We start from the raw sequence: 57,671 nt of genomic DNA, 5'->3' as shown, positions 1-57,671 counted from the left end.
CGCTGCGTTCTCGCACAGGAAGCCCTGCACCGTGCTGCCGTCGGCGAGCGTGAGTGTGCCGATGCCGAGCGGCGCGCGAATGCCCGCCACGAACGAGCCATACGCGGCCACCGGCATGTCCCACACCTCGACTTCGACAGCTGTGCCGCCTTCGCTCACGCGAACGAGGCCGGGCTTCACCGGCGTGCCAGCCGTCGCGATGGGCAGCACGTAGAGCCGATAGGCGGGCGCCGTCGACGTGGTCGAAACGAGCCGCGCGCCGCGTTCTGTGAGCTGGCCGTTGAGCGGCTCGCCGCTCAGATGCGCACCGACGACGGCGACGCGGACGGTGGCGGCATCCGTCGATTGCGGTTCGACGCGCGCGAAAGGCATAGAAGCCTCTTGCGTTTCACCCAGCCATGCCCGCGCAAGCGCAAGCAGCGCCGCGTCGTCGTGAGCGCGACCCACGAACGTCACGCCGAACGGCAGCCCCGCATGCGCACCTTCGGCGCACACACCCGCCGGCACCGCGAGCGCGGAAAGATCGAGCAGATTGACGAAGTTCGTGTAGTAGCCGAAGCGCGCGTTCACGCCGATGGGATCGGCTTCGAGTTCCGCAATCGTCGCTGTGGTGGGCGACGTGGGCGTGACCATGACGTCGATCTGCGTCCAGACCTGTTCCGCCTGCAGGCGCAGTGCGGCGAGGCGGTCGAAGGCGGCGAACGCGTCGGCGGCACTCCAGCGTGCCGCGCCGCCGATAATCTGCCGCGTGACCGGATGCAGCGCGTCAGGCTGCGCTTCGAAGAACGCTCGGATTGCGGCGAGTCGTTCCGCGACCCACGGTCCTTCGTAGAGCAGTCGCGCGGTGGCGAGGAACGGCTCGAAATCGATTTCCACGAGTTCGGCGCCCGCGGATTTCAGCTTGTTCAGCGCGGCATCGAATGCGGCGGCGTACGAGTCGTCGCCGTAGAACGCGAGTTGCGCCTGGCGCGGCACGCCGAAGCGCACGCCACGCAGCGTGGCGGACGCGAAGGCGAAAGCGCTGGCGGAGGGCTGCCAGGCGCGCGCATACGGGTCGCTATCCGCCACGCCGTGGGCCACGTCGAATACGCGTGCGGCGTCGCTGGCCGACTGCGCGAAGATCGAGACGCAATCGAGCGACCGGCACGCGGGCACCACGCCGAGCGTGCTCAACACGCCCTTGGTCGGCTTGAGGCCCACGAGGCCGTGAAAGGCCGCAGGCACGCGCCCGGAGCCGGCGGTGTCGGTGCCTAACGAAAACGCCGCGAGCCCGAGCGCCACCGCTACGGCGCTGCCCGAACTGGAGCCGCCCGACGCGTAGCGCGGGTCGAGCGCGTTGCGGCACGCGCCATAAGGCGAGCGTTGGCCCGAGAGGCCCGTGGCGAACTGATCGAGATTCGTCTTGCCCACGGGAATCGCGCCCGCCGCGATCAGCCGCTCCACCACCGGCGCGCTGCGTTCCGGCGTGTACGCGTAGGCGGGGCAGCCGGCCGTGGTGGGCACGCCTGCGAGGTCGATGTTGTCCTTGATCGCGAAGGGGATGCCGTAGAGCGGCAGCGTAGCGGGATCGCGGCCCTCCAGGCGCTGCGCGTAAGCCATCATCTCGTCGCGCGTGAGCGCGCGAATCCAGACGTGGTGCGTGTCCTCGCCCGATGTGCGCGCGGCGAGCGCGTCCACCAGCTGTGCGGGCGTAAGACTGCCGTCGAGATAGCGGGCGCGCAGCGACGCTATGGACATCGACTCAGCCACTTCGGATTGAACGTTCACTTGCATGTGGCCTCCTCGCCGGTCGCGGTCGCGGTTGCGCTTGTGATTGCGCTTGTGGTTGTCTCGACGCAAGGCGCGGCGGCACTCGCTATCTGCAGCACCATCAGCCGCTGGCCTGCGACAACGGCATCGCCCGCCGCGCAGCCGATGGTTTCGATCACGCCGTTCGCAGGCGCAGCCACGGCGACTTCCATCTTCATCGATTCCACGATCGCAACGTCTTGCCCTTCGGTCACGCGTTCGCCCTCGGCGACCAGCAGCTTCCAGACGCTGCCCGACACGTCGGCGGCAATCGCGCGGCGGTCGTCGGGCAGAGCCGCTTCATCCGCTGCATCGCCTGCGGCGCCGTTCGCATTTGCCTCGCCCTCCGCGGCGTAGTCCGCCTGGCCCGCGGCGCGCCACCGCTCGCGCTCGGCTTCGAAGGCGGTTTGCTGGCGCGACTTGAATGCCGCAATGGATTCCGCTTCGTCCTTCAAAAAGCGTTGGTACTCACCCAGATCGAACACCGACTCTTCGATGCGTAGCGACCGGCGCCCCGCGATGAAGTCGCTGCGCCACTCGGCCAGTTCGGCTTCGCTCACTTCGAAGAAGCGGATCTCGTCGAAGAAGCGCAGCAGCCACGGCTTGCCGGCGACGAACTCCTTCGTGGTGCGGTAGCGGTTCCACATCTGCACGGTGCGTCCGACGAACTGGTACCCGCCCGGGCCTTCCATGCCGTAGACGCACAGATACGCGCCACCGATGCCCACGGCGTTCTCCGGCGTCCACGTGCGCGCGGGGTTGTACTTCGTCGTGACGAGCCGATGCCGCGGATCGACGGGCGTCGCAACAGGCGCGCCGAGATAGACGTCGCCCAGCCCGAGCACGAGGTAACGCGCGTCGAACACGATGCGCTTCACGTCGTCGATGCTTTCCAGCCCATTGATGCGGCGAATGAACTCGATGTTGCTCGGGCACCAGGGCGCATCGGGCCGCACCGACTGCATGTAGCGTTCGATCGCGATGCGCGTGGACGGGTCGTCCCACGAAAGCGGCAGATGCACGATGCGGTTGCGCACGCGCATGGCGTCCACGGCGGGCAGCGCGGCCTCGGCTTCGCGCAGATGGTCGAGCAGCCGCTCGCGCGAGAGCGTCGCGCTGTCGAAATGCACCTGCAACGAGCGGATGCCGGGCGTGAGGTCCACGATACCGGGCAGCGGGTTCGCGGCGAGCCAGTCCATCAGGGCGTGCACGCGAAAGCGCAGCTTGAGGTCGAGTACGGGCGGCCCATATTCGATCAGCAGGTTGCGGTCGCCGGAGCGGCGATAGACCACGCCGACGCCGTCGCCTGCGTGGTCGTCGCGGTGGAGTACGCAGTCGTGTGCTGCGTTCGGCTTCGTGCCTGGCGATGTAGATGCCGACGCAAGAGCGGATGCATCTGCGGGCACAAACCGCACCGTATCCCCCGGGCGCAGCTGGCCGAGTTTCCACAGGTCATCGCCGATCACCGTGACGGGGCACACGAAGCCGCCCAGGCTCGGGCCGTCGGGGCCGAGAATCACCGGCATGTCGCCCGTGAAATCCACGGCGCCAATCGCATACGCGTTGTCGTGAATGTTCGACGGATGCAGCCCGGCCTCGCCGCCGTCCGTGCGCGCCCATTGCGGCTTCGGGCCGATCAGGCGCACGCCTGTGCGGCTCGAGTTGTAGTGCACGGTCCAGTGCGCCTCGTAGAGCATCGCGATGTCGTCGGGCGTGAGGAAGTCGGGCGCGCCGTGCGGGCCGTCCAGCACGCGTAGCTCCCACGCGTGCGTGAGCACAGGGACGCGCGTGGGTGCGAGCGTGGCACCGGGCTCGCCGTGGCCCGCGTGCGGGCCGACGTGCAGCACGTCGCCTTTACGCAGCGCGCGGCCCGCGTGGCCGCCGAACTGACCGAGCGTGAAGGTGGCTTTGCTGCCCAGATAGTCGGGCACGTCGAGGCCGCCCTTCACGGCGAGGCACGCGCGCATGCCCGCGCCTGTCACCCCGCCCAGCTTCAACACCGCGCCTGGGGCTGCGCGCGTCACGGTCCAGAACGGCGCTGGCTCGCCGTCGAGCGTGGCAGCGAGCGCCGCGCCGCCCAGCACGAACAGCGTCTCCGTATTGAAGCGCAGCGTGGCGCCGACCATCGTGAATTCGAGCCCCGCGGCATCAGGCGCGTTGCCGAGCAATTCGTTGGCAAGCTGGAACGAGAGGTCGTCCATGGGCCCCGAGGGCGGCACGCCGATGTCCCAGTAACCGAGCCGCCCTGGCAACTGCTGCACCGTGGTCTGCACGCCGCCGTCGAGCACGTCGATGGTGTGCGGCGCGAAGTGGAAGCGGCCGAGAAAGCCCGTGGTCTGCTCGCCGCTCGCGAACGTAGGGGAGCCGGCAATCGCGCGCAGGTAGTCGAGATTCGTTTCGATGCCGTAGAGCCGCGTTTCGGCGAGCGCGCTGCGCAGCTTCGCGAGCGCGGCTTCGCGCGACTCGCCGGTCGCGATGATCTTCGCGAGCAGCGGATCGTAGAACGCGCTCACCTCCGTGCCGGCATCGACCCAGGTGTCCACGCGCACATCGGCGGGAAACGCGACGTGGGTGAGCGTGCCCGAGCCGGGCTGAAAGTGCCTGTTCGGGTCTTCAGCGTAGACGCGCACCTGAATGCTTGCGCCACGCGGCGCCTGCGTCGCTTTTACCGCTTGCGCCAACGTGGCGAGCGGCGCCAACGTGCCTTCGGCCTGGCGGATCATCCACTCCACCAGATCGACGCCCGTCACTTCCTCGGTCACACCGTGCTCGACCTGGAGCCGCGTGTTGACTTCGAGGAAGTAGAACGCGCGCGTGGTGACGTCGAACACGAATTCGACGGTGCCCGCGGAGGCATAGTTGACCGACTTCGCGAGGCGCACGGCGGTGGCATGCAGGGCGGCGCGTTCTTCGTCCAAGAGCCCCGGTGCCGGCGTTTCTTCGATCACCTTCTGGTTGCGCCGCTGTACCGAGCAATCGCGCTCGCCGAGCGCGATGACGTTGCCCGCGCCGTCGCCGAACACCTGCACCTCAATGTGGCGTGCGTGTTCGACGAACTTTTCCAGATAGACGCCCGCGTGCGCGAAGTTCGCTTCGCCAAGCCGCGCCACCGACGCGAACGCCGCTTCCAGTTGCGCCGCGTCGCGGCACAGCGACATGCCGATGCCGCCGCCGCCCGCGGTGCTCTTGAGCATGACGGGGTAGCCGAGCGTGGCGGCGGCGTCGAGCGCCGCCGCTGCATCGGCGAGCAGCCCGGTGCCGGGCAGCAGCGCCACGCCGCTCGCTTGCGCGAGTTCGCGCGCCGTGTGCTTGAGGCCGAAGCGCCGCATCTGCTCCGGACGTGGGCCGATAAAACGCAGCCCTGCCGCTTCGCATGCCTCGCCGAACGCCGCGTTTTCCGAGAGAAAACCGTAGCCCGGATGAATGGCCTGCGCGCCCGTGCGGCGCGCCGCATCGAGTATCGCGGCCGCGTTGAGGTAGCTCGCGGCGGCGGGCGCGGGCCCGATGCAGACGGCTTCGTCGGCCTGCATGACGTGCATGGCGTGACGGTCGGCTTCCGAATACACGGCGACCGACGCGATGCCGAGCCGCTTCAGCGTGCGGATCACGCGGCAGGCAATCTCGCCGCGGTTCGCGATGAGGACCTTGTCGAAGGTTTTCTGAAGCGTGTGTGCCATCACGCGCTCCAGATCACGAGCCGCACGGGCGTCGGGTTATAGCCGTTGCACGGGTTGTTGAGCTGCGGGCAGTTCGAGATGAGCACCGTGACGTCCTGCTCCGCGCGCATTTCCACGTACTTGCCCGGCGCCGAGATGCCGTCTTCGAACGTGAGCTTGCCGAGCGGCGTGACCGGCACGTTCATAAAGAAGTTGATGTTGCTCACGATGTCGCGCTTCGTGAGCAGCGCGCCCGCGCCGCACGTGCAATGCGTGATCGCGTTGAGGAAGCTGTCGCGGCAGTTGTGCATGTGGCGCTTTTCGAGCGCATAGCGCACGGTGTTGCTCTCGGCCGCGCAGGCGCCGCCCAGCGTGTCGTGACGGCCACAGGTGTCCGCAACGATGGTGAGCAACGCGTTGCCGCGATTCGACATCAGCACGCTGCCCGCCGTGAGGTACAGGTTGCGTTGCGCGCGAATGGTGTCCTGCGCGCTGTAGCGTTCGTGCGGGTCGGCGCTGCTGTAGAAGAGCGTGTCCACGGCCTGGTTGCCTTCCAGGTCGATGATGCGCAGCGTCTCGCCGCGCTTCACGTCGTGCAGCCAGGGCTCGCCCGCGGGCAGCGTGAAGTCGTAGTGGGCATGGCGCAGATCGAGCGCGCTTTCGAGGATCGGCATGGCGGCGCTCCTTACGCGAACAGACGGTCGGTGTTGATGAAGCCGCGAGTGTTCTCGGGGCAGGCGGTGCGGCACGGGTCGTCGGCGGGGGCGGATGCGTCAGCGGCATAGGCGCGGTACGCGATCACGCGCACGGGCTTGGGCTCGTACTGCGTGCGTGGGTCGAGCGGATGCGGCGCCGTGGAGAACGCTGCAAGCGTGTTCATTTCGAAGCGCAGATCGAACGTGCTTCCCGCCGGCGAATGGCCCGGCACGAATTCGAGCGCGCCGTCGTCGCCCACGGCGACCTTGCTGAAGAAGTTCACGTTGGCCACGAGGTCGCGCTCGCCAAGGCCGTACTTCGCAAGTTCGAGCACGAGGCTGTCGCGGCCGTTGCGGATCATGTCGTTGCGATGCGTCTGATAGCGCGCGGTGCCGTACTTGTGCGCGAAGAGCGCGGCATCGCCTACGCCGCCGAGCGGATCGTGCCAGCCGAGCGTATCGGCCGTGATCGAGGCCATGACGCGCCCCATGTCCGAATACAGCACGTGGCCGCGCGTGAGGTGTGCGGTGTGCTGGGCCTTCAACGTGTCGGGCATGTTGTAGCGTTCGAGCGGATCTTCCTGGCGATAGAACACGGCAGCGAGATTCGCGCCGCCTTCCATATCGACGATGCGCAGCGCGAGGCCGCGGCGCACGACGGCGGACCAGTGGGTGCCCGCGGGAATCACGGTTTCCCACAGCGGCGTGATGGCGGGAAGGGACGTGTCCCGCGCAGCGGGCAACGCGGCGTCGGCGGGGAGGCTGGACGGCATGGAGGCTCCTGGGTCGGATTGGACAAAGCGTGAGAGGGCGACGAACGACATCGCGACCTCCCGGGCTTTTATCCCTCCGTGGAGCCTCGGCGCCGCCTTGCAGGAAGGTGGAGACGAGACCGGATTGCTCTCGGACCAGGCGTCGTGTGTGCGGCTTGCGCAGCGGTCACGACCGGAACCCTAGCGATCCTAAGATGATGCAAATTGCTTCGCACCTCTCGCGGGGTAACTTAGCGAGTTCTGTGCCAGAGGTGCGTGCGGAAGCCGCTATAGACGCGCGCAGGCCCTACAGGGCAAGCGTTGCGCCGCATGTGTGCGTGCGCACGGCACGCGCGTTGAAGGCCGTTTGCAAGCCGCCGTGCGCGTTCACGAAGCGGCGCGTGCACCGAGGCAAGGCGCACGAGGCACCACGGCGAGGCACGATGCCCGGCGCACCTGCGAGGCGGGCGAGGGTTCAAGACCCCGCAAAGCCCCGCCAGGCGGGCGATTCAGCCATTGTTGTGGAACAGCAAACTATGAATTCAGCGCTGCCCCGTTGATGCAAATCGGGAAATGCTCCAACTTACGCATCAACGGGCGGCCAGAAGTGGTAGCCCCGCTGAACCGATCAACCTGACTCAATCGCATTTGCGGACGTGGAGCATGAGATGGATATCGTCGATCTCGCCCGGCAGGCTGGCATGACGGTCGTGCTCGATGCGCGCATCGGGCGCGAGGAATACCGCACCGTGCATGGCTCTGTCGCTGCACTGGAGCGGTTTGCGGAACTGGTGGCCGCGTCGCTCGAATGCGAGTCCGCCCGCGAAAACTGATGCAAGGAGAAGACCATGAGCTTCGACGACTCGACTTTTCAACGCGCCAACGTCGCGCGCCGCGTGCACGATGAGAGCGGAGAACTGCGGAGCGGAGAACTGCGCCGTGCGCATGCCGAAGTGCGTCCGGATAGCAGCAACGCGACACGCGCGGCCGTGCCTGCACGAAACTGGGCATGGGCCAACAGCAACGACACGTACGACTGGATGGATTCGCATACGCCGTCTCCGTCGCCGGATCTGCTGAACTGACCGCGTTACAGACTGACGTGTACGGCTATGCGACTTCGGCGGACGTTGCGACGTCCGCCACGTCCAGCTGATAGCCGCGCGCATACACGGCACGCAACTGCACCCCACGCGTGCCGTTCAATTCCAGCTTCTTGCGCAGTTTGTAGATGTGCTGTTCGAGCGTGCGTCCCACGATGTCGTCCGAACTGCTCCACACCGCGCCGGCCATCTGCCGGCGACTCACATATTCCCCGCACCGCGAAAACAGGATCCACGCCACGGCGAACTCGCGTGGCGTGAGGTCGATGGTCTGCGTGCCGATGTGCACCGTGCACGTGCGCCGGTTGAGCGCATACGCGCCTACGACGAGCCGATCGTCTGCGTGGGTGGGCCCCGCGCTGCCACACGTGCGTCGTAGTGCGAGATGCACGCGCAAGACGAGTTCGCGTGAATCGACCGGGGAGAGCACGACTTCATCGGCGCCGGCATCGAGCAGTTGCTCGGCGGCGTCGATGCCGCCGCGGATGCCCACCGCGATGAGCGGCACGCGCGAATCCTCGTGACCGCTGTGCTGCGCGAGGGCTGGCGGTGACGATGCCGCGTCGCCTTGCGCGTCCATCAGGATCGCGCTGAAGGTCGGTTGATTCGATGCAGCGGCGCGCGCGAGCGCTGCGCTGTCGGCGAAATGGACGCACGTGGCGCCGTCTTCGCCGAAGCACGCACTGACGAGGCCAAACAGGCTCGCGCTGCCTGTTACGACGGCGAGCCGCACGTTGCGGCACAGGGAAGGTGGGTGCATGGCGTCGCGCCTCGTTGTCGTGATGACATGCCCACACAACACTCAATGGAGCGGCGTTATTCCTCGCACGTTTCTCTCTTCGATGAGCAAGCGAGGCGCCTTCATCAGACCCGCGCGATGGGCGGCAAAAGACTTTACACACTGTTACTCGGGACCACGAAAAATCGGCGGCGCCTTTCCCTATACTCCGCGCATCATCCGTTACGCCCGCGGGCGCGGGCACCACCGCTACGGCAGCACATCGAGTACAGATCATGAAAAACACGCGTTCAGTCAGGTTTTTTGTTGGGACCGTTGCCATCGCGGCAGGCGCGGCACTTGCGCTTACCGGATGCGCCGTGCCGGGACCGTCGCCTTATGGATCGTCGTACGGCGGCGGGTACCAGGCGCAACCGGCGTATGCCCAGCCTCAGCCGGCTTACTCGCAGCCGGGGTACGTGCAGCAGCCGTATGCACAGCCGGGCTATCAGCAGCAATACGACACGCAGGGCTACCCGCAGCAGCCTGCGCCGCAGCCGTATCCGCAGCAGCCTGCCGCGGGTTATGGTGCGCAATACGGTGTGGTGTCGAGCATCCAGCCGCTCGTTTCAAACGGCGGTCCGGCGAGCACGGGCGGTGTGGTCGGCACGGTGGCGGGCGCGCTGGTGGGCGGCGTGATCGGCAACCAGTTCGGACGCGGCCACGGCCGCGACGTCGCGACGGTAGTGGGCGCACTGGGTGGCGCGGTGGCCGGCAACCAGATCGGCCAGCAATACAGCAATAGCACGTCGACGCCGTCGGGCTACCGCGTCGTGGTGCAACTGAGCGACGGCTCGTCGCGCGCGTTCGATGTGAGCAACCCCGGCGATCTGCGTCCTGGCGACCGCGTGCAGATCAACGGCAACCGCATCGACCGTTACTGATTCCGCCTGGGCCTCGCCGGCACGGACCGGGACCTCCATGTGCTTCGCGCCGGTTCAGAATAAGAACCGGCACACGACCACGGAGGCTGCCGTGCGCAACAGCCAGTACGCGTTCACGACGACATGGCGCATCCACGCGCCGTTGCAGGCGGTGTGGGCCGCCATAGAAGACTGCGCGCGGTGGCCTGAATGGTGGAAGAGCGTGGAGCGCGTGGAAGCCATCGAGGCCGGCGACACACGCGGCATCGGCGCATTGCATCGCTACACGTGGAAGGGCGCGCTGCCGTACCGGCTCGTGTTCGACATGCGCGTGACGCGCATCGAGCCGCTCGTCGCACTCGACGGTTATGCCACGGGTGCCGTGGAAGGCGCTGGCCGGTGGCGTTTTTCAGAGCAGGACGGCGTGACGGTCATTCGCTACGAATGGCAGGTACGCACCATGCGGCCGTGGATGAACCTCGTGGCTCCCCTTGCCCGGCCGCTCTTCCAATGGAATCACGACCACGTGATGCGCGAGGGCGGCAAAGGGCTTGCGCGCCTGCTCGACGTGCCGCTTATTGACATCGAGCACGGCTGAATTTCGCGGGCTACAATCCGGCGCCGGGATAACCCTGGGTGATCGAAGCGTCTATCGTCTGCAGAATCGCTGCGCTAGCGGCGCGACATAACCTTTCGCATCGCCTGCATTTTCCCTTCAATACCCTTTGATTTGCAGCCCTGTTGCGCGCAGCGATCCTGCGTGCGGCACCTCGCAACGGCACACCCTGATCGGGGCGTTCGCCTGCAGACCTGAAAAATGAACCGCACTTCCACTTGCACGAAACGCTTTCGCGTGTCGCCACGCGACGAATGTCGGTCACGCAGCCGGCATGGCCTCGGGCCTCCTTCCTGCCTCGCTTTTTCTCCTGCTTTGTCTTCTTCGACGCGCAAGCGCAAATGAGCGCTCCGGCGTGATGCCGGCTGCGCCGTTTCTTCACGCATGGTCCGGGCGGTGAGCCCCGGGCGTCGTTGCAATTGCATCCACACGAGGTACCCGATGAATCAACCTGTTTCGCAGATGCGCTCGTTCTCGACGGTCTTTCTGATCGAGATGTGGGAGCGTTTCGGCTATTACGGCATGGCCGCGCTGCTCGTGCTGTTCATGGTGGACAAGCTCGGTTTCGCCGACGGGCACGCCAACCTCACCTGGGGCGCCTTTACGGCGCTGGTCTATGCGGCGCCTTCCATTGGCGGCTGGATCGGCGACAAGGTGCTGGGCGCGCGGCGCACGATGATCTTCGGTGCAGCGGTGCTCGCCGTGGGTTATCTGATGCTCGCCATGCCCGACGACAGCCTCGACCACATGTATGCGTCGCTCGGTGTGATCGTGGTGGGCAACGGGCTCTTCAAGGCAAACGCCGCCAACCTCGTGCGTCGCATCTATGAAGGCGACGAAGCGCGCATCGACAGCGCGTTCACGATGTACTACATGGCGGTGAACGTGGGCTCCACGGTGTCGATGCTCGCTACGCCGTGGATCAAGGACCACTGGGGCTGGCACGCCGCGTTCGCGGTGTGCTGCGCCGGCATGGTGCTTGGCGTGCTGAATTTCGCGCTCATGTATCGCACGGTGGCGCAGGTGGGTTCGGCGCCGGACGCGCAACCGCTCAAACTCGCGCGCGCGGCGGCGGTGGCGCTGGGCGGCATCGCGCTCGGCCTGGCCACCGTGTTCGTGCTCCAGCACAAGGCGATTGCCGTGGCCTGCGTCTATGCGGCGGGCGTCGCGATTCTCGCGATCTTCGCGTGGATGCTTGCGCGCTGCGAACGCGCTGAACGCGCGGGGCTGATCGCGGCGCTCGTGCTCACGTTGCAGTCCATTCTGTTCTTCATCTTCTATCAGCAGATGTCGACGTCGCTCACGCTGTTTGCGCTGCGCAATGTCGACCCGCTGTTCTCGATTGCGGGCGTGCCGTTGTTTTCGTGGAGCGCCGCGCAGTTCCAGGCGCTCAATCCCATCTGGATCATGATTCTCTCCCCGCTGCTCGCCACGCTGTACACACGGCTCGCCAGCAACGGCCGCGACGTGCCGGTGGCGGGCAAGTTCGCCGCGGGCTTCGCGGTGGTGGCCGCGGGCTTCTTCGTCTTCGCGGTGAGCGGCCGGTACGCCGTGGAGGGCCGTGTGTCGTCGTGGTTCATGGTGTGGGGCTACGGGCTCTACTCGCTCGGCGAACTGCTCGTGAGCGGCCTTGGGCTCGCGATGATCGCGCGCTACGTGCCCGCGCGCATGAGCGGCTTCATGATGGGCGCGTATTTCGTCGCGACCGGTGTTTCGCAGTATCTGGGCAGCGTGGTGGCGAATTTCGCGCAGATGCCTTCCGGCGAGCTCGATCCGCTGACCTCGTTGCCGCTCTATACGAAGCTGTTCTGGGGGCTCGGCTGGCTCGCGGCGGTGGGCGTTGCGATTGCGGTGGTGCTGCTGCCGCTGATGCGGCGGCTTTCGTCTGAACATCATCGGTCGTCGAACGGTGCGCGTGCGCAGGCCGACGAGCGTCGCGCTGCCGCCTCGGCTGCGTTGGACTGATTCGTGTAGCGCTGCGGCGGCTGCGTCGGTTTGCCCTCGTGCATTGAGGGCGGACGTAGATTGCGATTCAGCTTCAGTTTCAACCTGGAAGGCAGAAAGCCCCGCATGGCGGGGCTTTTTTGCGTCGGGCTGTCCGGCTGCCGGTCACCTGCTTCACGGGTCGATCGCGAGTGCGGTCTGCCAGAATAGCTGCTTCGAAGACGAGGAGCCGGGGAGCGGAGGAGTCGCGATGGACATTCACGTCACCGTAGAGGGACGCCACGACCTGGCAGGGCAGATCTACAGGCAGTTGCGCGCGGGAATCGTCGAGGGACGGCTCGCCGGCGGCACGCGTCTGCCTTCCACACGCGACCTCGCGGTGCAACTGGGCGTATCGCGCAAGACGACTCTGGACGTGTTCGAACGGCTGCTCGCCGAAGGCTATCTCACTGCGCGCGCCGGTTCGGGCACGTTCGTCGCAACGGGCCTGCAACGGCTGCCGTCCGAGCCTTCTGTGCAGATGCGGATGGCCGGAGGCGTCCGCGCGCCTCATGTGTCTCATGCGTCTCGTGCGGGCCACGAGCGCCCGGGCGCAGGAACGCTCGCGAAGGCCGCGCCCGTGTGGGAGGCGCTATCGCAAACGCAGCTGTTACCGCGTTCCGATCGACGTCTGCGCGTCGATTTCATGGGCGGCGTAACGGACAAGTCGCGCTTTCCCTTCGACGTCTGGCGCCGTTGCGTGAACCAGGCGCTGCGCGCGCAGGCCCGCGGCGTGGGCGCCTATCGGGACGCGGCGGGTGAGCAGGAATTGCGTCTCGCGATTTCGCGCTATCTCGCGTTCAGCCGCGCGGTGGCGAGCAACTGGGAGGACGTGATCGTCACGCAGGGCGCGCAGCACGCGCTCGATCTGATGGCGCGCGTCGTGCTGCGCCCGGGCGATGTCGCGGCTATCGAAGACCCCGGCTATCCGCCGGCGCGTGCCTGTCTGCTCGCGGCGGGCGCGAAGGTCGTGCCGGTGCCGGTGGATGACGAAGGGCTGATTGTCGAGCGGTTGCCGAAGAACGCCCGGCTCGTCTACGTGACGCCTTCGCATCAGTTTCCGCTCGGCATGCCGATGAGCCTCGAGCGTCGCGTCGCCTTGCTCGAATGGGCGCAGCAACGCGGCGCCGTGATTATCGAGGACGACTACGACTGCGAGTTCCGTTTCGAAGGGCGTCCCATGGAGCCGCTCAAAAGCCTGGATCGCAGCGCAATCGTGGCCTACGTAGGCACGTTTTCGAAAACCATCTTTCCCGAACTGCGCGTGGGATACGTGGTGCCGCCGGCGTCGCTGGCGCAGCCGCTCGTCACGGCGCGCAAGGCAACGGACTGGCACGGCTGCACGCTCACGCAGCGCGCGCTCGCCACCTTCATGCTCAACGGCGACTTCGCGCGGCACCTGCGCCGCATGCACAAGGAGTACGCCGCGCGGCGCGCAGCGTTGCTCACGCATCTGCGAGGACCGCTTTCCGAGTGGTTAGCGCCGATCACGCCGACCACCGCGGGCATTCATCTCGCGGCACGGCTTAACGCTTCCGTCGACGAGGCGGCGCTGGTGCGTGCGGCCGCCGACGTTTCGCTCGGCATTTACGGGCTCACGCCGTTTTATGTGAAGGCGCGCCCCGACCAGGGGCTTATGTTCGGCTACGGCGCGATGGACGTTGCCCATATCGACGAAGGACTGGATGCGCTCGCCGCGCTGATGCCGCGCCTCGCGCGTTCGCGTAATGGCGCGTAACGTGGGCGCGCGCATCGAGAAAAGTGCCTTGGCAAAGGGGTGGCGCAGCCGCCATGCCGCGTTTACCCCATAAAAAAGGCGCTAAAACGCACGCCATAGTCTGCGCCGCGCAACAACTTGCGCCTCGCCCCCACAAAAGATTCGCGCAAAACGCCGGAGCGCTTGTAGAATCCGCCGTTGAAGAGCCCGCATGGCGCGGTGCCTTCATGATTCATTGACCAACACTGGTAGGAGAAACATGCCGACTTCCGCAAAGAAAGTGGCCAAGAAGGCCGCTGCCCCGGCCAAGAAGGTTGCCGCGAAGAAAGTGCCCGCAAAGCAGGCTGCAGCTAAGAAGGTCGCCGTGAAGGCGTCCGGCGCTCCGTCGCCGATCAAGGACACCTTCACGAAGGCCTCGCTGGCTGCTCACATTGCCGAGCGTGCCGCAGTCGAAGTGAAGTCCGTGAAGGCCGTGCTTGGCGCACTCGAGGACACCATCCTCGGTTCCGTGCACAAGAAGGGCGCAGGCGAGTTCACGCTGTCGGGTCTTCTGAAGATCGTCGTGCAGGCTGTGCCGGCGAAGAAGAAGCGCTTCGGCAAAGACCCGTTCACGGGCGAGGAACGCTGGTTCCCGGCGAAGCCCGCTTCGGTTCGCGTGAAGGCACGTGCGCTGAAGAAGCTGAAGGACGCAGCAGCCTGATAATGGCTGCGCCGGCGCATCGTCGCCGGCATGCTTGACGCAATCCCCGCCGGTGCATGCCTGCGGGGATTTTTCTTGGCCGGTGTCGCGCGCGTGAGGCAAAGTCCCTCGGAGCGGGCCTCGGGATCGCGGTGGCGCGGCGGTACAATGCCGTGATTATTGGCTTTTGGCAGGGCAGATTCATGACTTACTGTGTGGCGATGTGTGTGGATGAGGGACTCGTGTTCCTGTCGGACACGCGGACCAACGCGGGCGTCGATCACATCAGCACGGCGCGCAAGATGTCGGTGTTCGAGCAGCCCGGCGAGCGGGTGCTCGTGCTGATGGGCGCCGGCAATCTCTCGCTGACGCAAGCCGTTCTGCACGTGCTGAAAGAGGCCGCTCCCGCGGGCCGCCCCACGCTCTGGACGGCGTCCAGCATGACCGAGGCTGCGCGCGTGGTGGGCGACGCCGTGCGCGAGGTCCACCAGCACGAGGCGCGCTCGCTTCAGGAGTTCGGCGTCGATTTCAATTGCAGCTTCATTCTGGGCGGGCAGATCGCTGCGCCGCGCGGCGCGGGGGAAGGTTCCGCCGACATGGGCACGGGCCTCGTGCAGCGTCCGCGCCTTTTCATGATCTACGCGGCGGGCAACTTCATCGAAGCGTCGGACGTGAATCCGTATTTCCAGATTGGCGAATCGAAGTACGGCAAGCCGATCATCGACCGTGTGCTGAAGCCTTCCACGCCGCTCGACGAGGCCGCGAAGTGCGCGCTGATCTCGATGGATTCCACGCTGCGCTCGAACCTCTCGGTGGGGTTGCCGCTGGATCTGCTGGTGTACGAAGCGAATGCGCTGCGCGTGACGCGCTTCGTCACGATCGACCATGACAACGCATACTTCGAGATGATCCACCGCACCTGGGGCGAGCAGCTGCGTCAGGTGTTCGCGGAGATTCCGGACCCGGCGTGGGAGAGCCCCGAGGGTGTTCCGCTGCAGCAGCGTGGGCGTGCGCCGCTCGTGCTGCCCGCCGCGGGCGCTGCGCGCGAGGTGCCTGCGCAGCCGGCGCAGACGCTTGCGCAAGCGGAGACGGTGAAGTCGCGACGCTAGCAGCGCGGCTACGCCGGAGACGTTTGCCGGGGCCTGCAAGATGGGCCCGGAAAAGAAAAAGCCAGCCGAAGAGGCTGGCTTTTTTGCTGCGGCAGTGTTTCGCCGCAGCTTCGCACGAAGTTCGATTAGAACTTGTGGCGGATACCCAGGCTGACGATTTCCGACGAGCGAGCGTTGGAGTCGTAGCCGTAGTCGGCGACGGATGCGAACACGCCGTTGCCCGATGCGTGCTGGTATGCACCAACCAGGTACACGTCCGTACGCTTCGACAGGTTGTAGTCACCACCCAGCGAGATCTGGTGGTAGGTCTGCGAGAAGTTGCCCTTGCCGTGCGTGTACGTGTAGCCGAGGCCGATCAGGGCTGCCGGCGTCAGTTGGTAGTTCAGGAAGCCAGCGCCAACGTCGTAACGTTGCGTTGCCGTGAACGTCGAGTAGCCGTCCGGCTTGTACTGAGCGTTGCTGTAACGCAGGCCGGCCGTGAACGGGCCAACCACGTATTGCGCGGCCACCGAAGCGATGTTGATCGACTTGGCCGATGCAAACGCGCTGTTCACCGACGAATCGAACGTCGCATCCGACGTCACGCCCGAGCCCCAGCCTGCAGCGGTACCGGCGCTGGTCCCCGTCGCCGCGACGAAGCCACGGCCAGCCAACGTGCTTGCGTTGTCCATGACGATGTAGCCGGCAGCCACGCTGAACGGACCGTTCGCGTAGGTTGCTGCAGCCGACCACGTCTGGCCCGAACCCGTCGAACCTGCCACGCCGCCGAACGCGTAGAACGCTTCGAACTGGAAGCCGGCGTACACGGGCGACGTGTACTTGATGGCGCTGTTGGTACGCGAGCTGTTGTCGTTGTTGTCGACGTCGCCCGGGGTCGTGAACGTGGAACCCCAGTAGTTGTCGGCCGTCAGCGGCTGAACCAGGTCGACCAGCGGGTCGTACTGGCGGCCCAGCGTGAACGTACCGTACGCGTCGTGCGTCAGACCAACGTATGCCTGACGACCGAACATGCGACCGCCTTGACCGAGGCGACCGTTGTTGATGTCGAAGCCGTTTTCCAACTGGAAGATCGCCTTCAGGCCACCGCCCAGGTCTTCCTGACCCTTCAGGCCCCAGCGGTTACCTTGCAGGTTGCCGCCGAGCAGGTGGTACAGGCTGTTGTTGTTCGAGTCTGCGTTGTGCACGTACTGGAACGACTCGTCGATCACGCCATACAGCGTGACACTGCTTTGGGCATGCGCTGCGCCGGCAACGCCGAGCAGGGCCAGCGAGAGGGTCGAAAGTGTAAGCTTTTTCATCCATTTCTCCACGCAGATGATTGATTTGTTGTTGCGCGATGGAGAATAACGCAGGGCATGCAACGGCAAGAACTGAAAAAAATTGAGTGTAGCCAAAATGTAACAACGTTCACAAAGCCTTGTATATAAAGCGTGTTCACGATAATTGCGGAAGTCGCAACACTGTGTACCATTTCTACATTATTGTTGTTTTGCGCACAGTGACGCCCTGAAATTGGTCAGGCAACTCGTGTAAATGAAAGTCGAATGAAATGAATTCGATGGCGCGCGCCGCGACTGTATTAAGAAGCCGCTGACCACCCGCGGCAAGCCGTTTCGCGGCCGATCCGGCCGGCCGCGCCGAAACTGATCTGTCTCAAGACGCGCCGGCGTCCTCAGCGTTTGCGTGACAACGTCGGCTGGGCGTCGTCGGTATCGCTGCCGTTGGAAGGAGTGAGCTTGCCATGGACAGGGTGCCGGCCGCCGGCCAGGCGGTTCCTGGCCGCTGTCATGAACAGCGCAGCGCCCGTGGCAAGCAGGACCGACGTCCAGGGGTGCTGCTTCACGTATCGATTCGCCGCTGCAGCGGCGCGGCCTGATTGAACGATGGCGTCGGCGGCTGCTCGCGTTGCCTTGCGCTCCATGCCGACCGCCGTCCGACCCACGCGTACTACGCGCGCCGGGAAGCGCTCCTTGTTGTCCTTCCTATATAGCGAGGCGGGATGCGCATCGCCGTTGGAGACATGCGGGGCCATCGCGATACGGCTCCCCGAATCTTTCGCTGACCCACGTCGCCCCGTTCCTTCAGCCGCCACGGTCGCCTGATCCGTCACGCGCGCCGCGGCTCCATCCGGCTGTCGCAACCTGTCGGCAACCGTGGAGGCCGCAAGCACGGACGCCAGCTTGGCACGGCTACCGGGCGGCAGGTCGTCCTGGCTGCCCCAGGCGCCGCGCGGATCGTGCAGCCGTCCGCGTGCCGCCGCGAACTCGGCGCCGAGCAGCAGCACCGCTGCCGAGAAATACAGCCACATGAGCAGCACCGCGAGCGACCCCGCCGCGCCGAACGCGCTCGCCATGCCCGCGTGCGCGAGATACAGCGCGAAGAGCTTCTTGCCCGCCGAGAACAGCACGGCGGCGACGGCGCCACCCACAATCGCGTCGCGCCAGCGCACCGGCGCGTCGGGCAGAAACTTGAGCAGCGCGGCGAAGGCCACGGCGAGCACGAGCAGCCCCACGCCGAGCTGCAGCAGGTCGCCGATCACGACATACGGCGAAGCCGCCCACAGCATCTCGCCGACGAACGTGATGGCCGTGTCGAGCACGAGCGAGACGATCAGCAGAAATGCGACGCCGAGCACGAGGCTGAACGAGATGAGCCGCACGCGCACGAGGGCGAGCACCGTCGAAGGCCGTGCCCCGACGGGCGGCGGCCATACGATGTTGAGCGCCGTATTGAGCGACGAAAAGGTGGCCGAGGCGCCAATGGCCAGCATCGAAAACGAGATGATGGCCGCCACGTCGCCCGCGCTCTTGCTGCGATGAGCGTTCTCGACGATGGTCGTGATGGCCGCGGAGGCGTCGTTGCCGAGCACCATGCGCACCTGGTCGAAGAGTTCGCTGCGGGCGGTATCGGTGCCGAAGAACCAGCCTGCCACCGCAATGACCATCACGAGGGTGGGCGCGAGCGAAAAGGCCGAGTAGAACGCGATGCTGGCCGCAAGGGAGGTGCAGCGGTCGTCGGAGAACTTTCTGAACGCGCCGATCGCCCACGAGGCTTCTTTGCGCGCGGCGGACTGAATCCGGTCCGGGGAAAGCGTGTCCATGGTGCTCCTTCACGGCGAGTCAGGGCGCGCCGTCCAATGGTCTTGCACGAGTCCAGAGCAAAGCGGAGACCTAAGGGTGTCCGCACACTCCACTGTATATAAGCGGCAGGAGCACCGCCTTGATGCCATGCAGGCATGCACGCCGCGCAGCAGCCCCGACCGATGATCTGCTACGCCCGTCCCGCGCTCCAGCCATTTTGCTGCACGACAGCAGCGGCCTGCCCGAAGCACGCACCACGCCCGCCCAGCGGGCGTGCCGGTGAAAACACGTGTGTCTTTGTGTCGTGCTATCGTTCGGCCCGTCTCGCCTGGCCGCCGCACCGCTTCGCGCGTGCCGCGTTCCTGACGCTCCTGTAAGAGACGACCTATACTTTTGATTCACACTCAATAACCAGAAGCCGAGGACGACATGTTGCAAATGTCCCGGCGCCAGTTTCTGAAGATCACCACAACCACGCTCGCCGGATCGAGTCTTGCGCTTATGGGCTTCTCCCCAGAGCGCGCGGTTGCGGAGGTTCGTCAGTACAAACTGGCGCGTACCACTGAAACCCGCAATACCTGCCCGTACTGCTCCGTGGGCTGCGGCATCCTGATGTACGGTCTCGGGGACGGCGCCAAGAACGCCACCGCGAGCATCATCCACATCGAGGGCGACCCGGACCACCCCGTCAATCGCGGCACGCTGTGCCCGAAGGGCGCGAGCCTCATCGATTTCATCCACAGCCCGAGCCGACTCAAGTACCCCGAGTACCGTGCCGCCGGTTCGGACAAGTGGCAGCGCATTTCGTGGGAAGACGCACTCGATCGCATCGCGAAGCTCATGAAGGCCGACCGCGACGCGAATTTCGTCGAGGCCACCGCGGATGGCAAGAAGGTGAATCGCTGGCTCACCACCGGCATGCTGGCCGCGTCGGCGGGCAGCAATGAAGTGGGCTATCTGACTCACAAGACGATCCGCAGTCTGGGGATGCTCGCGTTCGACAACCAGGCGCGTGTCTGACACGGCCCGACGGTGGCAGGTCTTGCCCCGACGTTTGGCCGCGGCGCGATGACGAACCATTGGGTCGACATCAAGAACGCAGACGTAATCCTGGTGATGGGCGGCAATGCAGCCGAGGCGCACCCATGCGGCTTCAAATGGGTCACCGAGGCGAAGGCGCACCGCAAGGCGCGCCTGATCGTGGTCGACCCGCGCTTTACGCGCACGGCGTCGGTCGCGGACTACTACGCGCCCATTCGCACCGGCACGGACATCGCATTCCTCGGCGGGGTCATCAACTACCTGCTGACGAACGACAAGATCCAGCACGAGTACGTGAAGAACTACACGGACTTCACGTTCATCGTGCGCGAAGACTTCGCCTTCAACGACGGCATCTATTCCGGCTACGACGCGCAGAAGCACGCCTACGCGGACAAATCGTCGTGGGACTACGAGCGCGGCGACGACGGCTTCGTGAAGGTCGACGAGACGATGCAGCATCCGCGCTGCGTCTATAACCTGCTCAAGCAGCACTACTCGCGCTACACGCCCGAGATGGTGGAGAAGGTCTGCGGCACGCCGAAGGACAAGTTCCTGAAGGTGTGCGAGATGCTTGCCACGACGGCGCAGCCGGGCCGCGCCGGCACGGTGCTCTACGCGCTCGGCTGGACCCACCACTCGGTGGGCGCGCAGATGATCCGCACGGGCGCCATGGTGCAATTGCTGCTGGGCAACATCGGCATTGCGGGCGGCGGCATGAACGCGCTGCGCGGGCACTCGAACATCCAGGGCCTGACGGACCTCGGCCTGATGTCGAACCTGCTGCCCGGCTACATGACGTTGCCGACCGAAGCGGAGCAGGACTACGAGGCGTACATCAAGAAGCGTGCGCAGCAGCCGCTGCGTCCGAACCAGCTCAGCTACTGGAAGAACTACCGCGCCTTCTTCGTGAGCTTCATGAAGTCGTGGTGGGGCGACGCGGCCACGGCCGACAACAACTGGGGTTACGACTGGCTGCCCAAGCTCGACAAGTCCTACGACTTGCTGCAGGCGTTCGAGCTGATGCATCAGGGCAAGATGAACGGCTTCATCGCGCAGGGCTTCAATCCGCTCGCGGCGGCGCCCAACAAGGCGAAAAACGCGGCGGCGCTGGCCAAGCTCAAGTGGCTCGTCATCATGGACCCGCTCGCAACCGAAACGTCGGAGTTCTGGAAGAACTTCGGCGAGTACAACGACGTGGATTCGTCGGCCATCCAGACCGAAGTTTTCCGTCTGCCCACCACGTGCTTTGCCGAGGAAAACGGCTCGCTCGTGAATTCGGGCCGCGTGCTGCAATGGCACTGGAAGGGCGTGGAGCCACCGGGCGAAGCGCGCAGCGACCTCGAAATCATGTCGGGGCTGTTCCTGCGTCTGCGTGCGGCCTACGGCAAGGACGGCGGCAAGCTGCCCGATCCCATTGTGAAGCTGAGCTGGCCCTACGCCAATCCGGCAAGCCCCACGCCCGAAGAACTCGCGAAGGAGTTCAACGGCAAGGCGCTTGCTGACCTGCCGGATCCGAAGGATCCCACCAAGGTGCTCGTGAAGAAGGGCGAGCAGCTGGCAGGCTTCGCGCAACTGAAGGACGACGGCAGTACATCGAGCGGCTGCTGGATCTTCTGCGGCTCGTGGACCCAGGCCGGCAACCAGATGGGCCGGCGCGACAACTCGGACCCGACCGGTATCGGCCAGACGCTGAACTGGGCGTGGGCCTGGCCCGCGAACCGGCGCATTCTGTACAACCGCGCATCGTGCGATACGGCCGGCAAGCCGTTCGATCCCACGCGCAAGCTGATTGCGTGGAACGGCGCGGCGTGGACCGGCGCCGACGTGCCGGACTACAAGGCCGACGAATCGCCCGAAACGGGCATGGGTCCGTTCATCATGAATCCGGAAGGCGTGGCGCGCTTCTTTGCCCGCGACGGCATGAACGAAGGTCCGTTCCCCGAGCATTACGAGCCGTTCGAGACGCCGCTCGGCTACAACCCGTTGCATCCGCAGAACGCGCAGGCCACGAACAATCCGGCCGCACGCGTGTTCCCGGATGACCGGGCGTCGTTTGGCAAGGCGAAGGATTTCCCGCACGCCGCAACGACGTATCGCCTCACCGAACACTTCCACTTCTGGACCAAGCACGCGCGGCTCAACGCGATCGTGCAGCCGCAGCAGTTCGTGGAGATTGGCGAAGAGCTGGCGAGCGACGTGGGCGTGGTGGCGGGCGACCGTGTGAGGGTATCGAGCAACCGCGGGCATATCGAAGCGGTGGCAGTGGTGACGAAGCGCATCAAGCCGCTCATGGTGGACGGCCACAAGGTGCACACAGTGGGCATTCCGCTGCATTGGGGCTTCACGGGCGTGGCGAAGCCGGGTTATCTCGCGAATACGCTGACGCCGGCAGTCGGCGACGGCAATTCGCAGACGCCCGAGTTCAAGTCGTTCCTCGTGAAAGTCGAGAAGGCTTAAGGGGCGGACATGGCACTGCAATCACTCGATATCAAACGCCAGTCGGCCACCACCGTGCAGCCTCCGGCTGTGCGCGAGCCCGTTACCGGCACCGTGGCGAAACTGATCGATGTCTCGAAGTGCATCGGCTGCAAGGCCTGCCAGACGGCGTGCATGGAGTGGAACGACCTGCGCGACGAGGTAGGCACCAACGTCGGCGTTTACGACAATCCGCGCGACCTGACGGAGCACTCGTGGACCGTGATGCGGTTCTCCGAATACGAGAACCCGAACGGCAACCTCGAATGGCTGATCCGCAAGGACGGCTGCATGCACTGCGAGGACCCGGGCTGCCTGAAGGCCTGCCCTTCGCCGGGCGCGATCGTGCAGTACACGAACGGCATCGTGGATTTTCACGAGGAAAACTGCATCGGTTGCGGCTATTGCGTAACGGGCTGTCCGTTCAACATTCCGCGTATCTCGAAGCAGGACAACCGCGCGTACAAGTGCACGCTCTGTTCCGACCGCGTGGCCGTGGGCCAGGAGCCCGCGTGCGTGAAGACCTGTCCGACAGGCGCCATCGTGTTCGGCACCAAGGAAGACATGAAGCAGCACGCGGCCGAGCGCATCGAGGATCTCAAGGAGCGCGGCTTCGAGCACGCGGGCCTCTACGATCCGCAGGGCGTGGGCGGCACGCACGTGATGTACGTGCTGCATCACGCGGACCAGCCTTCGCTCTATCACGGCCTGCCGGACAATCCGAAGATCAGTCCGCTCGTGCAGTTGTGGAAGGGCGTGGCCAAGCCGCTCGCCGTGGCCGGTATGGCCATTGCGGCGCTGGCCGGGTTCTTCCATTACACGCGTGTTGGTCCGAACGAGGTGACGCCGGAAGAGGAAGCGTCCGCACGCAAGGAAGCGGAGCAGTTGAGGGGCGAACGACGGGAGCGTAGCGATGAAACAAACTGATCCCAACCTGATCGTGCGCTACACGCCGAACGAGCGCACCAACCACTGGATCACCGCGATCTCGTTCGTGCTGCTGGCGATTTCGGGCCTCGCGATGTTTCATCCGTCGATGTTCTGGCTTTCCGCGCTGCTCGGCGGCGGGCAGTGGACGCGCATTCTGCATCCGTTCATCGGCGTGGTGATGTTCGTGTCGTTCCTGGTGCTGGCGCTGCGTTTCTGGCACCACAACTATCTGGACGAAAGCGACTACCAATGGCTGCGCCAGATGAACGACGTGCTCGCTAATCGCGAGGATAAGCTGCCGCCCATCGGCCGCTACAACGCCGGACAGAAGCTGCTATTCTTCGTGATGGTGGCCTGCCTGCTGCTGTTGCTTGCAAGCGGTGTCGTGATCTGGCGGCGCTATTTCTCGTTCTACTTCCCGATCGAAGTCATCCGTCTTGCCGCTGTCGTGCATGCCGCGAGCGCGTTCGTCCTTATCATCGGCATCGTCGTGCACGTCTATGCGGCGTTGTGGGTGAAGGGCTCGCTGGGGGCGATGGTGCGCGGCACGGTCACGCTCGGGTGGGCGAGAAAGCATCATCCGCGCTGGTTCCGCGAGAGCATCAAGTAAGCCGGGCACCGCGCCGGTACCGCCGGTTTCTAGAGGCGGCCGGCCGGTGCATCGTAGGCCGCCGCCCCCGCAAGGGCGGCGGCTTTTTCATTTGAACTCTATGGCGCGCACGTGCCGTAGAGGGTTTGAAGAGGGACTGTTGTGGTTCAACGCATTCTTGAGCCGGGCCAGATCGAAGCGCTGGACCATACCGCCATTGCCCGCATCCGTTTGCCCGAACGCGCCACGCTCTTCGCCACGCGCGCGGCGCGCCTGCGCAAGCTCGCCGAGGGCAATCCGATTGCCGGCTACGTGCGCCTGATGGCCGTGCTGGTCGACGCGCAGCAAAAGACGCTGGAACAAGGCTTCTCGGCGCGCATGCCGTCGGCGGACGCTATCGCCCAGGCGCAGCAGCACAGCATGCCGCTCGTGCCCGCGCTTTCGCCGGAACGCGATACGGCATGGCACGACGTGCTGCATCAATTGCTCGATAGCGTGGAAGCGGCGGGCCAGGTCACGCCGACGCTGGCCGGCGTGCTCTCTGCACTCCGCGCGATGCCCGCGGACGAACTCGAACGCCAGGCCGACGCGATGCTCGCGCAGCGCTTCAACGAAGTGGCGCCCGCCACGGCGCCGTTCATCATGGCTGCACTGCAAGTGGTGTGGACCGATCTGGCGAGCCGGCTTAACGAGCGCGACATTCCCTATGTCGATACGCCCGGCGTCTGTCCCGTCTGCGGTGGGCAGCCGGTGGCGAGCGTCGTGCGCGTGGGCGGCCGCTACCAGGGCTACCGTTACCTGCAGTGCGGCTTGTGCGCAAGCGAGTCGCACATGGTGCGCGTGAAGTGCTCGAACTGCGGTTCGACCAAAGGCATCGCTTATCACGGCATCGAAGGCGTGAGCGAGGCGCTGAAGGCCGAGTCGTGTGACGAATGCCACACCTACCGCAAGATCGGCTATCAGGAGAAAGACTTCGACTTCGAGCCGCTCGCCGACGACCTCGCGAGTCTCACGCTCGATCTGCTGATGAACGAAGCCGGGTACCGGCGCAGCGGGCCGAATCCGCTGCTGTGGCCGGAAGTGCCGTCGGACGAATGACGGCTGGCCAGGACGGGCAAAGACAAAACACGGAGAAGCGGGGCGTGGGCGAAGTGGCACAGCATCAATCGGGCGAAGAGCGGGATGAGGGTGGCATGAGCGGCTGCACGAGCGGCGGCCGTGACCTCAAGGCGCGGCTCGCATCCATTCCCTCCGTGGAGCGCGTGATCGCATCGGCTGCGGCGCAGCCGCTCGTTGCCGAATATGGCCGCACGCAGGTGCTTGCCGCGATTCGCGAGACGCTCGATAGCTGGCGCCGCGACGTCCAGGCCGGCAAGCCGGCCGCCGCCGACAATGCGCCATTCGACGAGACCCGCGCCACAGCCGCGGCAGCGCAGGTGCTTGCCGCACGCGCGCAAAGCCGTCTGCGCAGCGTCTTCAATCTGACCGGCACGGTGTTGCATACGAACCTGGGCCGCGCGCTGTTGCCCGACGAAGCCGTGCGCGCTGTCGTGCGTGCGCTCACGCAGCCCATGAGCCTCGAATTCGATCTCGCCACCGGCCGCCGGGGCGAACGCGACGATCTGATCGAAGCGCTTGTCTGCGAACTCACCGGCGCTGAAGCGGCCACCGTGGTCAACAACAACGCGGCCGCCGTGCTGCTCACGCTTTCCGCGCTGGCCACGAAGAAGGACGTCATCGTCTCGCGCGGCGAACTCGTGGAGATTGGCGGCGCGTTTCGCATTCCCGACATCATGAGCCGTGCCGGCGCGAAGCTGCGCGAAGTGGGCACGACCAACCGCACGCACCTGCGCGATTACGAAGAAGCCATCGGCCCACGCACGGGGCTGCTGATGAAGGTGCATTGCAGTAACTACGCGATCTCGGGCTTCACGAAAAGCGTCGAACTCGATGAACTCGCGCCACTGGCCCGCCAGCATGAGTTGCCGGTTGCGGTCGACCTGGGCAGCGGCACGCTCGTCGATCTCGCGCAGTTCGGCCTGCCCGCGGAGCCTACCGTGCGCGAGACCATCGAAGCCGGTGCCGATGTCGTGACGTTCAGCGGCGACAAACTACTCGGTGGCCCGCAGGCCGGTTTGATCGTGGGTCGTGCCGACCTCATCCGCAAGATCAGAAAGCATCCGTTGAAGCGCGCGCTGCGTGTGGGCAAGCTCACGCTCGCCGCGCTCGAACCGGTGCTGCAGCTTTACCGCGCGCCGGAGTTTCTGCGCGAGCGGCTCACTACGCTGCGCCTGCTCACGCGGCCGGGCGAAGAGATGCGCGCGAGCGCGGAACGCGTGATGCCGGCGCTGCAACGCGCGCTGGGCGACGCGTATAGCGTGAGCGTAGAGCCGATGTTCAGCCAGATCGGCAGCGGCGCATTGCCCGTGGACGTGCTGCCGAGCTTCGGGCTCGTCGTGCGTAGCAGCGGCGTCCTGGCTGCAACGCATCCAGCTGCAGGCAAGCGTCCAGGCCGTGGCCGCGCGCTGATGAAGCTCGAAGCTGCGCTGCGCGCGTTGCCGCGGCCGGTGATCGGCCGCATTGCCGATGATGCGCTGCATCTGGACCTGCGTTGCCTCGAAGCCGCGGACGAAGCCGCGTTCGTCGCGCAATGTGTGGAGTTGCGTCTGTGATTGTCGGCACGGCAGGCCATATCGACCATGGCAAAACCACGCTGGTGCGTGCGCTGACGGGCGTGGATACCGACCGGCTGAAGGAAGAAAAGGCGCGCGGCATTTCCATCGAACTGGGCTACGCGTACACGCCGCTCGCGAACGGCGACGTGCTCGGCTTCATCGACGTGCCGGGTCACGAGAAACTGATTCACACGATGGCGGCGGGCGCGTGCGGCATCGACTTCGCGCTGCTCGTTATCGCCGCGGACGACGGCGTGATGCCGCAAACGCGCGAGCACCTCGCGATCCTGCAACTGCTCGGCGTAACGCGCGGCGCAGTGGCGTTGACGAAAGCGGATCGCGTGGATGCCGCAAGACGCGAGCAGGTGCGCGCCGAAATCGCAGCGTGGCTCGCGGGTGGCCCGTTTGCGGACATTCCCGTATTCGAGACCTGCGCGACGATACCGAACGATCCCGCCGTAGCAGCGCTCGACGTATATCTGCGCGATACGGCCATCGCGTTCCGTGCGCGTCGCGACGACGGCCTGTTCCGCCTCGCTGTGGACCGCGTGTTCACGCTCGCAGGCCAGGGCACGGTCGTGACGGGCACTGTCTTCGCGGGGCGCGTAAGCGTAGGCGATACCCCGATACTCGCGCCCGCGGGGCGTGCCGTGCGCGTGCGCAGCATTCACGCGCAGAACCGCTCCGCGGATGTGGGCCATGCGGGCCAGCGTTGCGCGCTCAATCTGGCGGGTATCGACAAAGATGCCATCGCGCGCGGCGACTGGATCGTGGATAGCGCGCTCGCCAGCGCGTGCGAACGCATCGACGTCGAACTCACGTTGCTAGACGATGCGGATCTCACGCTCAGGCACTGGTCGCCGCTGCACGTGCATCTCGGCACGCTGCATCGCGTCGCAAACGTTGCACTGCTCGAAGGCGACACGCTGGAGGCAGGGCAGACCGCGCGCGTGCAACTCGTCTTCGATACACCCGTCTGCGCGTTGCCGGGTGACCGCCTGATCGTGCGCAACGCCCAGGCCACGCGAACCGTGGGCGGCGCGCGCGTGCTCGACCCGTTCGGCCCTGTGCGCAAGCGGCGCACGCCCGAGCGAATGGCATGGCTCGACGCATTGCTTAGCTGGCTCGATACCGGGCGGATCGAACCGCTGCTCGACTGTGCGCCGCGCGGCCTGACGCGTTCGATGCTGATGCGTCTGACGGGTTTGCCCGCGAATCTGCTCACGTTACCCGTCCATGCCATCGAGGTGCCGCTCGCGGGCAAAGACGGCGACGACGCGGTCATTATCACGCGCGGCCACTGGACACACATGCGCGAGCAGACGGTGGCCGCGCTCGAGGCGTTCCACACGCGCTTTCCCGACGAACAGGGCCCTGACAGCGCGCGTTTGCGGCGCATGTCGGCGCCGCTCGCCACCGATGCGCTGTGGCGTGCACTCGTCGATGCCGCTGTACGCGATGGCCTCATCGCGAGGAGCGGGCCGTGGCTGCATCTGCCTTCGCACAGCGTGGCGCTGGATGCTAACGAGGAACGGCTTGCCGGCGTGCTGCGACCGCTGATCGCCGCAGGTCGTTTCGATCCGCCCTGGGTACGCGATCTGGCTCGTACAACGAACGAACCCGAGGAAAAGGTCCGCGCGCTGCTGCGCAAGCTGGCGCGGCTCGGCGACGTGTACCAGGTCGTGCGCGATCTTTTCTACCATCGCGACGTGGTACTCGAACTGGCCAGGCTCGTTGCCGGACTCGCGCGCGAACACGGCGGCGCGGTGAGCGCGACGACGTTTCGCGATGCCACCGGGCTGGGCCGCAAACGCGCCATCCAGATCCTCGAATTCTTCGACCGCATCGGCTACACGCGCTTTCACCGCGATCTGCATCTGCTGCGCGCCGATAGCCGCCTGCACGAACTGCTTTGATGCCTACTTCACGACGATCACGCCTGTCATGTGCGGATGAATCGAGCAGAAGTACTTGTAGGTGCCCGGCGTGCTGAAGGTGAAGGAAAACTTGTCGTCCGAATCCATGGGCGGCGACTTGAACGTGCGCGGGTTCGCGTCGTTGACCACAGTGTGCGCAATGTCATCGCGATTCACCCACGTGACGGTGGTGCCTTTCGTCACCGTGAGCGTGGCCGGGCTGAACGCGAAATTGTCGATATTCACCGTATTGGGTGACGGTTTGGCCGCGTCTGCGGCGAAGGCCGCGGGCGCGACGGGAAGCAGCGCGAGCGCGGCGCACAGGAGCGGTACGGCTGGCGTCATGACGTTGAATCGCCCAACCATGCGCAACGCCACGGCTTTCACGAAGGACTTCATTGGTTTCTCCAGGATTTCTTGAGTGATGGACGGCACGTAGCTGTTCAAGGCAATGCGACATAAGGGCGATATCGACGCGAGTAGCGCTCACGCCCCAAGCGGCGAATCGACCAGCGCCAGGTCCGTGCGGCCCGGCACGAAATTCACCGTGCGTACGCCGAGCACCGCATGCAGGCGGTCTTCGGGTACCTTCATCGGGCCAGGCCCGGGACCGACGCCAGGCGCTGCGATGGGAAACGCCGTCGACATCGCCGAATGGAAGCTCACGTTGCCTTCCACCTTCTGGAGTACCTGGTGAATGTGGCCGTTGAGCACCGTGACCGAACCGAAGCGCTTGAGGTAGCCGAGCGCCTCTGCGCTGTCGTCCGTGCCCCATCCCCATTCCGGATATAGCGACCACAGCGGAATGTGCGTGAACACCACGATTGGCGTGCTGCTCGTGCGGCCACGAAGATCCCGTTCGAGCCACGCCAGTTGCTCCGCGCCCAGCGAGCCCAGGCCGCCGCTTTTCAGGTTCAGCACGTTGACGAGTGCGACGAAGTGCACACCGTTTTGATCGAAGCTGTACCAGCCCTTGCCGCTGGTGCCCTTCGAAAAGCGCTCGAAGAAGGGCTGGCCGTCGTCGATCAGCACGTCGTGCTCACCGGGAATGTAGTGCACGTCGAGCCCTGCGCCACGCACGATCTGTTCGGCCGTATCGAATTCGGCGGGCCTCGAAAGTTGGCTCACGTCGCCGGTATGAAGCATGAAAGCGGGAGGGCGAGGCAGGGCCTTGATCTTGTCGATGGCTTCTTGAAGCGTTTTCTCGGGCGTGGGGTTCGGCTGCTTGTTGAAGCCGATATGACTGTCGCTGATCTGCACGAACGTAAGGGCGCGCTCGTCGGAGGTGGCACCCCAGGCATCGCCGACGATGCCCAGCGTTCGCGGTACACCGCCGCTCAAGGTCCACACCACGCCTGTGCCGGCCCACGCCATGCAGGTGAGGGCACGGCGGCGCGCCTTGCCGTGCCCCGTGAGATTGCCGGGCGGGTTTCCCAGGTCGTCGCCATGGCCCGCGTCCATGCGAGCGGGTGCGCGGTCGGGCATTTTGTCGTCGTTCATCGTCGCTTCCTCCGGTCTTTCCGGTTGAGGGAGACAGCCGGCGTGTGCGGCGTCTGACTGTGATACCGGAGGAGTGCGCAGATTATTCCCGGCGCGCACATAGACGGGCAGCGTGCGATAATTCGGCGCTCGCAGGCGGACCGCATTCAAGGCGCGGCTTATGGCCGAACCGGATTCGACCACCGTCGCCTGCAGTTCTCTCCGAAGGAAGGCATTCGTATCCGGTGGTGCGGCTGGGCTTCAAACCCAGTAGGGGACGTCAGCCGTTCCCTTGTAGGTTCGACTCCTGCTGCCTTCCGCCACATGGGCTTTCCAGCCTGTTCCGCTCTCTTCCGCTGTTGTCCTCCAGGCGGCTCCACCGTCTCACGAAGAATTTCGTTCTCCATGGTTTTTTCCCGAGCCGGCGTTGCTGCGGACGATTCAGTGCTCGGAAGGCTGGTCACTGGAGGCGATGGTGTCCGGCACATTGAGCGCAGCAATACGCCCCAAAAAAAGGTAAAAAAACCATTCAATTAATCGTCGCAGTGGCCGATAACGCATATAGAACCTTTTTCGTCGAAAGGCCGCAAATGTCGATCAGGGTATTTACGTAGGAGGCGTCGTATGGGCGCGGTTGCGACGGCAGTATCTCTAGACTAATATCCACATCGCCTTGATCAGTTTTCCCGGGCCGATCGACACAGTCTTTCCATCGATTGGCTGAGTTCGTCCGTGCAAGGAAATGAGATGTCAGATGGCCGATAGCATCGATGGCGCTCTGGCCGCCACGCAACAAGGCGTGGAAGATGCTGATCGTGTGCGCATCAGGCCTGCGAACGATCGTGACTGTGCCTTTCTGTATATCGTTTTCGAAAGCACGCGCGCGCAGGAATTCGCCCACGCAGGCTGGAGTGCGGAGCAAATCGCGGCATTGCTTGCCGATCAGTTCTCGATGCAAGACAGGTATTACCGGCAGCATTATCCGCACTGCCGTTTCGACGTCATCATGCTTGGCGAGAATCCGATCGGGCGTCTTTATCACCATTGGGGCGGCAGCGAAGCGCGCCTGGTCGACATCGCACTGTTGCCCGTTTATCGCGGCGCGGGCATCGGTACGCGGCTCATGCGCGCGTTCGTGGCGCAGGCGGCGGCACGGGAGATGCCCGTGATGCTGTACGTCGAGATGAACAATCCGGTGCGAGGGCTTTATCGTCGGCTCGGGTTCGAGCCGACGGGCGAGAACGGGATTTACATGCAGATGCGGCGACCCGTCATGCCGTTCGATGATGCGGATGTGACGGACATCGAAGGACTCGCGCAAGGCGGTGTGAGCTAGCGCGTATGCGTTTCAGCGTTCGATGAGCGGCTCGCTTGCGGACGGCTGCATGAAGTGAAGGATGCGACGGTAACAACATAGATCACGGCCGGCAATACCGGCCAGATACATAACGAACAACGAGCGAGGGCTTGTTTGCTGTCCATTCCTACCCATGCCGAGTTGCTCGATGCCATCGGGCAGCGTTTCACGTTTGGCGCCGCCGACGGGCAAACCGTCGACGCGGTGCTGTTGCATGCGAACGCCGGCATTCCCATGAATGACAGTTTTGTCTGCTACGCGGCGATGTTCGAACTTCCCGCGGGCGTTTCTCTTCCGCAGGACGTTTATCGCATCGGTTCACCCGCTGGCCGAGCGTGGGATTTGCTCGCCACGCCGACGCGGCCCACCGAGGACGGACGATCGACGCTCACTGTCGTTGTGCACGCTCGTGCCGACGAGCTGGCCAAGGCGGCCGGCTCATCGGACGTGACGTAAGGCGATTTACCTTTCTTCGACAGGAGGCGTTCGATGAGTGATCCGTATTTGGGCGAGATCCGCATGGTGGGCTTCAACTTTGCGCCGACCGGTTGGGCGCAGTGCCAGGGGCAATTGCTGCCCATTTCGCAAAACCAGGCATTGTTCGGGCTGCTCGGCACGTACTACGGCGGCAACGGCGTGTCGAACTACCAGTTGCCGAACCTGCAAGGACGCACGCCCGTGGGCATCGGGCAGGGGTTGGGATTGTCGAATATCGATATCGGCGAAGTCGGCGGGACGGAGAACATCGCGCTCACGACGGAGAACATGCCGCAGCACACGCACGTGGCGACGGTCTCCGGCGGCGGCGCCGTGACGGGTGCGATTTCGATCCCGGCGACGACGTCGACCCAGGGCGAAGGCGGTGTTCCGGGGCCGACCACGGTGCTCGGGCCATGCAACGCCGGGGGGCGGCCTGCATCGCTATACAGCACGGCGACCGACAACGTGACCAGCCTGAAGCCGTTCAACGTCAATCTGCAGGCCAGCGCGTCCACCGTTCAAAACAGCATCATGGGGGGCAGCGTTCCGTTCGCGTCGCGTAATCCGTATCTCGGCATCAACTTCATCATTGCGCTACAAGGGGTCTTCCCCTCGCGCGGGTAACAGAGGAAGGGTGCGCCGCGTTGCGGCGCGCTTCAAAGGACATCAAGCGATGAAACTCGCCGCCAGCCTCACGAAGCTTCTCGCCGCGATTCGCGGATCCGGCGCGAGCACGCGCAGCGCACAGCCTGCGTTGCCCGCGCCGCACATCGTCGCGCTCGAGCCGCGCATCGTCTATGACGCGTCCGCTGTTGCGATCGGGGCGGCCGTGACGGCCGCTCAGCATCCGGCTGCGCAGGCGAATGTCGGCGATGCCGGTTCCGCACACGCGTCCGCGCAGACCGGCGTCGCTGAAGGGGCGGCGGGCCACGCGCCGGCATCCAACGCGGCAGCGTCGATGCGCGCCGTGCAAGGCAACATGAACGAGGCGTCGAACGGCGTCGCGGGCGATTCCGCCGCAATGCGTGCCGTGCATGGCTTCACCGATACGGCGGCGCAGTCCGGGGATCGTCAGGTTGTCTTCGTCAATTCGAACGTCGCTAACTATCAAACGCTGCTCTCCGGCGTGCCGCAAGGAACGCAGGTCGTCATTCTCGATTCGTCGAAGGATGGCCTCGTGCAAATCGATCAATACTTGCAGCAGCACCCGGGCGTCAGTGCGATCCATCTCGTCTCGCACGGGTCCGACGGCAACGTGCAGATCGGCGGCACGTGGCTCAATGCGGGTGACATATCGGCGTATAGCGCCGAGCTTGCGCAGATCGGCGCAGCCATGAAGCCCGGCGGTGACTTTCTGATTTACGGCTGCGACGTCGCTCAAAATGCGGACGGCAAGGCGCTCGTGCAGCAGATCGCCTCGGTGACGGGGCTGAACGTGGCGGCGTCGACCGATGCGACAGGCGCAGCTGCGTTGGGCGGCGATTGGTCGCTCGAATATGATGCGGGCGCTGTGCATACGTCGGTGATTTTTTCAACGGCGGCTGAGCAGCAATATGGCGCATTGTTAGCAGTGGCGAATGAAACGTATGACAGCGAACTCGGCTACGTTACGCCAGGCGGCGCATCGGGCGTTACGTCGTTTTCGCTCGGCGCCTTCACGTACACGACGGATCAGGCCGTCGAGTTTGCCGTCGACAGTACAACCGTCAATCAAGGCGGCACGCCGCCGTTGACCACGGGTTCGACCGATGGGGTGCTGTTCGGCAATGTGCAGGGCACCCAGTTGACGTCGATGACGATGACGTTGACGAACGGCGACAAGATGGCTGTCCAGAGTTTCGATGTCGACACGTTCGGCGGAGCGGTGACCATCGAGGGACTGAATTCGTCCGGTACCGTTGTCGCATCATTGCCAATCAATGGTTCCACGAGTCATGTGGATCTTTCGAGTATCGCGGGATTTGCCGGTATTACCACCCTGAGATTGCGCGAGACGGACGGCTTTTTCCTGACGCCGACACTCAACAACTTCACCTATGTCGATCTGTCGTCGCCGCCGGTCGTGACGGCTAGCGGCGGCAGCACCGCTTTCGTCGAGGCGGATAACACGGCATCGACGCCCGTGGCAGTCGATAGCGGGCTGACGTTGACCGATGGCGATGCGACCACCGCGAAGCAGGGCACGGTCGGCATTACGGGCAACTTCTCGAGCGGTCAGGATGTGTTGGCGTTCGTCAACACCAGCGCCGCGACATACGGCGACATTTCCGCCAGCTACAACGGCAGCACCGGCGTGTTGACGCTTACCTCGGCAAGCGGCACGGCATCCATCGCGCAATGGCAGAGCGCCTTCCGGGCGGTCACCTACACCGATACGGCGGTGTCGCCGAGCACTTCGACACGCACCGTCAGTTTCACGTTGACGAGTGACGCCTATTCGTCTTCCAGTAACACGGTCACAAAGAACGTGACCGTCGCGGCAACCGATCAAACGCCGATCGTCGCGACGACGGGCGGCACGGCCACCTACGCCGATGGATCGTCAGCGGTCACCATCGACAGCGCCGTCTCGGTCAGCGATTTGGACAACACGACGCAATCGTCGGGCACCGTATCCATCTCCGGCGGCTTCCATAGCGGCGATACGCTCTTGTTCACGAACAACGGCTCCACGATGGGCAACATCACGGCCTCGTACAACGCGGCGACGGGCGTGCTGACGCTGACTTCCGCCGGGGCGACGGCCACCGATGCTCAATGGGGGCACGCGCTGTCGGCGGTCACCTTCTCGAGTTCGAGCACGACGCTCGGCGCGCGGACGATTTCCTTCGCGACGAGCGACGGCACGAAGACGAGTACAGCGGCAACGGATACGGTCAACGTCGTGAATCCGCTTCAACTGACGGCGGATTCAGGTTCGGCCGCATTCGTGGCCGGCGACAACACCGCGTCGACGCCGGTAGTCGTCGATCCGGGGTTGACCGTGACCGATTCGGCCACCGGTACGCTGTCATCGGCGACCGTCACCATTTCGGGCAACTTTACGAGCGGCGAAGACTTTCTGCAGTTCACGAATGACGGCTCGACGATGGGTAACATCACCGCGGCCTCGTTCAATCAGATCACCGGAACATTGACGCTCACTTCGGCCGGCTCGACGGCAACGCTCGCGCAATGGCGCAGCGCGCTCGATTCGATCAAATACACCGATGTGGCGGTGACGCCTAATGCCCTTACGCGCACCGTGAGCTTCACGGCGGTGGACAGCGCCGGCAACACGAGCAGCACGGTCACGCGCGACGTAACCGTGACGGCGACCGATCAAACGCCGATCGTGACGACGACGGGGGGTACGACGAGCTACGTGGGCGCGTCCTCGGCCGTGAGGATCGATGGCGGCATCTCGGTCAGCGATTTGGACAATACGACGCAATCGTCGGGCACGGTGTCGGTCTCGGCGGGGTTCCACAGCGGCGATACGCTGAGTTTCACCAATGACGGCTCGACGATGGGCAACATCACGGCCTCGTACAACGCCGCGACGGGCGTGCTGACGTTGACGTCCGCCGGGGCCACGGCCGATATGACGCAGTGGGCTGCAGCGCTGAAGGCCGTCACGTTCTCGAGCACAAGTACGACGTACGGTAGCCGGACGATCTCGTTTGCGACGAGCGACGGTACGAAGACGAGTGCCGCGGCGACCGACACGGTGAACATGACGGCGCCGCCGGTCATCACAACCGACTCGGGGTCGGCAGCATTCGTCGCAGGCGACAACGCGACGTCGACGCCGGTGACGATCGACTCGGGCTTGACGGTGACCGACGGCAGCGCGACGACGTTTGGCTCGACGACGGTCGCGATCACCGGTGGCTTTCACAGCGGCCAAGACGTGCTCGCGTTCACGAACGATGGCTCGACCATGGGCAACATCACGGCGTCGTACAACTCGGCAACGGGTGTGATGACGCTGACTTCATCGGGGGCGACGGCAACGCTGGCGCAATGGCAGAGTGCGTTGCGTTCGGTGACCTATACGGACTCTCTGGTCACGCCGAACAATGCGACGCGTACGATCAGCTTCTCGGCCGTCGATGGGGCAGGCAATACGAGCGCCACGGCGACGCGCGCGGTGACGGTCACCGACACCGATCAAACGCCGATTGTGACGACGACGGGCGGCACGACGAACTATGTCGGGGGCACCTCGGGGGCGACGATCGACGGCGGTATCTCGGTCAGCGATCTGGACAACACGACGCAGGCGAGCGGGACGGTCTCGATCGGCACGGGTTTCCACGCAGGCGACATGCTGACGTTCGTCAACACGAGTTCAGTGACGTTCGGCAATATCGTCGGTTCGTACAACTCGGCGACGGGCGTGCTGACGCTGACCTCCGCGGGTGCGACGGCCACCGATGCGCAGTGGGCGAGCGCGCTGTCGGCCGTGACGTTCTCGGCGGGTTCGAATGCGACGCCGGGCAACCGCACGATTTCTTTTGCGACGAGCGACGGCACGAAGACGAGCGCCACGGCAACGGACACGGTCGCTGTGCTCGGTCCGCCCACGATCGTGACCGATTCGGGCTCGGCCGCTTTCGTGGCAGGCGACAACACGGCATCGACACCGGTGGCCATCGATTCGGGGCTGACGCTCTCCGATGGCGCGGCCTCCACGCTGTCCTCGGCGACCGTTGCGATCACCGGCAACTTCCAGTCGGGCGAAGACGTACTCGCGTTCACGAACACGAGCGCTGCGACGTACGGCAACATCGCCGCGTCGTACAACGCGGGCACAGGCGTGTTGACCCTGACGTCCTCCGGCCATTCGGCGACGCTGTCTCAATGGCAGGCCGCACTCGATGCCGTGACTTACACCGACACGGCTGTTACGCCGAACAACGCGACGCGCACGATCAGCTTCACGGCGGTCGACACGGCCAGCGTCACGAGCAATACGGCGACGCGCACGGTCACCGTGACGGACACCGACCAAACGCCGATTGTCACCACGACAGGCGGCACGACGAGCTACGTGGCAGGCACGTCGGGCGCGACGGTCGACGGCGGCATTTCAGTTACCGACCTCGACAACACGACGCAATCGTCGGGGACGGTCTCGATCGGCACGGGTTTCCACGCAGGCGACATGCTGACGTTCGTCAACACGAGCTCGGTGACGTTCGGCAACATCGTCGGTTCGTACAACTCGGCGACGGGCGTGCTGACGCTGAGCTCCTCGGGTGCGACTGCCACCGATGCGCAGTGGGCGAGCGCGCTGTCGGCCGTGACGTTCTCGGCAGGGTCGAGCGCAACGCTGGGCAACCGCACGATTTCGTTCGCGACGAGCGACGGCACGAAGACCAGTGCGGTGGCGACCCACACAGTGGACGTGGTGGGTCCGCCCACGATCGTGACCGATTCGGGCTCGGCCGCATTCGTCGCGGGCGACAACACGGCATCCACCCCGGTGGCGATCGATTCGGGGCTGACACTCACTGACGGCGCGGCCTCCACGCTGTCCTCGGCGACCGTTGCGATCACCGGCAATTTCCAGTCGAGCGAAGACGTGCTCGCGTTCTCGAACACGAGCGCGGTGACGTACGGCAATATCGCCGCCTCGTACAACGCCGCCACAGGCGTGTTGACCCTTACGTCCTCCGGCCATTCGGCGACGCTGGCTCAGTGGCAGGCTGCGCTCGATGCCGTGACGTACACCGACACGGCCGTTACGCCGAACGCCGCCACCCGCACGATCAGCTTCACGGCGGTCGACACGGCCAGCGTCACGAGCAATACGGCGACGCGCACGGTCACCGTGACGGATACCGATCAAACGCCGATCGTCACTACGACAGGCGGCACGACGAACTACGTGGCGGGCACGTCGGGCGCGACGATCGACGGCGGCATTTCAGTTACCGACCTCGACAACACGACGCAATCGACGGCAACCGTTTCAATCGGCACGGGCTTCCACAGCGGCGACACGCTGACATTTGCCAATACGAACACGACGACGTTCGGCAACATCGTCGGTTCGTATAACTCAGCGACCGGTGTGTTGACACTCTCGTCGGTCGGTGCGACCGCCACCGACGCCCAGTGGGCGAGCGCCTTGTCGGCAGTCACATTTGCCACCGGCCCGAACACGACCTCGGGCGACCGCACGATTTCGTTCGCGACGAGCGACGGCACGAAGACCAGCGCGGTCGCATCCGATACGGTGCACATCGCTGCGCCGGTCATCACGACCGATGCCGGATCGGCGGCTTTCGTGGCCGGCGACGGGACAGCCTCCACACCCGTCGCCGTCGATTCGGGTCTGACGATAACCGACGGCAGCAGCAACACCCTCAGCTCGGTCACGGTCAGCATCTCGAGCGGGTTGCATAGCGGCGAGGACGTGCTGGCATTCACGAACGACGGCGCGACCATGGGCAACATCGACGCGTCGTACGACGCGATGACGGGTGTCATGACGCTCACCTCCGCCGGCGGCACGGCCACACTGGCGCAATGGCAGAGCGCGCTGCGGTCGGTGACCTATGACGATACCGCGCTCACACCCGACCGCACGACGCGCACGGTGAGCTTCCAGGCCATCGACGGCGGGAACAATACGAGCGTAGCGGCGACACGGACGATCACCGTGACCGATACCGACCAAACACCGGTCTTGACCGTCAGCGGCAACGTGTCGTTCACGGCGCGAGGCATCGGCTCGACACCGGTGGCGGTGGCCCCGCAAGTTACGATCAGCGATCTGGACAACACGACGCTTGCGTCGGCTCAAGTGTCGATCACGGGCGGGTTCGACTCGTCGAACGATACGCTCGCTTTCACGGGCAACGCGGCGACGGGCAATATCGCGGCGAGCTACAACGCCGCGACGGGTGTGCTCACGCTGACTTCCGCCGGCGGCACGGCGACGATCGCGCAATGGACCGCGGCCCTTCAAGCGGTCACGTACTCCGATCGAGCACAAAACGCAGGCAGCAGCCGGACGGTGACCTTCACGGTCAACGACGGTGTGAAGTCGAGCGCGGTGGCCTCCAACACGATCGCGATCACCAACGTGCCCTTGTTCCCGCCGATTCTGCCTTCCCCGCCGCCAACGATCGTCGATACGCCGGGGGCATCGCATACTTCGCAGTTCACGGGCGACGACAATACCGCGCCTCCGGACGTGCTGGACGAGTTCGATCAATCGTTGCCGATCGGTTCGGTGCCGGTCGTCACGACCATGACGTTCATGGATCCGAACGCGCCGGCGAATATGCATTCGCTCGATCATGCTTCGGTGCCGCGCTTCGATATGACGGCGCTCAACGCTTTGATTTCGGTTTCGCCCGTCGACGCGCCGCTCGCGCTGCCCGACGTTTCGATCACGATTGCGCCGAACGACCCGTTCTCGGTTGACGTCGCGACGCTGCTGCCGCCGTCCGAAGCGATGCACGGCGGCTCCGACGTCACGGTGCAACTCGCCAACGGCCGCTCGTTGCCCGGTTGGATTCACTACGACGCGGCGAACGGCGTGCTGCGCGGCGAACTGCCGCCGGGCGTCGAGGACGTGCATATCGTCGTTCAGACGCGCGACGCATCCGGCCACGAAACGCGCCGCGAAATCGTGCTCGCGCCGCACGGCCAGCACGGTGTCGCCCATCCGAAGACGCCTGGCCATGCAGCGCTGGTCGAACCGACCGTTGCACGTGCGGCGCGCCCCGTCGGCAAGCCTTCGCTCGATCAGCAGTTTGCGCAGGCGCGTGCGGCGCTGCATGTTACGAATCCAGTCGACGCCGCGCGTCGCGTATGAATTCCCGTCATCCGTCTAGACCAATGAGACTACAACCGACAGTTGCCGAAATGATGCCTACGCCCGCGTTGGCGCCCGCCGCAAACGCCTCGTGCGAAGCCCGTTCCAAACGCGCAATGCGTCCGACGCTGATCGCGATTTCGGTGGCCGCTTTGTGGCTGTCGGGCTGCTCGATCAAACCGACGCCGTTCACCGACGCCGAGCGCGCGCAAAGCGCCCAGGCCGATCGCACGGCGATGTTCGCGGACCAGCCGCCGATCACCGGGCCCGTGACGCTCGAAGAGGCCATGGCGCGCGCGATCCGCTTCAATCTCGATCATCGCCTGAAGATGATGGAAGAGGCACTGGCGCAGAAGCAGCTCGACGTGGCGAACTTCGACATGCTGCCCCGGCTGACCACGGCGGCCGGCTATACGAACCGAAATCATCCGCTCGCCTCCGAATCGATTTCGCTGCAAACGCACCAGGTGTCGTTGGAGCCGTCGTACTCGACCGATCAGAACGACCGCACGGCCGATCTGACCTTCTCCTGGAACGTGCTGGACTTCGGCGTCAGCTACTTCGAGGCAAAGGAGCAAGCCGACCGCGTGCTCGTCGTCGAGCAGCGCCGGCGCAAGGTCGTGCAACTGATGATGCAGCAAGTGCGCGAAGCTTACTGGCAAGCGGTAGGCGCGCAGCGTCTCGAGAAAAGCGTCGGGCCGCTGCTCGGCCATGCCCAGCAAGCGCTCGAGGACTCGCGCAAGTCGCAGCAGGAAGGCTTGCGTTCGCCGCTCGACACGCTCGCCTATCAGCACGCGCTGCTCGACATCATGCGTCAGCTCGAAGCGGTGCGCGACCAGCTCGACGAAGCGAAGCCGCGGCTCGCCTCGCTGATGAACATCGCCCCCGGCACCGATATCACGCTCGCGCCGCCCGAGGGCTTCTCGGTTCCGACGTTCGACATGCCGATGGACCGTATGGAAGAGACGGCGCTCGAGCGCCGGCCGGAACTGGTCGAAGCGAGCTACAACGAACGCATCAGCATCAACGAGACGCACAAGGCAATCGCCAAGCTGTTGCCCGGCATCGAATTCCAACTGGGCGCGCACTACGACAGCAACAGCTTCCTTGCTTATCACGCGTGGCGCGCGGCCGGCATCAACGTGAGCTGGAACTTGCTCAACTTGCTCAACGCCAGGAACATTCGCGGCATGGCCGACGCTCAGCGCGACGTTGCGCGGGCGCAGCAGCTCGCACTGTCGATGGCGGTGCTCACGCAAGTGCATGTCGCGCGTGCGGAGTTGAGCGCGAAAGAGCGCCAGTTCGATCTGTTCAAGCAGATCAACGACGTCGACGGGCAAATCCTGCAGCACACGCACAACGCCACGATCGCCAATGCGCAAGGCAAGCTCGAGGAGATTCGTGCGGCGACATCCGCGATGATGTCGGAGCTGCGCCTGTATCAAAGCTACGGCGAGCTGGAAAGCGCTTACGGTCAGATGCTGGCGACGCTCGGGCTCGACCCGCTGCCGGCCGAAGCCGGCCAGGGCGATTTGAAATCGATCGAGCAATCGATCGACCAGGAGCAAACGCGCTGGGCCCAATTCGGCCACGTGGATGGAGCAAGAACGCAATGAATCGATGGTGCATGGCAGGGCTGCGCAGCGCGGCCTTGATGGTAGTGGGTTTCAGCTGTTTGGCCGGTAGTGCGCAAGCCGCGGGGCCGCAAGCCCCAATCGCGGCGCCGGCGTTGCCGAATGCGTCGACGACGCCTGCGGCGCCCGGCGTTTCCTCGGCCGCTCGCGCCGACGACGACGGCCGTATCCGCGTTCAGCTGGTCGCGCGCGATCAAGTCGACGTGTCGAGCGAAATCAGCGCGAAGATCGCCTCCATGCCGTTTCGCGACGGCGACGCGTTCCGTGTGGGGCAGACGCTCGTCTCGCTCGATTGCTCGCTCTACGCGGCGCAACTACGCAAGGCTCAGGCCGAAGCCGAAGCGGCCGTGCAGCTCAAGCGCGTCAACGATCGCCTTTCGCAATTGCATTCGATCGGCGAGATCGAAGTGCAGGAAGCCGATGCCAAAGCGAAGGCCAGCGCGGCCGAGGTCGCCTACATGCAGGCGACGGTGCGCAAGTGCGGCATTGCCGCGCCGTTCGACGGACGCGTCGTCAAGCGCAGCGCCTCGGCCCAGCAGTTCGCCGAACCGGGCAAGCCGCTCCTGACGATCGTCGACACGAGCCGCCTCGAACTGAAGATGATCGTGCCGTCGAAGTGGCTGGCCTGGCTCAAGCCCGGCCACGCGCTGACGGTCAGCGTCGATGAAGTCGGCAAGAGCTATCCGGCCACGGTGGCCCGCATCGGCGCGCGCGTCGATCCCGTTACGCAGACGGTAGACGTGACGGCCGCGCTCGCTGCCCACACGCCCGAGCTGTTGCCCGGCATGAGCGGCTGGGCGCGCTTCGCCGCCGCCGGTCGTTAGAGGGTAGCCGCGCGATGAACGCCCCGCTGCGGATCGAAGCGAGCGCGCTCGCCCTCCTATGGCAATTGTCGGCGCGCGCACGCGAGGCGTCGAGCGAGGAGACGCTTGGTTTCGTCGTCGTCAACGAAACGCTTTCGCTCGTACCGTACCGGCAGGCGGCATGGTGGCGCGCGCCGGCGCCTGTGCCCGGCGCGGTGGCCGCGGTGTCGGGCTTGCCGCAAAGCGATCCGGGCGCGCCGTATGTGCAATGGCTCGGCGAAGTATGCCGAGCGCTGGAACGGCGTGTGCATTCTGCGTCGCCCGCGGCGTCCACCTCGCAACCTGACCCGGCGATGGCGGCCGGCGGCGAAGCGCACGTGAACGTGGCCGCGGACACGCCGGCGCAGAGCGCCGACTCGCCGCCGCCCGCATGGCCGCGCGTTTTCACGGCCGATAGCGTGCCCGATGCGCTTGCGGCCGAATGGGACGCCTGGTGGCCGACGCACGCGCTGTGGGTGCCGCTCGTCGATCGGACGGGACGCTCGTTCGGTGGGGTGGTTTTCGCGCGCGAAGAACCGTGGACGCCTGTCGACGAAGCGCTTCTCGCCGAACTCGCGCGCGTCTGGTCGCATGCGCTCGCGGCGTTTTCTCCCCGGGCTTCGTGGATACAGCGCGCCAAACTGGCGCTGAGCGTGGGTAAATACCGGCGTCGCATGCTCGTGGCGCTCGCCTGCACGCTTGTCGTGCCGGTGCCGCTCACGGTGCTCGCGCCCGCCGAGGTCACGGCGAAAGACCCGTTCGTCGTGCGCGCGCCGCTCGACGGCGTCATCGACCATTTGTTCGCGCAACCGAACCAGCGTGTCGCAGCCGGCGCCCCGCTGTTCGCGCTCGATTCCACTGCGCTGGCTTCGCGCTATGCGCTGGCGAATAAAAACTACGCGACGGCGCAGGAAGAATATCGGCAGACCGCGCAGCTCGCCGTCACCGACGACAAGGACCGGCTGGACATGGCGCTGCGCAAGGGCAAGCTCGATCAAAGCGCGGTCGAACTCGACTACACCGCGCGCGAACTGGCGCGCGTGAGCGTCAATGCACCGCGCGCCGGCGTCGCCGTCTTCTCCGATCCGAACGACTGGAACGGCAAGGCGGTGTCCATCGGAGAAAAGGTGATGCTGCTGGCCGATCCGGCGCATGTCGAGCTGACGGCCTACGTGCCTGCCGCGGACAATGTCGACGTCGTGCCGGGCGCGAGCGTCACGCTCTATCCGAAGAGCTCTCCGCTCGCCTCATACGATGCGCGCATCGATACGGTGGCCTATCGCGCCGAGCCGACGCCCGAGGGTGTCGTCGCGTATCGCCTCAAGGCGACGTTCACGGGCAGCGTCAAGCCGCCGCTCGGCGTGATGGGCACTGCGCGCATTCACGGCCGATGGGTGCCGCTCGCCTACTATCTGTTGCGCCGCCCGCTGGCGACCGCGCGGCAGTGGCTCGGCTGGTAAGCCGCGCACGGTCTCCGCTTTCACTGACGCAGCGCACTAATGGCACGCCTTCCGTCCCTACGCCAGGAACTGAGCCTCACGTCCGGTGCGGCCACGCCGGAAGGCGCACCCACGTGGATGCTCCACGATCCCGCGGGGAATCGGTTCTTCCAGATCGGCTGGCCCGCGTTCGAGATGCTCTCGCGTTGGCCCCTCGACGACCCCGAGGCGATCGTGGCTTCGGTCAACGCCGAGACCACGCTCCATCTGACGATGGACGACTTCGAGTCGCTCGTGCGCATGCTGCACCATCAGCATTTGCTCGTTGCGACGAGCCCAGCCGATACGGACCGGCTCGCGAGCGCCGCCGCGGCGCATAAGCTCTCCCACGCGATGTGGCTGCTCAAGCATTACCTGATGATCCGCGTGCCGCTTTGGCGCCCGATGCCGTTCCTGCGGCGCTTCGCTCGCTACGCCGAAATCGCCTATCGGCCGGCGTTTTGGATGGCCGTGATGCTGATGGCGCTGACCGGCCTCGTGCTCGTGTCGCGCCGCTGGGACGAGTTCATCCACACGTTCCATGCGTATGCCGACCTGCGCGGGCTGATCGCGGTTGGGGTGGCGATCGGCTGCGCCAAGGTGCTGCACGAGTTCGGACACGCGTTCACGGCGCATCGCTACGGTTGCCGCGTGCCGACGATGGGCGTCGCGCTGCTCGTGATGGTGCCGGTGCTCTATACCGATACGACCGAAGCGTGGAAGGTGCCGGGGCGCGCCGAGCGGTTGCGGATCGGCGCGGCCGGCATGCTGACGGAGCTGGCGTTGGCCGCTTTGGCGACGTTGGCCTGGAGCGTGTTGCCCGACGGGCCGCTGCGCGCCGGCGCGTTCCTGCTTGCGACGACGACATGGATCGGCACGCTGACGATCAATGCAAGCCCGTTCATGCGCTTCGACGGCTACTTCCTGCTGTCGGATTGGCTCGACATGCCGAATCTGCATGACAGGGCGTTTGCGTTCGGCCGCTGGTGGATGCGCGAGCGGCTGTTCGGTTTTCGGGATCCGCAGCCCGAGCCGTGCGTGCCCAAGCGCCGGCGCTTCCTGATTGCCTTCTCGTTTGCGACCTGGCTGTATCGGCTGGTCGTGTTCTTCTCGATCGCTCTCGTTGTCTATCACGCGTTTTTCAAGGCGCTGGGCTTGATGTTGTTCTTCGTCGAATTCGGCTGGTTCATCGCACGCCCGATCGTGCGCGAAATCGCGGCGTGCTGGCGTCGCCGCACCGATCTGCATTGGCGGCGCGAGACGCGGCGCACCGCGTTCATCGGCGTGCTGCTTCTCGGCTTCTTCGTGCTGCCGTGGCACGGCGGCGTCAGCGCGCCGGCCGTGCTCGGGCCGTCGCGCGCGCAAGGGCTTTATGCCCCCGAAGCGGCTTACGTGACGGAGCAGGCGCCGATCGCGCGCGACGGGCAGCGCGTTCATGCTGGCGATGTACTCGCGGTGCTGGCGTCGCCCGATCTGACGCATCGGCTGCAAGCGGCGCGGACCGATGAAGCGCTGCTCAACTGGCAAGTCGAGCAGCAATCGTTCGACGGCCGCTTGCTCGAGCAGGGCGTGGCGCTGCGACGGCGCTGGGACGCCGCGCGCGAAACCGTGGCGGGACTTACCGCGCAAGTCGCGCAATTGACGCTGCGCGCACCGTTCGACGGCGTCGTGCAAACCGACGATGAACTGGCGCCGGGCACCTGGTTGCCGCGCGGCGAGCACGTTTTCGATGTCGTTGGGCCGATCGGCGTGAAGGGGGAGGCATTCGTCGGCGAAGACGACGCTGCGCGCGTCGCTGCCGGCGACCGCGTCGACTTCGTGGCGTCGTTGCCGGAACTCGGTGCGGTGCGTTGCCGCGTGACGGCGGTCGACCGCGTGAACGTGGCGACACTCGACACGCCTTCGCTCGCGAGCGTCTACGGCGGCTCGCTGCCCGTACAGCAGCAGCCCGGCACGCATCAACTGGTGCCGCTCGCGGCCATCTACCGGGTGCGGATCGACGAATGTCCGGCCAACGAGGCCTGGCCACGCGAGATCGACGGCACGGCAACTATCGGCGGGGCGCGCCAAAGCTTCGCATGGCGCGCGCTGAAGCATCTAGCGTCGGTGTTTCAGCGGGAAGGGGGAGCGTAACCACCTCCGAGGATTCGCGCGCGATGCACGGCGCGCGGAACGCCTGTCATGCACTACCCGGTTTCCCCCGTAAACGCCAGGATCGGTTTATCGAGGTAACCGCAGATGCTTTGACGCGAAGTATGGCTAGGATCATCACGAAGCGCCGGCATACGTCGCGATGCCGGCGCGGTGGAACGTCCTTCGGATAGCTTACGACGTCGGACCGCCAACGGAGATCGGTGGTCGTCGATCGGACCAGGGCGCAGCCCGCTCGAGTTGCGCCGCAAGCGAAAACAGCAGCGACTCTGCGCCGAACGCACCTGCGAAATGACTGCCGACGGGCAGCCCCTTTTCGTCCCAGTAAAGCGGCACCGACATCGCCGGTTGTCCCGTCGCATTGAACCAGGCCGTGAACGGCGAAAACCGGTGGGACCGATCGATGACTTCGCTCAACGACTGAGCGTCGTCCACTGTTGCAGGGTCGGCTGGCGGCAGCGGCAGCATGGCGAGCGTGGGCGTCAACAGCACGTCGTAGCGCTCCATCAAGTGACCGAACGTGCGTCCCGATGCGTGCCGTCGACGTTCGGGCCGATGTGCTGGCCGATCGCGAACTCCTGCCGGAACCCGGTGCCGCTGCGGTAGTTCGTTGCGTGGTTCGTCGTGTTCTGATCGATCTCGATGCCGCTCGAGATTTCGAATCCGCTGTTGGTGATGTACGTCGCGCCGACGATCGGCGAGAAGGTCCAGTGGTTGACGCCCCGGTTGAAGAGGCGCGTGGCGCGATAAGAGCCCGTCGGCGCCTGCGCTGCATGGATTTTCGGGCCGTCGGCGATGGTCACCGGCGATCTGGCGCAAACAAAAAAAGTTGGCAATGCGTTTTTACCCCGGACACACGAACGCCGTTTCGTGGCTGCATCGACGGCGTGTTGCAGCCGTTGTCATCCTTCTGGTCGATGCCGCGCGCGGCGACGCGTCTGTAGAGTGGATGCCTGTGCCGCCGTTCAATGGGCGGTGCGTGTTCAGCCTTCGTCCACAGGAGCCCGCTTCATCATGACGTCCCAACCCGCGTTCATCCAGGTCGGCGCGCTTGCCGACGGCTTTGCGCCCAATAGCCACATCCTTGCGCCCGTCGGCGATCTCGAAGGACGCACACTGGTGTTGACCTTCGCAGATGGAGGCGTCGACACGCTGCATTTCGACACCGCGCAATCGGTGGAGGTCGAACGTGTCCCGGCGGGGGCCGCGCAACCGGCACAACCGCGCGAACGGCATGCGTGCCGCGTGACCTCGCTGCGCGCGGGCATCTACTTCGTCGATTACATCGGCGCCGACGAGCCGCTCGTGGACGCGAACGGCCAATCGCGAGCGTCCAGCACCAGCTATGTGCTGGACCTGGGCAAACAGCTTTGCACGGTCGTCGTGGGCGTGCTGCCGGGCGAAAAGGAAACGCGGATCGACGCATTCACGCGCGTCGAGCGCGCAATGGAACTGACGGGCGTGCAGGCACAGATACGTCATGGCCGCATCGGCGCCGATACCGGCACCCAGGGTGCCGCGCTCCATGCGCCGACGACGGAGTTGATCGGCATGCGCAACCTGTATATCTACAGTGCGACCGAGCGCTACGAGCACATCTATCTGAACGACAACTTCTACGCGTGGCAGTGTCTGTCTGGCGTGGAGGCGGGGCTGGGCGATGTCGACCGTTGCCACACGATCGGTATCGACACCGCGCTGTATCTGTTCATCTGGCGCGAGAAGATCGTGCCGACGCTCGGCGTCGTGATGATCGACCTCGAACGCATGAAGACCGACGGCAAGATATTCGGCTATCACGGCAGCCGCTTCGACGCGCTCTCCAATTTCCCGGTCGGTGCGCATGCCCAGGTGCTCAACGTCACGCGGCATCCCGAATGAACACGTCATCCTGACCGCTGGGCAAGGGGCGCCGGTACGCGCGCTGGCCCGCGAAACCCGCCACAGCGCGAGGCGATCCATGGGCGAAGGGAAGGGGATTTGCCAATTAAGGCTCACGGCTTCGGGGCGCCGGTCACTACTATCGGTAGGGCAAAACCTCGACTGGCTCATGAAGGAGACGTCATGATCTGTGACCCCGGTATTCGCCCCTACCCCGCTGTGCGGCACGCCAGGCGCGAGGATCATGCGCTCGAAGCCGCCGTGGCCACACTCGCCGGACTCGTGCGGCCCAGCGCCACGGTGTTCTACCGGATCGGCAGCGATCGCCAGCCATCGGGCTTCGAACTGTTCGGCCTGGCGGAGGGCATGCATCGCACCTATCTGCAGCGCTATTGCCTGCTCGACCCGTTACATCCATCGCGCTGTGTCCAACAGCAAGGCAGCGTGGTCACGCTCGCCGGTGAACTGCCCGAGACGCTGCGCGGCAAGTCTGTCTACTGGCAGCGCTTTTTGCGGCCGCATCACGTGGTCGACGTGATGGAAGTACTCTTGCGAGCCGACGGCCATGTGGTCGGCGCATTTTCGCTGCTGCGCTTCGCGCCCGAGGCGCCCTTTTCCCGAACGGAGGTGGAAAGCGCGAATGCGCTTGCGCCGTTGCTCGAAGTCGCACTGGCGTCCAGGCTGCGCCGCGAACCGGCGCTGTGTCTCTCCCAGGCCGGGCCCGAGGCGGCGGACCGCGCGGCGCGTCTTACGCATCGCGAGGAACAGGTCGCGCGGCTGGTGCGCAACGGTCTCTCGAACAAGCAGATTGCCCGCGATCTGGCGCTCGCCCAGCCCACGGTCAAGACGCACCTGCTGCGCATGTTCCGCAAACTCGGCGTATCGAGTCGCACCGAACTGGTCGGTGTGCTGTTCCATTGACGAAGCCCGCCGCGACGGCCGGTATTTCTGCGTTGCGCGCAATGAACCCCGTCTCGTCCCGGCAACCGACCGCTGGCCGGAGGCCAGACGAGTCGGCACTGCTGCTCTACGCGGTGGCCGCGGTGGCGGTCAGGCCGGCGGGCGTGCCGGCGTGGTTCCGGCGCTGCCCCGGCGCGCTTGCCGCCGTGATCTCTCACGAGGAGGACGTGGCAGACATTCTGTTGCGCTTGCCGGATAGCTGGAATGTCGTAGACGGTGCACGCTGCGAGGGTCTGCACGACGAAATCGACGTGCTGGCTGTCGATCCGCGTTTTCGCCGCGGGCTGGTGCACGCGAGTTGCGCCATCGTGGCCCACGACGACGGCACGCGGTTTGTCCTGCTCATGCAGGTGAACGCAGCAGACTCGGTGTTATTGCCGCGCCGGCTGTTCCGCGGGCGCCGCACGTTTGAACGGTGCGTGTGGCCCGCTCGCCGGGCCGATCGTTGAGTATGGCCCGCTCGCCGGGCAGATCGTTGGGTTGCCCGGCCCGGCCCGGCGCGCCGCCCGTCGCGGTTTACCCGCAATTCCCGCGTATCTGCCGATTTGCGCTAACGCGCGTCGCGCCGGCTCTTTAGAGTCGGGGGGCTGCAATCGGTGTCCGATCCGCGAACGCTGCGGGCCAAACGTACACCGGGCACGTCATTTCACCCCAGGTTCGAGAGATCAACGATATGAGCAGCGATGCGACAGTCGCCCTATGCGACGCCGTCCGTGCATTCGTCGGACGGGAACACGGCCTCTTCATCGACGGCGCCATTGGCCTCGCCCATTCGCCGCGCCGGTCAAACGTATTCGATCCCGCGACGGGCCATGTACTGACCACGGTACCGGATGCCGATGCGACCGACGTGGACCGGGCCGTGGCGAGCGCTCGCGCCGCGTTCGAGGCGCGCGTGTGGCGCGGGCTGCGGCCCGCCGATCGCGAGCGCATCCTGTTGCGTTTCGCAGACGTGCTGGAGGCGCACGCCGAGGAACTCGCGCAGCTGGAGACCCTCAACCAGGGCAAGTCGATCAATGTTGCCCGTGCGATCGACGTGGGGGCCACGCTCGAGTACGTCCGCTATATGGCCGGATGGGCAACGAAGATCGTGGGCGAGACGCTCGACGTGTCGATTCCGTTTCCCCCTGGCGCCCGCTATACGGCGTTCACGCGGCACGAGCCAGTGGGCGTCGTGGCCGGTATCGTGCCGTGGAATTTTCCGATGATGATCGCGGTCTGGAAGCTCGTTCCCGCGCTTGCCGCCGGGTGTTCGGTCGTCATCAAGCCGTCGCCCGAAACGCCCCTCACGGCGTTGCGGCTTGCCGAACTGGCCAGCGACGCCGGCATCCCGGCGGGCGCGTTCAACGTGGTGACAGGCGGCGCGGAATGCGGGGCGGCGCTTGCGGCGCATCCAGGCGTCAACAAGATTTCGTTTACCGGTTCGACGCCTACCGGCAAGCGGGTCGGCACGGCGGCCGTGCAGAACATGACGCGTTTTTCGCTCGAACTCGGTGGCAAGAATCCGGCGGTGATGCTGGCCGACATCGACGTCGATCAGGCCGTACAAGGAGCACTTGCGGGCGGGTTCCTGAACCAGGGGCAAGTGTGCGCGGCCGTGTCGCGCATCTATGTGCATCGCAGCAAATATCGGCAGGTGGCCGAAGGGCTGGCCGACTGCGCGAACGCCATGACGATGGGCCCAGGCCTCGACCCGTCTGCGCAGATCAATCCGCTGGTTTCCGCGCACCACCGCGCGCGCGTGGAAGACCACCTTGCGCGCGCCCGCGCCGAGGGGCTGCGATTTCTGGCCGGCGGCGCGCGAGCCGAAGAGCCGGGCTATTACGTGCGGCCTGCCGTAATCGCCGATGTTCCGCCCGACGCGGCTATCGTGCGCGACGAGGTATTCGGCCCCGTGCTGGCGCTCGCACCGTTCGACGATGTGGCCGAAGCCTTGCATCTGGCGAACGACAGCCCATACGGCCTCGCTGCAAGCCTTTGGACCAACGACCTGCGCGCCGCGATGAACCTCGTGCCGCAGATGGAGGCGGGTACCGTGTGGGTGAATTGCCATGTGCCGCTCGATCCCGCCATGCCGTTTGGCGGTTACAAGCAGTCCGGCATTGGCCGCGAGTTTGGCCGGCATGCAATCGAGGGTTTCACCGAGACGAAATCGGTCTGTATTGCGCACTGAACGAAGCGCGTCGGCATTGGCTATACGAAAGTCCTAAAGACCTTGTCGCAATCCGAATTTTGATCGGGCACGATGCCTGGTGTTTCGCAGGAGAGGATGATGGAATTTCGGATTGCCGCCCTCGCCGACGCCCACGATCTATCACATGCCGTCAACGGTTGGGAGCAGGTTTATCGCCAGCTCACGCCCGGCCGTTTTGAAGGCACGCTGTTTCAGGTGAACAGCCCGGGCTTCCAGTTCTTCCAGGAAGCGACCAACCGGCGGGTCGTGCAGGCGGGCGTTTCGCCGAACGGCCTCTCGTCTATAGCCGTGCCGCTGACCGCGCCCATGCAGGGCACGTTCCAGGGGCAGCGTGTCGATGGCTACGCCATCATGGCGCTCGGCACGCACGAGGAGTTTCGCCTCTACACCCCGGAATCGATGCATTACGCCGTCGTCAGCCTGGCGGCCGGAACGATGGAGGAACTCGTCGGGATCACGGTCGGCGACGCTGCCGTGCGTCAGTTGAGGAAGCACGTGTTGCCCGTGCCCGGCGAACGCGTTGCCGTTCTGCGCGAAGGTCTGACGCGCTATTTCGAGGCTGCGGCACGCAATCCGGCTGGCTTCGTCAACCCGTCGGCCACCCGACTTTTTCAGGATGAGGTGGTGAGCCTCATGCTCGGTCTTCTCGAAGCCGCCACCGAGGAGACGCGCGACCTGACGCACAGCACCTACAGTGAAATCGTGCGGCGTTGCGAACGCCTGATCCAGGAGCAGGCCGACCAGCCTCTCACGGTGCTGGACTTGTGCCGTCATCTGCGCTGTAGCCGCCGCACGCTTCAGACGAGCTTTCAGCGCGTCGCGAACGTCACGCCGGTCGAATACCTGCGCTCCATCCGTCTCAACGCGGTGCGCCAGTTGTTGCGCTCGACAGCGGCGGGCGAATTGCTGATCGGCGATGCCGCCGCCCGCTGGGGGTTCACGCATCTCAGCTACTTCGCGCGGGAGTACCGCGACCTCTTCGGCGAATTGCCCTCGCAGACGCCGCGAAAGAATTGACGCGACGTGCTGCGCGCACGTCGAAACGCTGCGTGCGCAGTGCGCTGCATGATCCAGGTGTCCCTTCTTCAAGATTGCATCTGGCGCGGCGCGATGTGGTGTCGTGTCCCAGCGCTCTCACATGGTCCGGCATTCGTATGAATGCCGGGTCGCCTTGCCCATCCCTCGCTCGATCACGCTACGGCATGGTGCAGCCCGCTCTCATGGGAACGCGTAAACCCCAGGCATGCGACGTCTTGCCAATCTGTGCTGCCGGACTCGACTTTTGGCTTCATACATTGCCATCCACACGGCGGGCTATCGTCCGGTCCAGTCGGACCGCAAACGAGCGGCCCCGATGCCGTGCACCACGACAGCAGACAGGCCATTCCATCGGGAGCGAATCAAATGAGTGTCGCAATGGACCCTACACCTTCGACCGAGCTACGCAAGGGCGCGCTCGGCCTCGGCTTCATCGTTTTCTTCGTCATCTCGGCCGCGGGCCCGCTCGTCGCGATTGCGGGCGGCTTCCCCATCGGCATCATGCTGGGCAACGGGGCCGGCACGCCGACGCTGCTCATTGCTACCGTGCTGATCCTGCTGATGTTCGCCGCGGGCTACACGGCGATGTCGCGCTACGTCACGAACGCCGGCGGCTTCTATGCCTTCACGGCCCGCGGGCTCGGCGCAACCGCGGGCGGTGCTGCGGCGTTTCTCGCGCTGCTCGGCTACAACACGATGCAGATCGGGCTCTACGGCATGTTTGGCGCAGTGGCGTCCGGCTTTCTGTCTGCGCGGCTCGGCATCACGGTACCGTGGTGGGCATGTTCGCTCGTCGCGCTGGCCAGCATAGCGGTGCTGGGCTACCGGCAAATCGACCTGTCGGCGAAGCTGCTGTCGCTGCTCGTGTTCGGTGAATACATTGTCGTGCTGATTCTCGACGTAGCGATCCTCAAGTCGGGCGGTGCACACGGCATCAACTTTGTGTCGTTCACGCCGCACGTATTTCTGAGCGGCACGCCTGCCATCGGGTTCCTGTTCTGCTTCGCGAGTTTCGTCGGCTTCGAAGCCACCACGATCTATAGCGAGGAGGCGAAAGACCCGCGCCGCACGGTGCCGCTTGCAACGTATATCTCGGTGCTGCTGATCGGCGGCTTCTACGCCTTCTCGCTGTGGTGCATGGTGATTGGCGCGGGCGCCGGCGAGATCGTGAAGACCCTGAACGCACTGTCCGACCCGACGACGTTTCTCTATTCGCTGTCCGATCACTACGCCAGCCATGCGCTGACCGACGCGATGAGCGTGCTGTTCATCACGAGCGTCTACGCGGGTCTTCTCGCTTTCCACAATTCGGCGGCGCGCTACTTCTATGCAAGCGGACGCGAAGGCCTGTTGCCGGCATCGCTCGGGCACACGCATGCCTCGCACAGCAGCCCACACGTTGGCTCAGTATTGCAGACCGTCATTGCCGCGTGCGTCGTCATCGCGTTCATCGTCGGCAAGTCGGACCCTGTGCTCACGTTGTTCTCGTGGCTCACGAATCTTGCGACGCTTTGCATCATCGCGCTGATGGTGTTGTCGTCCGCGGCCGTGCTCCGCTTCTTCGCACGCACGGCGCAGCACGAGGAAGGCGCGTTGCGCGTCTTCGTGTTTCCGGTGCTTTCGGGCATTGCGCTCCTCGCTGTGCTCGTGCTCGCCATCATCAACTTCCCGGTTCTGACGGGCGCAAGCGTCGGGCTCTCGTATGGGCTCACCGTGTTGATGCCGGTTTTCGCGGTCGCTGGAATCGTCAGCGCCCGCCGGCTCAAGGCGCGCAATCCACGCGCGTTCGACGCACTCGGCAACTCGCGGCTCTAGCGCACGCGTAGCCGCGGTTCATTCCCACATTTTCCTCACCGGCTGAGGGCGCTTTGCGCCGCTCAGAGGGACGGGTGTTGCCCGACGTTCGACACGCTCCAGATCGCAGTGCATCCCGGCCACAGGATTCTTGATAAGACATAGGAGGTAGCAAATGAAAGTTAAAGCGAGATATGCCGCCGCGTGCGTCATGCTGTTCGGCGCAGCAGTTCACGAGGCACACGCACAAAGCAGTGTGACGCTGTACGGATCGGTGGATGCAGGGGTGCTGTATTCGACCAACCAGCAGGTCACCGACGCGAACGGCGCCGTGCACGGCGGCCATGCCGTGCAGCTTGGCGGCGGCTATCTGATGCCGTCGAGGTGGGGGCTCATGGGCACCGAGGATCTGGGCGGCGGCCTGAAAGCAACGTTTGCGCTCGAGAACCAGTTCCTGACCGGAAACGGCGCGATGCTGCAGAACGGCGCGCTCTTCAGTCGCCAGGCGTGGGTGGGTCTGCGAGACGACCGGTACGGCACCCTTAGTCTTGGACGGCAATACGATTCGTACTCCGACTTTCTCGGCGTCTATGCGTCGAGCAACGCGTGGTCGACGCTCTACGGCTCGCATTTCGGCGACGTCGATAACCTCAACGAAGCGTTCAACATGAACAACGCGGTGAAGTTCACGAGCGTCGACTTCAGCGGGTTCACGTTCGGCGGCACGTTCAGTCTTGGCGGCCAGGCCGGCGACTTCAGTGCACGACGCGGCTACGCGCTTGCTGCGGCCTATACCCATGGTCCCGTGTCGGTGAGTGCCGGCTATCTCGATCTCAATAATCTGCTCGATGCGGCACTGGGCGGAGCCTCCGGCTACATTGGCGACTTTGCCTGCAGCAACGCAGCCGCCATGTACTGCAACCTGCAGAATGCGCGCGCCATGAAGGCGGCAGGTATCGGCGGGTCGATCACGTTAGGTGATGCGATGGTCGCGCTCGTCTATACGCACACGAAGCTTGAAAACAGTGCGTACTTCGCGAGCAGCGCCCGCCCTGACGGCGCGGATGTGACGTTCGATATCGCCGAATTGAACACCACATACAACCTCACGCCGACATGGACGCTCGGGGCTGCGTACATCTTCAACCGTGCGCACGTTGAAGGCGGCGGTTCGACTCGCTTCCATCAGGTCAACCTGGGCGCGACCTACGCGCTGTCCAAGCGCACGGCGCTGTACGGCGTAGCGATCGGGCAGGTGGCCTCCGGGCAGGGACTGGGCATCAACCCTGCAACGGGCGGCACGGCAGATTACGCCCAGATTCCGAATCTCGTGAACAGCAATTCGAATCGCCAGCTCGCGTTAATGGCGGGACTGAGGGTGATGTTCTGAGACGTCGGATCCTGTGCGGGAAACAACAACGCGAGCAGAACACGTTCGTTTCGGTTGAGCGCCTGCCGATTTGTGATAACGGCACGCGCTCTGTCTGCTTAAGATCGTTTGCCACCAGGATTGTGCGGGTCATTGCAGGCCCGCACGTTTTCGAAACAGACGGGACACGCAATGCACACGGATGAAACGCCGACGTACTACACGGCAACCAGGAAATACGATTTGAGTTTCCCGTCGCTCGAGGGCGATATTGAAGCAGACGTGGTGATCGTAGGCGGTGGATTCTCGGGCATTCACACCGCGCTCGAACTGGCGGAGCAGGGCGTGACGGACACGGTCGTTCTCGAAGGGCGCTACCTGGGATATGGCGGTACGGGGCGCAACGGTGGGCAGGTCATGGCCGGAATCGGACACGATCTCGACGCGATCAAGGCCGACGTGGGCGAAGAAGGTCTGCACGCGATATTCGCGTTGAGCGACCTCGGGCCGCAGATCATGCGTGACCGTATCGCTAAATACAACATCGATGCGGACTTCCGCAGCGGATACGGCTATCTCGCCTATAACGCGCGCCAGGCGAAGACCCTGCGCAGCTGGGAGAAAGAATTCAAGTCGCTCGGTTCTCCGTACGAAATACGTTTTATGGAAGGGCGCGACGTCAGGCAGATCATTGGCTCCGACGTCTACGAGGCTGCGCTGCTGCATATGGGCGGCGGGCATGTGCATTCGCTCAATCTGCTGCTTGGCGAGGCGAAGGCGATTTCGGAGATCTACGGCGTGAGGATCTTCGAATACAGCCCTGCGCTGGAAGTGATTTATGGCGACCGGATCAGAGTCAGAACGGCAAAGGGATCGGTAAGCGCGCGCAAGCTGGTGTGGGCCGTAGACGGATTCAATAACCGGATCGAGCCGGAGCTGCATCGCAGCACGATCAACGTGTACGCATTCAACTCGGTAACAGAACCGTTGAGCCATGAACTGATCGAGCAGATCAGCCCGATTCGCGGCGCGTATAGCGATATCCGACCGATCATCAATTACTACCGCGTGACGAACGATAACCGGCTGATGTTCGGTTCGTCGACGCAGGTGATCGAACGCGTCCCCACCGATCTCAAGCAATGGAACCGGCGCTTGATGCTGGAGGTATTTCCGTACCTGCACGACGTCCGTATCGATCTCGCGTGGGGTGGTCCTATGGCTACAACGCGCAACCTTTTTCCGCAGATCGGCGCTCTGCCCGGACACGCCAACGCGTTCTTCGTACAGGGCTATTCCGGCTTCGGCGTCACGCCGAGCCAGATCATCTGCAAGATTCTGGCGGAGGGCATCCTGGGCGGCTCGGAGCGTTATCGGCTGATTAGCGCAATAAGCCGCGCGGGAATTGGCGGTAAAGACCGCTATCGCGCCTTGCTCGTCAGCCTGGGCAAGGCGCTTCACCAGATGTCCGGCTACTGGAATGGACGCCGTTGAGTTCCATCCTTGTTCTGATACAGGATTTTCATCATGAGTCTGACCATCATCGATCGCAACATGACGATCGCGCATCTTCATCCGTGGGGCAGTCTGAGCCAGCTCGGTGCCGAAATTCTGGAAGGGGGAGATGTGCAGGCGTATGGCAGCGCGACGCACGGCACGCCCACCGATGCCATCAACGCGGGCTATTTCGGTACGTCGAAGGGCACATACCGCCTTGTGTACCCGTTCAGCGAACAGGCAACGATCCTGCAGGGAGAAGTGCGTATCACCGACGAGTCCACCGGCCAAAGCGCGCTATTCCGTACGGGCGATTCCTGGTTTATGGAAAAAGGAACACTTACGCTGTGGGAAGTGTTGAGCGACAGTTTTACGAAGCACTATCTGGCGTTTTCGTGATCGGGCAGGCCTTTGCGGGCGGCCGGCCTGTTCATGACAGAGGGTAGTGAGCGGGTTCGCGTGGACGCGCAGTTATGGGCGCAGCCATCCTTGATCGATCGGCCAGGCGAGCGTTTTGCGGTACACCACAACGCATGCTCGCGTAAAGGCCGATCCCCATGGGCTCCAGAGTGCCGAACTCAGAGCGTATGTGATCCAGGCCACGCTGGCCGCGCCGACCATGTCGAACGGAAAGTGCACGCCGACAAACACGCGCGACCACGCCACCGCGATATCGACTGCAAGAATAAACAAGCCAGGTAGTCGCAGCCCGCTGTAGAGAAAAGTGAACGACACGGCTGAGAGCAGCGTAACGTGATCGCTCGGAAACGACGAGTCTGGCGCATGCGCCAGAAGCGTGTGTCCCAATCCAGTCACGAACGGTCGAGGGTGATACCAGACCATACCGATCAATTGGTTGATGCCCAGCGCGACAAAGCCAACGAGGCTCGCGCGAACGGCTATTTCACGCCTCTCGCTGCCTGCCGCCAGCCACACGCAGGCGAGCGTGACCGGGACGATCCAGATTGCGTAGTTGGCGAGCAGCAAACCAGCTTCGGTCAGCCAATGCGGGGTAGTTGGCGTGGCGTTGAGCCGAAGAAAAATCGCTCGATTAAATGCTTCGATCGGTTCGGTCATGGACTCTTGCAGCATACGTTAACGGAACATCGTCATTGGGGTGATCGCGAGGTCAATGAACCTCGTCCACACCTGGCGCGTCGTCGCTGGGCAGAAGGCAAGCCTACAGGGCGTACCTTAAGAACGGATTAAGGCAACAACGCCGCATCGTCCGCGAATGAGCGAATTTTCTGCGT

The 57,671-nt window shown here is 64.8% G+C and carries 43 protein-coding genes, 1 tRNA gene, 1 pseudogene and 1 riboswitch (1 of these 46 cut by a window edge); of the genes and pseudogenes, 32 read left to right on the top strand and 13 right to left on the bottom strand.

The window, feature by feature from the left end; all coding sequences use genetic code 11:
- The 4 genes in view from atzF to PXJ20_RS24435 are tightly spaced (at most 11 nt apart) and all read right to left on the bottom strand, a layout consistent with a single transcriptional unit that may run on beyond the window.
- A protein-coding gene (gene atzF, locus PXJ20_RS24450; RefSeq protein ID WP_421031826.1) for an allophanate hydrolase crosses the window boundary here: on the bottom strand, positions 1 to 1,773 show its 5' portion. Its footprint begins 117 nt before the window's first position; 1,773 of the gene's 1,890 nt are visible here — the first part of the coding sequence; it begins with the start codon at positions 1,771 to 1,773; its stop codon lies off the left edge, out of view.
- Complete coding sequence (gene uca / locus PXJ20_RS24445; RefSeq protein ID WP_421031827.1) at positions 1,764 to 5,465, bottom strand: urea carboxylase; 3,702 nt, start codon at positions 5,463 to 5,465, stop codon at positions 1,764 to 1,766. The genes atzF and uca overlap by 10 nt, the downstream gene beginning before the upstream one ends.
- Positions 5,465 to 6,118 carry an urea amidolyase associated protein UAAP2 gene (locus PXJ20_RS24440; RefSeq protein WP_421031828.1) on the bottom strand — a complete coding sequence of 218 codons (654 nt, stop codon included), beginning with the start codon at positions 6,116 to 6,118 and terminating at the stop codon, positions 5,465 to 5,467. Before PXJ20_RS24440 ends, uca begins: the two co-directional genes overlap by 1 nt.
- A gap of 11 nt (positions 6,119 to 6,129) precedes the next feature.
- Positions 6,130 to 6,912, bottom strand: a complete 783-nt coding sequence (locus tag PXJ20_RS24435; protein WP_421031829.1) for an urea amidolyase associated protein UAAP1 — start codon at positions 6,910 to 6,912, stop codon at positions 6,130 to 6,132.
- Positions 6,913 to 6,967: 55 nt separating this feature from the next.
- Positions 6,968 to 7,107, bottom strand: a riboswitch (guanidine-I (ykkC/yxkD leader).
- A 452-nt stretch (positions 7,108 to 7,559) separates the two neighbouring features.
- Between PXJ20_RS24435 and PXJ20_RS24430 the strand changes: the two genes are divergently transcribed.
- Together PXJ20_RS24430 and PXJ20_RS24425 are read left to right on the top strand one after the other, a co-directional pair.
- Complete coding sequence (locus PXJ20_RS24430) at positions 7,560 to 7,724, top strand: hypothetical protein (protein WP_017774961.1); 165 nt, start codon at positions 7,560 to 7,562, stop codon at positions 7,722 to 7,724.
- A gap of 15 nt (positions 7,725 to 7,739) precedes the next feature.
- A complete protein-coding gene (locus PXJ20_RS24425) occupies positions 7,740 to 7,976 on the top strand; it encodes a hypothetical protein (RefSeq protein ID WP_421031830.1) in 237 nt (78 codons plus the stop codon).
- 25 nt (positions 7,977 to 8,001) lie between these two features.
- On the opposite strand, the gene PXJ20_RS24420 is transcribed toward PXJ20_RS24425, so the two are convergent.
- Positions 8,002 to 8,754: a response regulator transcription factor gene (locus tag PXJ20_RS24420; RefSeq protein WP_421031831.1), complete on the bottom strand. Its 753-nt coding sequence runs from the start codon at positions 8,752 to 8,754 to the stop codon at positions 8,002 to 8,004.
- 254 nt (positions 8,755 to 9,008) lie between these two features.
- On the opposite strand from PXJ20_RS24420, the gene PXJ20_RS24415 reads away from it, so the two are divergent.
- The 6 genes from PXJ20_RS24415 (at position 9,009) to PXJ20_RS24390 (ending at position 15,739) form a co-directional block, all read left to right on the top strand.
- Complete coding sequence (locus PXJ20_RS24415) at positions 9,009 to 9,656, top strand: glycine zipper 2TM domain-containing protein (RefSeq protein ID WP_421031832.1); 648 nt, start codon at positions 9,009 to 9,011, stop codon at positions 9,654 to 9,656.
- 91 nt (positions 9,657 to 9,747) lie between these two features.
- Positions 9,748 to 10,233: an SRPBCC family protein gene (locus PXJ20_RS24410; RefSeq protein ID WP_277598704.1), complete on the top strand. Its 486-nt coding sequence runs from the start codon at positions 9,748 to 9,750 to the stop codon at positions 10,231 to 10,233.
- Between the two features lie 459 nt (positions 10,234 to 10,692).
- A complete protein-coding gene (locus PXJ20_RS24405; RefSeq protein ID WP_421031833.1) occupies positions 10,693 to 12,216 on the top strand; it encodes a peptide MFS transporter in 1,524 nt (507 codons plus the stop codon).
- Positions 12,217 to 12,445: 229 nt separating this feature from the next.
- Positions 12,446 to 13,972: a PLP-dependent aminotransferase family protein gene (locus PXJ20_RS24400; RefSeq protein WP_421031834.1), complete on the top strand. Its 1,527-nt coding sequence runs from the start codon at positions 12,446 to 12,448 to the stop codon at positions 13,970 to 13,972.
- Between the two features lie 238 nt (positions 13,973 to 14,210).
- Complete coding sequence (locus PXJ20_RS24395; protein ID WP_017774968.1) at positions 14,211 to 14,651, top strand: HU family DNA-binding protein; 441 nt, start codon at positions 14,211 to 14,213, stop codon at positions 14,649 to 14,651.
- Between the two features lie 182 nt (positions 14,652 to 14,833).
- Positions 14,834 to 15,739 carry a peptidase gene (locus PXJ20_RS24390; RefSeq protein ID WP_421031835.1) on the top strand — a complete coding sequence of 302 codons (906 nt, stop codon included), beginning with the start codon at positions 14,834 to 14,836 and terminating at the stop codon, positions 15,737 to 15,739.
- 125 nt (positions 15,740 to 15,864) lie between these two features.
- Here the strand turns inward: PXJ20_RS24390 and PXJ20_RS24385 are convergent, their stop codons facing one another.
- On the bottom strand, positions 15,865 to 17,037 hold the full coding sequence (locus PXJ20_RS24385; protein ID WP_017774970.1) for a porin: 1,173 nt from the start codon (positions 17,035 to 17,037) through the stop codon (positions 15,865 to 15,867).
- A 374-nt stretch (positions 17,038 to 17,411) separates the two neighbouring features.
- On the bottom strand, positions 17,412 to 18,839 hold the full coding sequence (locus tag PXJ20_RS24380; RefSeq protein WP_421031836.1) for a YhjD/YihY/BrkB family envelope integrity protein: 1,428 nt from the start codon (positions 18,837 to 18,839) through the stop codon (positions 17,412 to 17,414).
- A gap of 409 nt (positions 18,840 to 19,248) precedes the next feature.
- On the opposite strand from PXJ20_RS24380, the gene fdnG reads away from it, so the two are divergent.
- The 6 genes from fdnG to selB all read left to right on the top strand — a co-directional run bounded on the left by fdnG (position 19,249) and on the right by selB (position 28,448).
- Positions 19,249 to 22,320: a formate dehydrogenase-N subunit alpha gene (gene fdnG, locus PXJ20_RS24375; protein ID WP_421031837.1), complete on the top strand. Its 3,072-nt coding sequence runs from the start codon at positions 19,249 to 19,251 to the stop codon at positions 22,318 to 22,320.
- 9 nt (positions 22,321 to 22,329) lie between these two features.
- Complete coding sequence (fdxH, locus tag PXJ20_RS24370; RefSeq protein ID WP_277598699.1) at positions 22,330 to 23,265, top strand: formate dehydrogenase subunit beta; 936 nt, start codon at positions 22,330 to 22,332, stop codon at positions 23,263 to 23,265.
- Positions 23,252 to 23,878, top strand: a complete 627-nt coding sequence (locus PXJ20_RS24365) for a formate dehydrogenase subunit gamma (RefSeq protein ID WP_126876960.1) — start codon at positions 23,252 to 23,254, stop codon at positions 23,876 to 23,878. The genes fdxH and PXJ20_RS24365 overlap by 14 nt, the downstream gene beginning before the upstream one ends.
- 141 nt (positions 23,879 to 24,019) lie before the next feature.
- A complete protein-coding gene (gene fdhE, locus PXJ20_RS24360; RefSeq protein WP_421031838.1) occupies positions 24,020 to 24,955 on the top strand; it encodes a formate dehydrogenase accessory protein FdhE in 936 nt (311 codons plus the stop codon).
- A gap of 95 nt (positions 24,956 to 25,050) precedes the next feature.
- Positions 25,051 to 26,529: an L-seryl-tRNA(Sec) selenium transferase gene (gene selA / locus PXJ20_RS24355; protein WP_421032634.1), complete on the top strand. Its 1,479-nt coding sequence runs from the start codon at positions 25,051 to 25,053 to the stop codon at positions 26,527 to 26,529.
- On the top strand, positions 26,526 to 28,448 hold the full coding sequence (selB, locus tag PXJ20_RS24350) for a selenocysteine-specific translation elongation factor (protein WP_421031839.1): 1,923 nt from the start codon (positions 26,526 to 26,528) through the stop codon (positions 28,446 to 28,448). Before selA ends, selB begins: the two co-directional genes overlap by 4 nt.
- A 3-nt stretch (positions 28,449 to 28,451) precedes the next feature.
- Here selB and PXJ20_RS24345 read toward each other — a convergent pair whose 3' ends face one another.
- Both PXJ20_RS24345 and PXJ20_RS24340 read right to left on the bottom strand, forming a co-directional pair.
- Positions 28,452 to 28,847 (bottom strand): cupredoxin domain-containing protein, encoded by a 396-nt coding sequence (locus PXJ20_RS24345; RefSeq protein WP_421031840.1) that lies wholly within the window; start codon positions 28,845 to 28,847, stop codon positions 28,452 to 28,454.
- A gap of 87 nt (positions 28,848 to 28,934) precedes the next feature.
- On the bottom strand, positions 28,935 to 29,948 hold the full coding sequence (locus tag PXJ20_RS24340; protein ID WP_421031841.1) for a metallophosphoesterase family protein: 1,014 nt from the start codon (positions 29,946 to 29,948) through the stop codon (positions 28,935 to 28,937).
- Positions 29,949 to 30,154: 206 nt separating this feature from the next.
- On the opposite strand from PXJ20_RS24340, the gene PXJ20_RS24335 reads away from it, so the two are divergent.
- A tRNA-Sec gene (locus PXJ20_RS24335) sits at positions 30,155 to 30,250 on the top strand.
- A gap of 206 nt (positions 30,251 to 30,456) precedes the next feature.
- Here PXJ20_RS24335 and PXJ20_RS24330 read toward each other — a convergent pair.
- The gene (locus PXJ20_RS24330; RefSeq protein ID WP_160167478.1) at positions 30,457 to 30,885 is read right to left on the bottom strand and encodes a hypothetical protein; all 429 of its coding nucleotides are present in this window, start codon (positions 30,883 to 30,885) and stop codon (positions 30,457 to 30,459) included.
- Here PXJ20_RS24330 and PXJ20_RS24325 point away from each other — a divergent pair.
- The 8 genes from PXJ20_RS24325 (at position 30,784) to PXJ20_RS24290 (ending at position 45,667) form a co-directional block, all read left to right on the top strand.
- Positions 30,784 to 31,263, top strand: a complete 480-nt coding sequence (locus PXJ20_RS24325) for a GNAT family N-acetyltransferase (RefSeq protein WP_421057445.1) — start codon at positions 30,784 to 30,786, stop codon at positions 31,261 to 31,263. The genes PXJ20_RS24330 and PXJ20_RS24325 overlap by 102 nt on opposite strands.
- Before the next feature lie 162 nt (positions 31,264 to 31,425).
- Positions 31,426 to 31,740, top strand: a complete 315-nt coding sequence (locus PXJ20_RS24320) for a DUF6916 family protein (RefSeq protein WP_152495030.1) — start codon at positions 31,426 to 31,428, stop codon at positions 31,738 to 31,740.
- 33 nt (positions 31,741 to 31,773) lie between these two features.
- Positions 31,774 to 32,388 carry a phage tail protein gene (locus PXJ20_RS24315; protein WP_017774983.1) on the top strand — a complete coding sequence of 205 codons (615 nt, stop codon included), beginning with the start codon at positions 31,774 to 31,776 and terminating at the stop codon, positions 32,386 to 32,388.
- A gap of 49 nt (positions 32,389 to 32,437) precedes the next feature.
- The gene (locus PXJ20_RS24310; protein WP_421031842.1) at positions 32,438 to 39,580 is read left to right on the top strand and encodes a DUF4347 domain-containing protein; all 7,143 of its coding nucleotides are present in this window, start codon (positions 32,438 to 32,440) and stop codon (positions 39,578 to 39,580) included.
- 50 nt (positions 39,581 to 39,630) lie between these two features.
- Positions 39,631 to 41,196: a TolC family protein gene (locus tag PXJ20_RS24305; RefSeq protein WP_421032636.1), complete on the top strand. Its 1,566-nt coding sequence runs from the start codon at positions 39,631 to 39,633 to the stop codon at positions 41,194 to 41,196.
- Positions 41,193 to 42,038 carry an efflux RND transporter periplasmic adaptor subunit gene (locus PXJ20_RS24300; protein ID WP_421031843.1) on the top strand — a complete coding sequence of 282 codons (846 nt, stop codon included), beginning with the start codon at positions 41,193 to 41,195 and terminating at the stop codon, positions 42,036 to 42,038. Before PXJ20_RS24305 ends, PXJ20_RS24300 begins: the two co-directional genes overlap by 4 nt.
- Before the next feature lie 14 nt (positions 42,039 to 42,052).
- Positions 42,053 to 43,516, top strand: a complete 1,464-nt coding sequence (locus tag PXJ20_RS24295; protein WP_421031844.1) for an efflux RND transporter periplasmic adaptor subunit — start codon at positions 42,053 to 42,055, stop codon at positions 43,514 to 43,516.
- 39 nt (positions 43,517 to 43,555) lie between these two features.
- Positions 43,556 to 45,667 carry an HlyD family efflux transporter periplasmic adaptor subunit gene (locus PXJ20_RS24290; RefSeq protein ID WP_421031845.1) on the top strand — a complete coding sequence of 704 codons (2,112 nt, stop codon included), beginning with the start codon at positions 43,556 to 43,558 and terminating at the stop codon, positions 45,665 to 45,667.
- Positions 45,668 to 45,859: 192 nt separating this feature from the next.
- Here PXJ20_RS24290 and PXJ20_RS24285 read toward each other — a convergent pair whose 3' ends face one another.
- Both PXJ20_RS24285 and PXJ20_RS24280 read right to left on the bottom strand, forming a co-directional pair.
- Positions 45,860 to 46,348, bottom strand: a complete 489-nt coding sequence (locus PXJ20_RS24285) for an amidase family protein (protein WP_421032637.1) — start codon at positions 46,346 to 46,348, stop codon at positions 45,860 to 45,862.
- A pseudogene (locus PXJ20_RS24280) lies at positions 46,243 to 46,488 on the bottom strand (transporter); the annotation flags it as partial. The pseudogene PXJ20_RS24280 and the gene PXJ20_RS24285, both read right to left, overlap by 106 nt.
- Before the next feature lie 211 nt (positions 46,489 to 46,699).
- Between PXJ20_RS24280 and PXJ20_RS24275 the strand changes: the two are divergent.
- From PXJ20_RS24275 to PXJ20_RS24235, 9 genes are all read left to right on the top strand, one after another.
- Positions 46,700 to 47,566: a MoaF C-terminal domain-containing protein gene (locus tag PXJ20_RS24275; RefSeq protein ID WP_421031846.1), complete on the top strand. Its 867-nt coding sequence runs from the start codon at positions 46,700 to 46,702 to the stop codon at positions 47,564 to 47,566.
- Between the two features lie 183 nt (positions 47,567 to 47,749).
- The gene (locus PXJ20_RS24270; RefSeq protein WP_421031847.1) at positions 47,750 to 48,487 is read left to right on the top strand and encodes a helix-turn-helix transcriptional regulator; all 738 of its coding nucleotides are present in this window, start codon (positions 47,750 to 47,752) and stop codon (positions 48,485 to 48,487) included.
- A gap of 41 nt (positions 48,488 to 48,528) precedes the next feature.
- Positions 48,529 to 48,975, top strand: coding sequence for a hypothetical protein (locus PXJ20_RS24265; protein ID WP_199540913.1), 447 nt, complete (start codon positions 48,529 to 48,531; stop codon positions 48,973 to 48,975).
- 224 nt (positions 48,976 to 49,199) lie between these two features.
- Positions 49,200 to 50,699: an aldehyde dehydrogenase family protein gene (locus PXJ20_RS24260; RefSeq protein ID WP_421031848.1), complete on the top strand. Its 1,500-nt coding sequence runs from the start codon at positions 49,200 to 49,202 to the stop codon at positions 50,697 to 50,699.
- Positions 50,700 to 50,798: 99 nt separating this feature from the next.
- Positions 50,799 to 51,737 (top strand): helix-turn-helix domain-containing protein, encoded by a 939-nt coding sequence (locus PXJ20_RS24255; protein WP_017774996.1) that lies wholly within the window; start codon positions 50,799 to 50,801, stop codon positions 51,735 to 51,737.
- 387 nt (positions 51,738 to 52,124) lie between these two features.
- Positions 52,125 to 53,573 carry an APC family permease gene (locus PXJ20_RS24250; RefSeq protein WP_421031849.1) on the top strand — a complete coding sequence of 483 codons (1,449 nt, stop codon included), beginning with the start codon at positions 52,125 to 52,127 and terminating at the stop codon, positions 53,571 to 53,573.
- A gap of 154 nt (positions 53,574 to 53,727) precedes the next feature.
- Positions 53,728 to 54,942 carry a porin gene (locus tag PXJ20_RS24245; RefSeq protein ID WP_421031850.1) on the top strand — a complete coding sequence of 405 codons (1,215 nt, stop codon included), beginning with the start codon at positions 53,728 to 53,730 and terminating at the stop codon, positions 54,940 to 54,942.
- Between the two features lie 171 nt (positions 54,943 to 55,113).
- Positions 55,114 to 56,415, top strand: coding sequence for an NAD(P)/FAD-dependent oxidoreductase (locus tag PXJ20_RS24240; RefSeq protein ID WP_421031851.1), 1,302 nt, complete (start codon positions 55,114 to 55,116; stop codon positions 56,413 to 56,415).
- 33 nt (positions 56,416 to 56,448) lie between these two features.
- Positions 56,449 to 56,817, top strand: a complete 369-nt coding sequence (locus tag PXJ20_RS24235; RefSeq protein ID WP_421031852.1) for a cupin domain-containing protein — start codon at positions 56,449 to 56,451, stop codon at positions 56,815 to 56,817.
- A 72-nt stretch (positions 56,818 to 56,889) separates the two neighbouring features.
- Here the strand turns inward: PXJ20_RS24235 and PXJ20_RS24230 are convergent, their stop codons facing one another.
- Positions 56,890 to 57,495 carry a phosphatase PAP2 family protein gene (locus PXJ20_RS24230; RefSeq protein ID WP_421031853.1) on the bottom strand — a complete coding sequence of 202 codons (606 nt, stop codon included), beginning with the start codon at positions 57,493 to 57,495 and terminating at the stop codon, positions 56,890 to 56,892.
- Positions 57,496 to 57,671 lie beyond the last annotated feature (176 nt).

It is taken from the genome of Paraburkholderia sp. A1RI_3L (assembly GCF_048957895.1).
In the GTDB taxonomy this organism is placed as follows: domain Bacteria; phylum Pseudomonadota; class Gammaproteobacteria; order Burkholderiales; family Burkholderiaceae; genus Paraburkholderia; species Paraburkholderia kururiensis.
Note: the sequence above shows the minus strand (reverse complement) of the source record. Positions and strands in the feature narration are given on the sequence as shown.

Bases quoted from the DNA above. Each gene is read 5' to 3' on its own strand.
- uca (WP_421031827.1), bottom strand. From the start codon at position 5,465: ATGGCACACACGCTTCAGAAAACCTTCGACAAGGTCCTCATCGCGAAC.
- PXJ20_RS24440 (WP_421031828.1), bottom strand. From the start codon at position 6,118: ATGCCGATCCTCGAAAGCGCGCTCGATCTGCGCCATGCCCACTACGAC.
- PXJ20_RS24435 (WP_421031829.1), bottom strand. From the start codon at position 6,912: ATGCCGTCCAGCCTCCCCGCCGACGCCGCGTTGCCCGCTGCGCGGGAC.
- PXJ20_RS24430 (WP_017774961.1), top strand. From the start codon at position 7,560: ATGGATATCGTCGATCTCGCCCGGCAGGCTGGCATGACGGTCGTGCTC.
- PXJ20_RS24425 (WP_421031830.1), top strand. From the start codon at position 7,740: ATGAGCTTCGACGACTCGACTTTTCAACGCGCCAACGTCGCGCGCCGC.
- PXJ20_RS24420 (WP_421031831.1), bottom strand. From the start codon at position 8,754: ATGCACCCACCTTCCCTGTGCCGCAACGTGCGGCTCGCCGTCGTAACA.
- PXJ20_RS24415 (WP_421031832.1), top strand. From the start codon at position 9,009: ATGAAAAACACGCGTTCAGTCAGGTTTTTTGTTGGGACCGTTGCCATC.
- PXJ20_RS24405 (WP_421031833.1), top strand. From the start codon at position 10,693: ATGAATCAACCTGTTTCGCAGATGCGCTCGTTCTCGACGGTCTTTCTG.
- PXJ20_RS24400 (WP_421031834.1), top strand. From the start codon at position 12,446: ATGGACATTCACGTCACCGTAGAGGGACGCCACGACCTGGCAGGGCAG.
- PXJ20_RS24395 (WP_017774968.1), top strand. From the start codon at position 14,211: ATGCCGACTTCCGCAAAGAAAGTGGCCAAGAAGGCCGCTGCCCCGGCC.
- PXJ20_RS24390 (WP_421031835.1), top strand. From the start codon at position 14,834: ATGACTTACTGTGTGGCGATGTGTGTGGATGAGGGACTCGTGTTCCTG.
- PXJ20_RS24385 (WP_017774970.1), bottom strand. From the start codon at position 17,037: ATGAAAAAGCTTACACTTTCGACCCTCTCGCTGGCCCTGCTCGGCGTT.
- PXJ20_RS24380 (WP_421031836.1), bottom strand. From the start codon at position 18,839: ATGGACACGCTTTCCCCGGACCGGATTCAGTCCGCCGCGCGCAAAGAA.
- fdxH (WP_277598699.1), top strand. From the start codon at position 22,330: ATGGCACTGCAATCACTCGATATCAAACGCCAGTCGGCCACCACCGTG.
- PXJ20_RS24365 (WP_126876960.1), top strand. From the start codon at position 23,252: ATGAAACAAACTGATCCCAACCTGATCGTGCGCTACACGCCGAACGAG.
- selA (WP_421032634.1), top strand. From the start codon at position 25,051: ATGAGCGGCTGCACGAGCGGCGGCCGTGACCTCAAGGCGCGGCTCGCA.
- PXJ20_RS24345 (WP_421031840.1), bottom strand. From the start codon at position 28,847: ATGAAGTCCTTCGTGAAAGCCGTGGCGTTGCGCATGGTTGGGCGATTC.
- PXJ20_RS24340 (WP_421031841.1), bottom strand. From the start codon at position 29,948: ATGAACGACGACAAAATGCCCGACCGCGCACCCGCTCGCATGGACGCG.
- PXJ20_RS24315 (WP_017774983.1), top strand. From the start codon at position 31,774: ATGAGTGATCCGTATTTGGGCGAGATCCGCATGGTGGGCTTCAACTTT.
- PXJ20_RS24310 (WP_421031842.1), top strand. From the start codon at position 32,438: ATGAAACTCGCCGCCAGCCTCACGAAGCTTCTCGCCGCGATTCGCGGA.
- PXJ20_RS24305 (WP_421032636.1), top strand. From the start codon at position 39,631: ATGATGCCTACGCCCGCGTTGGCGCCCGCCGCAAACGCCTCGTGCGAA.
- PXJ20_RS24300 (WP_421031843.1), top strand. From the start codon at position 41,193: ATGAATCGATGGTGCATGGCAGGGCTGCGCAGCGCGGCCTTGATGGTA.
- PXJ20_RS24295 (WP_421031844.1), top strand. From the start codon at position 42,053: ATGAACGCCCCGCTGCGGATCGAAGCGAGCGCGCTCGCCCTCCTATGG.
- PXJ20_RS24290 (WP_421031845.1), top strand. From the start codon at position 43,556: ATGGCACGCCTTCCGTCCCTACGCCAGGAACTGAGCCTCACGTCCGGT.
- PXJ20_RS24275 (WP_421031846.1), top strand. From the start codon at position 46,700: ATGACGTCCCAACCCGCGTTCATCCAGGTCGGCGCGCTTGCCGACGGC.
- PXJ20_RS24270 (WP_421031847.1), top strand. From the start codon at position 47,750: ATGATCTGTGACCCCGGTATTCGCCCCTACCCCGCTGTGCGGCACGCC.
- PXJ20_RS24265 (WP_199540913.1), top strand. From the start codon at position 48,529: ATGAACCCCGTCTCGTCCCGGCAACCGACCGCTGGCCGGAGGCCAGAC.
- PXJ20_RS24260 (WP_421031848.1), top strand. From the start codon at position 49,200: ATGAGCAGCGATGCGACAGTCGCCCTATGCGACGCCGTCCGTGCATTC.
- PXJ20_RS24255 (WP_017774996.1), top strand. From the start codon at position 50,799: ATGGAATTTCGGATTGCCGCCCTCGCCGACGCCCACGATCTATCACAT.
- PXJ20_RS24250 (WP_421031849.1), top strand. From the start codon at position 52,125: ATGAGTGTCGCAATGGACCCTACACCTTCGACCGAGCTACGCAAGGGC.
- PXJ20_RS24245 (WP_421031850.1), top strand. From the start codon at position 53,728: ATGAAAGTTAAAGCGAGATATGCCGCCGCGTGCGTCATGCTGTTCGGC.
- PXJ20_RS24240 (WP_421031851.1), top strand. From the start codon at position 55,114: ATGCACACGGATGAAACGCCGACGTACTACACGGCAACCAGGAAATAC.
- PXJ20_RS24235 (WP_421031852.1), top strand. From the start codon at position 56,449: ATGAGTCTGACCATCATCGATCGCAACATGACGATCGCGCATCTTCAT.
- PXJ20_RS24230 (WP_421031853.1), bottom strand. From the start codon at position 57,495: ATGACCGAACCGATCGAAGCATTTAATCGAGCGATTTTTCTTCGGCTC.